General features: G+C 41.4%; 45 protein-coding genes and 2 tRNA genes (2 of these 47 only partly in view). 11 read left to right on the forward strand and 36 right to left on the reverse strand.

All coding sequences use genetic code 11. From position 1 onward, the window contains the following. On the reverse strand, window positions 1–829 hold the 5' portion of the coding sequence (locus MKI85_RS07580; protein ID WP_241626471.1) for a PglL family O-oligosaccharyltransferase. It extends 800 nt beyond the left edge of the window; only the first 829 of its 1,629 coding nucleotides appear in the window; its start codon is at window positions 827–829; the stop codon falls past the left edge of the window. Between the two features lie 330 nt (window positions 830–1,159). On the opposite strand from MKI85_RS07580, the gene MKI85_RS07585 reads away from it, so the two are divergent. After that, window positions 1,160–2,284, forward strand: coding sequence for a glycosyltransferase family 4 protein (locus MKI85_RS07585; RefSeq protein ID WP_241626473.1), 1,125 nt, complete (start codon window positions 1,160–1,162; stop codon window positions 2,282–2,284). 20 nt (window positions 2,285–2,304) lie between these two features. Here MKI85_RS07585 and MKI85_RS07590 read toward each other — a convergent pair whose 3' ends face one another. From MKI85_RS07590 to MKI85_RS07685, 20 genes are all read right to left on the reverse strand, one after another. Then, a complete protein-coding gene (locus MKI85_RS07590) occupies window positions 2,305–3,291 on the reverse strand; it encodes a stealth family protein (RefSeq protein ID WP_241626475.1) in 987 nt (328 codons plus the stop codon). Between the two features lie 95 nt (window positions 3,292–3,386). Then, on the reverse strand, window positions 3,387–4,394 hold the full coding sequence (locus tag MKI85_RS07595) for a stealth family protein (RefSeq protein WP_241626477.1): 1,008 nt from the start codon (window positions 4,392–4,394) through the stop codon (window positions 3,387–3,389). Window positions 4,395–4,411: 17 nt separating this feature from the next. Further along, window positions 4,412–6,136 carry an ABC transporter ATP-binding protein gene (locus tag MKI85_RS07600; protein ID WP_241626479.1) on the reverse strand — a complete coding sequence of 575 codons (1,725 nt, stop codon included), beginning with the start codon at window positions 6,134–6,136 and terminating at the stop codon, window positions 4,412–4,414. Window positions 6,137–6,140: 4 nt separating this feature from the next. Further along, entirely contained in the window at window positions 6,141–7,001 is an 861-nt protein-coding gene (locus MKI85_RS07605; RefSeq protein WP_241626481.1) for a glycosyltransferase family 2 protein, read from the reverse strand. Then, the gene (locus MKI85_RS07610) at window positions 6,994–8,910 is read right to left on the reverse strand and encodes a tetratricopeptide repeat protein (RefSeq protein WP_241626483.1); all 1,917 of its coding nucleotides are present in this window, start codon (window positions 8,908–8,910) and stop codon (window positions 6,994–6,996) included. Before MKI85_RS07610 ends, MKI85_RS07605 begins: the two co-directional genes overlap by 8 nt. Before the next feature lie 73 nt (window positions 8,911–8,983). Beyond that, window positions 8,984–9,415 (reverse strand): pilin, encoded by a 432-nt coding sequence (locus MKI85_RS07615; RefSeq protein ID WP_241626485.1) that lies wholly within the window; start codon window positions 9,413–9,415, stop codon window positions 8,984–8,986. Window positions 9,416–9,679: 264 nt separating this feature from the next. Then, window positions 9,680–10,240, reverse strand: a complete 561-nt coding sequence (locus MKI85_RS07620; RefSeq protein ID WP_241626486.1) for a TPM domain-containing protein — start codon at window positions 10,238–10,240, stop codon at window positions 9,680–9,682. Beyond that, window positions 10,234–11,292 (reverse strand): TPM domain-containing protein, encoded by a 1,059-nt coding sequence (locus MKI85_RS07625; RefSeq protein WP_241626489.1) that lies wholly within the window; start codon window positions 11,290–11,292, stop codon window positions 10,234–10,236. The genes MKI85_RS07620 and MKI85_RS07625 overlap by 7 nt, the downstream gene beginning before the upstream one ends. A gap of 24 nt (window positions 11,293–11,316) precedes the next feature. Further along, window positions 11,317–11,907 (reverse strand): LemA family protein, encoded by a 591-nt coding sequence (locus MKI85_RS07630; RefSeq protein ID WP_241626491.1) that lies wholly within the window; start codon window positions 11,905–11,907, stop codon window positions 11,317–11,319. 141 nt (window positions 11,908–12,048) lie between these two features. Further along, entirely contained in the window at window positions 12,049–12,924 is an 876-nt protein-coding gene (locus MKI85_RS07635) for a metal-dependent hydrolase (RefSeq protein ID WP_241626493.1), read from the reverse strand. A 182-nt stretch (window positions 12,925–13,106) separates the two neighbouring features. After that, window positions 13,107–14,528 (reverse strand): FAD-dependent oxidoreductase, encoded by a 1,422-nt coding sequence (locus MKI85_RS07640; RefSeq protein ID WP_241626494.1) that lies wholly within the window; start codon window positions 14,526–14,528, stop codon window positions 13,107–13,109. 69 nt (window positions 14,529–14,597) lie between these two features. Next, window positions 14,598–19,073 (reverse strand): glutamate synthase large subunit, encoded by a 4,476-nt coding sequence (gene gltB / locus MKI85_RS07645; RefSeq protein ID WP_241626495.1) that lies wholly within the window; start codon window positions 19,071–19,073, stop codon window positions 14,598–14,600. 446 nt (window positions 19,074–19,519) lie between these two features. Then, window positions 19,520–20,395, reverse strand: coding sequence for a hypothetical protein (locus tag MKI85_RS07650; RefSeq protein WP_241626497.1), 876 nt, complete (start codon window positions 20,393–20,395; stop codon window positions 19,520–19,522). A gap of 11 nt (window positions 20,396–20,406) precedes the next feature. Further along, entirely contained in the window at window positions 20,407–21,489 is a 1,083-nt protein-coding gene (aroB, locus tag MKI85_RS07655; RefSeq protein ID WP_241626498.1) for a 3-dehydroquinate synthase, read from the reverse strand. 20 nt (window positions 21,490–21,509) lie between these two features. Then, a complete protein-coding gene (gene aroK / locus MKI85_RS07660) occupies window positions 21,510–22,052 on the reverse strand; it encodes a shikimate kinase AroK (RefSeq protein WP_241626500.1) in 543 nt (180 codons plus the stop codon). 37 nt (window positions 22,053–22,089) lie between these two features. After that, window positions 22,090–24,204, reverse strand: coding sequence for a type IV pilus secretin PilQ family protein (gene pilQ / locus MKI85_RS07665; RefSeq protein WP_241626575.1), 2,115 nt, complete (start codon window positions 24,202–24,204; stop codon window positions 22,090–22,092). A gap of 60 nt (window positions 24,205–24,264) precedes the next feature. Continuing rightward, window positions 24,265–24,792 (reverse strand): pilus assembly protein PilP, encoded by a 528-nt coding sequence (locus tag MKI85_RS07670; protein WP_241626502.1) that lies wholly within the window; start codon window positions 24,790–24,792, stop codon window positions 24,265–24,267. Next, window positions 24,792–25,535, reverse strand: a complete 744-nt coding sequence (gene pilO, locus MKI85_RS07675) for a type IV pilus inner membrane component PilO (protein ID WP_241626505.1) — start codon at window positions 25,533–25,535, stop codon at window positions 24,792–24,794. Before pilO ends, MKI85_RS07670 begins: the two co-directional genes overlap by 1 nt. After that, window positions 25,532–26,179, reverse strand: a complete 648-nt coding sequence (locus tag MKI85_RS07680; RefSeq protein ID WP_241626507.1) for a PilN domain-containing protein — start codon at window positions 26,177–26,179, stop codon at window positions 25,532–25,534. The genes pilO and MKI85_RS07680 overlap by 4 nt, the downstream gene beginning before the upstream one ends. Next, on the reverse strand, window positions 26,179–27,237 hold the full coding sequence (locus tag MKI85_RS07685) for a pilus assembly protein PilM (RefSeq protein WP_241626509.1): 1,059 nt from the start codon (window positions 27,235–27,237) through the stop codon (window positions 26,179–26,181). The genes MKI85_RS07680 and MKI85_RS07685 overlap by 1 nt, the downstream gene beginning before the upstream one ends. Before the next feature lie 165 nt (window positions 27,238–27,402). Here MKI85_RS07685 and ponA point away from each other — a divergent pair, with 165 nt between their 5' ends. Next, window positions 27,403–29,928 carry a penicillin-binding protein PBP1a gene (gene ponA / locus MKI85_RS07690; protein ID WP_241626511.1) on the forward strand — a complete coding sequence of 842 codons (2,526 nt, stop codon included), beginning with the start codon at window positions 27,403–27,405 and terminating at the stop codon, window positions 29,926–29,928. A gap of 53 nt (window positions 29,929–29,981) precedes the next feature. On the opposite strand, the gene MKI85_RS07695 is transcribed toward ponA, so the two are convergent. The 8 genes from MKI85_RS07695 to MKI85_RS07730 all read right to left on the reverse strand — a co-directional run bounded on the left by MKI85_RS07695 (window position 29,982) and on the right by MKI85_RS07730 (window position 39,170). Continuing rightward, window positions 29,982–30,785, reverse strand: a complete 804-nt coding sequence (locus tag MKI85_RS07695; RefSeq protein WP_241626512.1) for a putative RNA methyltransferase — start codon at window positions 30,783–30,785, stop codon at window positions 29,982–29,984. Window positions 30,786–30,856: 71 nt separating this feature from the next. Then, window positions 30,857–31,975, reverse strand: coding sequence for a phospho-N-acetylmuramoyl-pentapeptide-transferase (mraY, locus tag MKI85_RS07700; RefSeq protein ID WP_241626514.1), 1,119 nt, complete (start codon window positions 31,973–31,975; stop codon window positions 30,857–30,859). Between the two features lies 1 nt (window position 31,976). Then, window positions 31,977–33,386 carry a UDP-N-acetylmuramoyl-tripeptide--D-alanyl-D-alanine ligase gene (locus MKI85_RS07705; protein WP_241626516.1) on the reverse strand — a complete coding sequence of 470 codons (1,410 nt, stop codon included), beginning with the start codon at window positions 33,384–33,386 and terminating at the stop codon, window positions 31,977–31,979. 8 nt (window positions 33,387–33,394) lie between these two features. After that, the gene (locus MKI85_RS07710; RefSeq protein WP_241626518.1) at window positions 33,395–34,891 is read right to left on the reverse strand and encodes a UDP-N-acetylmuramoyl-L-alanyl-D-glutamate--2,6-diaminopimelate ligase; all 1,497 of its coding nucleotides are present in this window, start codon (window positions 34,889–34,891) and stop codon (window positions 33,395–33,397) included. 10 nt (window positions 34,892–34,901) lie between these two features. Next, complete coding sequence (gene ftsI / locus MKI85_RS07715; RefSeq protein WP_241626520.1) at window positions 34,902–36,725, reverse strand: penicillin-binding protein PBP3; 1,824 nt, start codon at window positions 36,723–36,725, stop codon at window positions 34,902–34,904. Between the two features lie 12 nt (window positions 36,726–36,737). Continuing rightward, on the reverse strand, window positions 36,738–37,001 hold the full coding sequence (gene ftsL, locus MKI85_RS07720) for a cell division protein FtsL (RefSeq protein ID WP_241626578.1): 264 nt from the start codon (window positions 36,999–37,001) through the stop codon (window positions 36,738–36,740). Window positions 37,002–37,081: 80 nt separating this feature from the next. Further along, a complete protein-coding gene (gene rsmH, locus MKI85_RS07725; protein WP_241626521.1) occupies window positions 37,082–37,993 on the reverse strand; it encodes a 16S rRNA (cytosine(1402)-N(4))-methyltransferase RsmH in 912 nt (303 codons plus the stop codon). Window positions 37,994–38,168: 175 nt separating this feature from the next. Then, a complete protein-coding gene (locus MKI85_RS07730) occupies window positions 38,169–39,170 on the reverse strand; it encodes a sulfate ABC transporter substrate-binding protein (RefSeq protein WP_241626523.1) in 1,002 nt (333 codons plus the stop codon). A gap of 402 nt (window positions 39,171–39,572) precedes the next feature. Between MKI85_RS07730 and MKI85_RS07735 the strand changes: the two genes are divergently transcribed. The 5 genes from MKI85_RS07735 (at window position 39,573) to MKI85_RS07755 (ending at window position 42,208) form a co-directional block, all read left to right on the forward strand. Continuing rightward, window positions 39,573–39,869 (forward strand): hypothetical protein, encoded by a 297-nt coding sequence (locus MKI85_RS07735; protein WP_241626525.1) that lies wholly within the window; start codon window positions 39,573–39,575, stop codon window positions 39,867–39,869. Window positions 39,870–39,992: 123 nt separating this feature from the next. Beyond that, a complete protein-coding gene (gltX, locus tag MKI85_RS07740; RefSeq protein ID WP_241626527.1) occupies window positions 39,993–41,501 on the forward strand; it encodes a glutamate--tRNA ligase in 1,509 nt (502 codons plus the stop codon). Between the two features lie 57 nt (window positions 41,502–41,558). Continuing rightward, window positions 41,559–41,634: transfer RNA gene (locus tag MKI85_RS07745), tRNA-Ala, on the forward strand. Window positions 41,635–41,663: 29 nt separating this feature from the next. Further along, window positions 41,664–41,739: transfer RNA gene (locus tag MKI85_RS07750), tRNA-Glu, on the forward strand. Window positions 41,740–41,866: 127 nt separating this feature from the next. Further along, window positions 41,867–42,208: a hypothetical protein gene (locus tag MKI85_RS07755; protein ID WP_241626529.1), complete on the forward strand. Its 342-nt coding sequence runs from the start codon at window positions 41,867–41,869 to the stop codon at window positions 42,206–42,208. 21 nt (window positions 42,209–42,229) lie between these two features. Here the strand turns inward: MKI85_RS07755 and MKI85_RS07760 are convergent, their stop codons facing one another. After that, window positions 42,230–43,204 (reverse strand): cation diffusion facilitator family transporter, encoded by a 975-nt coding sequence (locus tag MKI85_RS07760; protein ID WP_241626530.1) that lies wholly within the window; start codon window positions 43,202–43,204, stop codon window positions 42,230–42,232. A 135-nt stretch (window positions 43,205–43,339) separates the two neighbouring features. Between MKI85_RS07760 and MKI85_RS07765 the strand changes: the two genes are divergently transcribed. Then, window positions 43,340–44,143, forward strand: coding sequence for a DUF4198 domain-containing protein (locus MKI85_RS07765; RefSeq protein WP_241626532.1), 804 nt, complete (start codon window positions 43,340–43,342; stop codon window positions 44,141–44,143). A 52-nt stretch (window positions 44,144–44,195) separates the two neighbouring features. On the opposite strand, the gene MKI85_RS07770 is transcribed toward MKI85_RS07765, so the two are convergent. The 4 genes from MKI85_RS07770 to MKI85_RS07785 form a co-directional block, all read right to left on the reverse strand. Next, a complete protein-coding gene (locus MKI85_RS07770) occupies window positions 44,196–47,378 on the reverse strand; it encodes an efflux RND transporter permease subunit (protein WP_241626534.1) in 3,183 nt (1,060 codons plus the stop codon). Continuing rightward, window positions 47,368–48,615, reverse strand: coding sequence for an efflux RND transporter periplasmic adaptor subunit (locus MKI85_RS07775; RefSeq protein WP_241626536.1), 1,248 nt, complete (start codon window positions 48,613–48,615; stop codon window positions 47,368–47,370). Before MKI85_RS07775 ends, MKI85_RS07770 begins: the two co-directional genes overlap by 11 nt. Window position 48,616: 1 nt before the next feature. Then, window positions 48,617–49,945 (reverse strand): TolC family protein, encoded by a 1,329-nt coding sequence (locus tag MKI85_RS07780; RefSeq protein ID WP_413351738.1) that lies wholly within the window; start codon window positions 49,943–49,945, stop codon window positions 48,617–48,619. 96 nt (window positions 49,946–50,041) lie between these two features. Further along, window positions 50,042–50,485: a cation efflux protein, CzcI-like gene (locus MKI85_RS07785; protein WP_348637235.1), complete on the reverse strand. Its 444-nt coding sequence runs from the start codon at window positions 50,483–50,485 to the stop codon at window positions 50,042–50,044. A gap of 167 nt (window positions 50,486–50,652) precedes the next feature. Between MKI85_RS07785 and MKI85_RS07790 the strand changes: the two genes are divergently transcribed. Then, a complete protein-coding gene (locus MKI85_RS07790) occupies window positions 50,653–51,090 on the forward strand; it encodes a tetratricopeptide repeat protein (RefSeq protein ID WP_241626541.1) in 438 nt (145 codons plus the stop codon). A 49-nt stretch (window positions 51,091–51,139) separates the two neighbouring features. Here MKI85_RS07790 and ettA read toward each other — a convergent pair whose 3' ends face one another. Then, window positions 51,140–52,801 (reverse strand): energy-dependent translational throttle protein EttA, encoded by a 1,662-nt coding sequence (ettA, locus tag MKI85_RS07795; protein WP_241626543.1) that lies wholly within the window; start codon window positions 52,799–52,801, stop codon window positions 51,140–51,142. Between the two features lie 293 nt (window positions 52,802–53,094). Here ettA and MKI85_RS07800 point away from each other — a divergent pair, with 293 nt between their 5' ends. Then, on the forward strand, window positions 53,095–54,372 hold the full coding sequence (locus MKI85_RS07800) for an O-acetylhomoserine aminocarboxypropyltransferase/cysteine synthase family protein (protein WP_241626545.1): 1,278 nt from the start codon (window positions 53,095–53,097) through the stop codon (window positions 54,370–54,372). Between the two features lie 285 nt (window positions 54,373–54,657). After that, window positions 54,658–55,545: an SDR family NAD(P)-dependent oxidoreductase gene (locus MKI85_RS07805; RefSeq protein WP_241626547.1), complete on the forward strand. Its 888-nt coding sequence runs from the start codon at window positions 54,658–54,660 to the stop codon at window positions 55,543–55,545. Window positions 55,546–55,667: 122 nt separating this feature from the next. Here MKI85_RS07805 and MKI85_RS07810 read toward each other — a convergent pair whose 3' ends face one another. Next, a protein-coding gene (locus tag MKI85_RS07810; RefSeq protein ID WP_241626548.1) for a SulP family inorganic anion transporter crosses the window boundary here: on the reverse strand, window positions 55,668–57,671 show its 3' portion. 186 nt of this gene lie beyond the right edge of the window; 2,004 of the gene's 2,190 nt are visible here — the last part of the coding sequence; its start codon lies off the right edge, out of view; it ends in the stop codon at window positions 55,668–55,670.

Below are 57,671 nucleotides of genomic sequence, written 5' to 3' on the forward strand. Positions count from 1 at the left end.
GTCCCGTACTTGCACGCTCAATTGCTGTTGGGGAGTTAGCAATTGCCAAATGCGAAGCTTGTGCAATCCAGTGATCCAAAGCTGGCTTTGCTAAAATCAAAGCAATAAACAATCCCACCCAAGTCAGTATTATATACCATTTAAGATGCAAATATCCTCTATATTGCTGATAGAAGAAATACGCTAAAAATAGAATACAAACCACCCATGAGGTTCTAGACTGGCTTAAGACTAAGGCTATTATTATCGTTAATGAGCAAAAATTTAAAATCCAAGCCTTAAGCTTACTTTTCTCAAATAAATACAAGCTCGCCATTAAGGACAAAATGAGGAATGTTGCCATATTATTTGGCTGAGCAAAATTTGCATAAGGTCTATTGCTGCGCAAATTTGCAATACCGGGAATATGATTTTCAATCGTGAGCCACTGACAAATTGCCATCAACCCAGATAGAGTTCCGACTATTAGCAAAACATAACTAAAAATAGTGAAGGCTTGCTCTCGATCTGTTTGTGTTAAAGATAGGTTATAACCTAATACGGCACTTAACCAAAAACCAATAACAAATAAACAGGAAATTAATGCAACACTAAAAAAGAATTCTAGCCCAAATATCCATTGCAAGATTGGGATAAATGCCATAGCCACCAATGGCAATGTCAATACAGGCAACTTAATCTTTTGTTGCAGAAAAATAGCAGTAAGTGCAAATAATGATAAAAATGCAAACAGCTCGCCTGTATAGGTTACCCACGGACGATAATGGACAGGCAAAAGCCAAGCCAGTGCAATAAGCACACTGACAAGTAGTGAGAGGATAAATTTCATTGGAGGCTATAATTGCAGAACTGCACATAGTATAATTCAAAATGTTGGTTTTTTCTGATCTTTCATATTTGAAATTCCTAATTTTGGAAAGATCTGTAATATAGATTCTTAAAAATCCATAACACAATAATGATGTCTAATCTTGTAATATTCTTACATACATTACTAATTATAAATGAAATTTAATAAATAATACATCACAAAATTGCTCTACACACCAAAGAGATAATATGATTAAATTTAAAAGATAGCATGTCCATACCGTAACCATCTTTTTCCAACTTAAGTTTTTCTTTATGATAGATCAATTGATTTTTCTCGAGACCGAGAATGAAGAAGAATATTGTTATTGTGACCCGTAATCTTCCACCTCTAGTCGGCGGAATGGAAAGATTAAATTGGCATATCGCGGATGAATTATCTCAAAATAATCAGGTCACAATAATAAGTCACTTTGCAGCAAAACCGCTCGCTCCAACCAATACCACATTTTATTCAGTGCAACTTAACCCGTTGCCCTTTTTTCTAGTATTAAGTTTCTTACGCACCTTATGGTGTTGCTTAACTCAACCTGTCGATATACTTTTTGCAGGGAGTGGCCTCACAGCACCAATCGTGGTAATACTTGCTAAAATTTTTAGAAAAAAGAGCATAATTTATATACATGGGTTAGATATCGGCACAAACAGTACGCTCTACAAAATATGCTGGGTTCCGTTAATTTGCCAAGCTACCCAAATTATTGCCAACAGTAATCCAACTTACCAATTATGTATTCAAAAGAAAATTTCTAAAGATAAGCTCAGCATTATTCACCCAGGTGTAAGTTATCCAGCGAAGCCTATAAATTTAAAATTGATAGATGAAATTAAAGAAAAATATCACCTAAAAGATAAAAAAATTTTAATTTCTGTTGGACGCCTAACGCAACGTAAAGGTTTAAATGAATTTATTGATCTAAGTTTTTCTAAAATAATTCAACAAATACCAAATACTGTTTTAGTTATTATTGGTGATACACCGAACCAATCACTCAATAAGAACTTACAAACAAAAGAACTCATTTTATCTACAGCAAAACGACATCAGATAGAAAAAAATATTATTTTTACTGGCAATATTATTAACGACAATGTGTTATCAAGTTTTTATTATTTAGCCGATTTACATGTTTTTCCAGTTAAGGATATGCCAGAAGATCCAGAGGGCTTCGGCATGGTAGCAATTGAGGCAGCGGCACATGGAACACCTACAATAGCTTTTGCTACAGGAGGTATTATTGATGCTGTTAAAACTCAAATATCTGGTAGACTTATTGGAAATGGAAATTATCAGCATTTCACACAAGAAGTGATTGCTTTCATCAATCAACCTCTTGAACAAGAGAAAATTAAAGAATTTGCTAGTAAATTTTCATGGAATAAATTTGGGGAAAAAATTCGTAAAAATTTTTAAATATAAATTCCTTTAATTCCTTAATGATAAGCAAGCATATATTTTTTCTCTAAAATATGCAGCAATCTATTTGATTGTTCGGAAGATGCTTCTTCAAAACTCTGAATACATAAGAATTTTATTTCATTACTATTCGCCAATATATGGATTTTATGTCTAATTAATTTTTCTGAATCACGGTTAAAACAAATCATCATACAATCATTATCAGGTTGAAGTACAGCATTATCATTAATAATTTCAAGATGATTCGACAAAAAAATAGAAACATGCTGCTCTAGATTCCTAAAACGATGTTTTATATTATTAAAGAAAATCTCATGATTTTTCTCATAAAACAAGCTAATGGTATTTTTAATTTGGGGGTGAGGATAGTGGGGTGACTTAAAATATCTCTTTTTAAAGCCTGCAAGCTCTGCTGATTTCATTTGCTGTAACAAGCTCATTGAACGATTAATTTTAAATAACTTCTTCAGAATTAAATTTAACATCTGACTTAACAGCAAACGTAAACTCCCGTATTTTTTTATATAGGACCAGTGTCCCTTGAGTACCACATTATCTTTTGAAAAAAAATCTTCTATATATACAGGTTTGAGAATAATAAAATCATCATTCAAGTAAATATATTTCTCAGATAAATTAGGAATTCTATGAATTACCGATTCAATAGAAATTGAATTAAATGTAGGAAGTACCTCTTCGTATTCTCTAAAGATAACTAAATGATCAATAATCTCAATTTTTGGGTCATTAAGTAAACTATCTGGTAAAAACATAGGTTTTTGGCCATCAGTAACAATAAATATTTTTCTTATCCATGTTGCATTTTTCATTAAAGATTGTAAGCAATACCCCAGTTCGCCATTATTGATAAACCGTGTAACTTCTTTCGAACTAGGTATCATTTTTACGGAAAGATGCTTATCATGGCATGATTTCTTTTGCTTAAGTATAGGATCACTACCATCTACCCACGTAATTACAACATCTATACTTTGCTTCATAAATAAACCAGCTTGATATGATATTTTAAAAATGAAATATTAAAAACCTTGCTTTTTATTTAATAAATACCCCCTATTTTAAAAAATAATTACAATCATACCTCAAATGAACTTTTCTTAGGATACCTAGAATTAAATGCATGTAAAACCTTTTCTGAATAAAAATTAAAATTAACAGTCAACTCCCCATCATTTAAACAAATCATATTGCATCTTTTCTCGATTATATCCAAACATACATCAGAAATATTATCATCACGTACATTATAAAAATTACCTCTAATATCTGGATTTACTGGAAAAAAAAACCCATTAACAAGTTGAACATTTCTGACTGCATACTGATTTATATCAGTAGGTTGCCTAAATTTATTACTACAAACCAATTTCAAAAAAGACTCATCTAACTCCCATGTTTTAAAAAAACTCTCTTTCAAATATGAAATAGGTAAATGCGGAGTTTTCAAGAAAGAAAAACTACTATAAGGATAGTTCAACATATTTAACAGAAAGCCTTTTCGGTATATTGGATTATATATTTTAAAAAAAAACTTTCTAATAACTTCCTTTTTATTGTAATATTGATTAACAAATGAAATTGATCTATGTCGGATACATCCAAAAATATTATCGACACCTTTCTGTCTTAAACTATCCATCACAAAATAGTCACAAGGTAGTCCATTTTTAAAGAAAAAATCTTCACTAACTGACTTATTTATAAAAAAATCATCATTAAAATAAACAAACTTATCAGATAAATCTTTTATTTTATGGATGTTCAACTCTATAGTATGTGAATTAAATGTTGGCAAAAAAGCATCATCAATAAAATCAGAGTGTTTAACTAAATTTAACTTAGGATGATCTTTCTTCAACCACAATGGAAAGTGACCAGAAGTGACTAGATGAATTTTCCTAACCCAAGGACAATTTTCTTCAACACTTCTAAACCAATAGTTTAAATTATTCCAATCTCTAAATCTATTAACAGAAGTTCCATAGATATTTTTAGAATCTAATTCTTTATATGCCAAATAACTATTTCTCCACTCAACATCATTAGAATCCACCCATAAAATAACAAAGTCAATTTCATTCAAGATAATACACCTCTTCACTAAAGTTTTATAATTTCATCACAAAATTCAGATATATTCTCACTATGGGTAATAATAATTATTGTTTTTTCGCCAGTATATTTTAAGATATCCATATAAACAGATAGTTCTGTTTCTTTATCTAATGCACTTGTGGCTTCATCCATAAAAATTACATCTGGATTCTTGTAAAGTGCTCTTGCTATCCCTATTCTTTGGCGTTGTCCTCCTGAAAGCCTTACTCCTCGCTCTCCAATTTTTGTTTCATAACCATCGATCAACTCTTCATTAATAAAGTCATCAATATTAGCTATTTTTGCTGCCTTTATAACTGCTTGTTTATCAATTTGGTTCTTTTCAACCCCAAAAGCAATATTCTCCTCAACTGAAGAGTCCGATAAATAAATAAATTGAGGTACATAACCTATTTTATTTTGCCAATCAGATACATTATTCTCATTTATTTCTACACCATCTATTAAAAGCTCTCCACTCTGAGGCTTTAACAAACCAAGTAAAATATCCATCAATGTGCTTTTTCCCGAACCACTCCTCCCAACAACCCCTATACTCATAGCTTTTTTAATTATAAGATTAAATCGATCAAGAACAGGCTTATCTAATGATGACGGATAAGCATAATGAACATTCCTAAGTTCAATACACTCTTTAAAATTCACTAACTTATTAGAATCTTTATCCTCAAGTACATCTTCATCAACAACTTTTAAGCGTAAATCATTATGTATTTTTTCAAATACTATAGAGACAAACTTCATTTTGGCTACAGCTCTATAAATATTCTGCGCTGCTGGCAGCATTCGATATGCCGCAAATCCGTATAGCCCAAGAACAGGTAAAACTATTTCTATTTTATTTGACAACATCACCAAAGTTATTGCCAAAACAATTAAACTACAATAACCAATTGTTTCTACAATATATAATGGAACCTGACTGACAGTATTATTTGTTGCCAAATTTTTTGCATAAACGCGAGACTGATTATTAAAATATTGTAGATAGTTTTTTATGGCATTGTTTATCTTAACATCTTTGATTCCAGACAAAACCTCCTGACACACTCTATACCTTTCCTTATTCGCATATTGAAACTCTCTACCAATTCGCTCTAGAAGCTTTCTAATATTTATAAATATAATAGTGTAAATAATACTAAGACTACAAACCACCCCTATTGCCATGATAGGGTGATATATAAAAATCACTAAAACCATAGCAAACAAAACCAAACCGTATGATATTATTTGTAAAATAGGCTGAATAACATTATTAACAAGTTGATCCACTTCAGAAAGAATATTTTTAGATAATTCAGAACTATTCTTCTGAAGAAAAAAATCATAATCTTGCATTAAATATATCTTTAACAATCTTGTAGAAAAGTAATGACGCTGTAAACTTAAAAATCGGCTTAAAACATATTGATTTATAACTTTAAATCCAGAAGAAAGTAAAACCACAGCCATTGACATAACACCTAGCTGAATAACAAACTCTTTAAAGTTATTAGATTTAAAAGTCATGTAAAAATTGTGAATTGTCTTATTTGTATTTATAATCTCTGGATTTGAAATAACAGCCAAAAATGGCATAATTGAAAGAACACCTGCTGTTTCAATACAAGCCATAATAACTGTAAAAATTAGAACAATAATAAATTTTCTCTTGTCTAATGGAGTAAAAATCTCCCAAAGGTTTCTTAAAATACTAATAAAACTCATTAAATTAATTGCCTTTATACATCAGTGCCGTAATTTGTTCCGAAATTAATCCCATTAAGAACACCATAATACTACCTGTATACAATAATGCACTCATATTAGTAAATCGATGATATTCATAAAGTGTATATCCATACCAACTAGTTGCCGTCAAAGCTAAAATGACAGCTATTGGTAAAAATATTTTCAAAGGCGAAAAAAGTGTTGCAACCTTAAAAATTATTAGAAAAAAACGCACTCCATCTTTAACTGGATGAATATGACTCTTACCAACTCGCTTTGCAGCATGGATAGGTACATAAGCCACAGAATAGCCAGCTCTAAAAAATACCATAGTGCTTGTAGTTGGATAAGAGAAACCATTCGGCAATAAATACAGAAACTCCCGAAATTTATCAGCTCTTACCACACGAAAACCAGAAGTTAAATCTTCAACATGATGCTCTGTCATATATGTTGCCAAATTATTATACAAAGAATTGGCTAAGCCACGCCCTAAACTAGCTTGTGAACCTTTTTGTCGTGCGCCTACTACTAGATCATAACCTTGTTCAATTTTTTCCAAAAGCCGTGGAATATCTTTTGGATCATGCTGACCATCAGCATCCATGAAAATAATCACATCGCCTTGTGCATGGCGTGCACCTGTTTTAATTGCAGCACCATTCCCCTTGGAATATGGATGTGTAATAACTTTTGCCCCAGCTTGCTCAGCGATTTTTCCTGTATCATCTGATGATCCATCATTAATGACAATAATTTCATAGGCTAGATTCAACTGCCTAATCTTTTGAATTGTTAGACCAATAGCATTGGATTCATTTTTTGCTGGTAATACAACACTTATCATTAATAGCTTAGTCATTTAAAATATCTGCTTTTATTGCATTTCTCAGTGCAACAATTTCTTTGTCGTAATAGCTACGTGTTCTTTTCAAGCTCTTGTCAGATTGCTTCTTATATATTAAATCTACGTGGTTCAATAGTTCTAAGGCCAAACTTTGATAGCCAGCATTAGCTAACAAAGTCACCATAACAATTCCATCACCGACATCATTTGCAATATAAAATGCATTTTTATAATTTACATATGCTTCCTGAGGCTTTTTCTGTGCTGCAAAAATTTGAGCTCTAGAAAAGAATACCAATCCTTTTAAGTTCCGTACTCTTAGATAAGATGAATCTACTTCTATTAAAGCATCTAATGTAAATATTAAGTCATCTCCATATAGCTGGATCAATTCAGGATTATCTAAAACACTTAAGACGACATGCTGCATCATAGCCATTGCTTGTATATCAGCATCATGATAAGGGATTGCTTTATTAAGACTTGCAAAGTCCTGATGAGAAACACTTCCAATTGCTATTTTTTGCAGCAACAATTGAAATGCTAATAATCCACTATCAGGTCTAATTCTGCTTGCATCTATTAATACTTGATTTGCTTTTTCATAAGATTTTTGTGCCATATAGTGCTGTGCCATAAAACTCTGTGCTCTAGGCGAGTTTAGACTTTTCTCTGCCCAGTAATATTTTAACTTTTCAGAATCTGACCATAATATGCTACGCTGCAAGCTCATCATTGCCAGAAAAACCAGAATTAAAACTGAGATAAATATTACAACTCTTGTTTTGATAAAAAAATTTAGGTTATATATGCCTAATGCACAAGGAAGAAATAAAAATGCAGCAGGAAAGTAGTTCCTATGTTCAAAATATAGTTCTAGATTAATAATTGTTGATTCTATCAAATGCCCAGAAAAGAAAAGTAAAATTGCTAATGATAATAAAGGTATCTTTCTTCTTATAATAACTGAAAATATTAATAAAAAAGCAATAACAGAAAATGAAATAAAAGTTGTAACTGGGCTAAATAAACTTTTTGATATTAAGAAGCCATCTTGATACAATCCATAGCCCTCTATACGAGGTATAAAAATCTGAATCAAATAGTCACATAAAACTCTACCTTCACTTAGAAATCGCTCTAACTGCGTAAAATTTCTTCTAGCTAATTCTTGTCCTGATAAATCAATATAACTCAATAAGATCCCAATAATAACAACAGAGGGGAATCCTAAAAATAAAAATCTCCATAGTAGAATGGGTTTTTTACTTTTTACAGGATTACAGAACTCAATAATTAAAATTAACAATGGTAAGAGTATACCATTTTCTTTACTATACGTTGCTAGAACAGTGGCAAAACATATAGATACAGTCATAAATATATACGATCTTACCGGTCTTAAATTTAATAATTTTCTTCCATGCAAATATCCAATAATTCCCAATAAGCTAAATAACATCGATAATTGAGTCATTCGTTGCACAACATATAATGTTGTTGACACAAAGAATGGATGTAATAACCATAAGCTCGCAGCTAAAAGACTTACCCAAATTGCTTTTTCTTTTAAATATCCATAAGAAATCAATATCATGTTCATTACTATAAAAAGTAATATTCCACATATTAAGTGTATAATAATATTAGTAAATTTAAAAACTTGAGGATTTAAAGGCCAACTTTCAAATGTAAGCCAGAAACTCGCCAATGCGATCGGTCTTCCTGTTGGTCCCGAAAACCCATTTAGAATAAAATGTCTGGCATTGTCCCAATTATGTAAATCACCATATTTTGTCATTTCCCCCAAATTCGGATAATCATCAAACAAAAAACCACCATACACACCAGGTAAATACACAAGGAACGCTAAAGTAATGACTATCAAAAAATACCAATAAGCTAGTTTTATTTTTTTATTCATGCATCAAAATCAATTCATATTATTCAATCAATAAAAAAGAGGCCAGAATAGCCTCTTTTCAACTTAGGCAGTATTATTGAACCGCTTTTGGAATGAATTTAGCTGGTAAATCAGTTGAACCTGTAGTCGATTTTTTCAATTCACCGTTACCCAAGACATCTAAAGCTAATGTTTTACCTTGGATTTGAGTAGAAACACCAGTTGATTTATATGTTGCGGTAATAATACAACCCGTTGGTGTCGCATTAGTTGCTGTACTTGTTACAGTACCACTTACTGTTACATCATTTGCATATTTACCAGGTAATGTATTGGTACCACATATACCTGTTTGCATATTATCAGCGATATCAGCTTTTAAACCACCAGCTAATGATACACCTTCAGATGCTTGTGAGCGAGCAATATAGTCTTGATAAGCAGGAATCGCAATTGCCGCCAAAATACCGATAATAGCAACAACGATCATTAATTCAATAAGAGTGAAACCCTTTTGAGCGTTCATAACATTCTCCACAAATGTTTTTGTTTCGTTTTTTTTAAGCTTTGTAAAGCAAGAAGCGCTTTTGTATGCTTTGTTTATAATTAGCACGGAATGTGCCAAGATTTATTATAGTTAAATTCAACAAAAAAACAGCACCTTAGCCATCTTTTTTTCAATTTATTTTATTCACCAAACTTTCACCAAAAGACATAAATGATACATAAGTGTCATTTCTTGTCACCTTCAAGCCAATCTTTTCAACGGTTCGTGCCCCAGTTCGCACTCTTAATTTATTATGACAGGTGCATCAGCACGTTCATTTACATTCGCTATCCGATTAATTTCATCATATTGATGAAGGATATTCCCTATTTTTTTGATAGCTTGAATGACTGCTTCACAATAATTTTTTTGACTCAATTGCTGTACCATGTCTTGGCAAATTAAATCCCAAACTTCTTGCTGAGTGGCTTGCTGCAAGCCTCGATCAAATATGAGTTCAACCTGTCGTTCGCATAAATTTAAGTACAATAACACCCCACTATTATATTCAGTGTCCCACACACCGAACTCAGCAAACAGTTGTTCAGCACGTTTACGTGTGTTTTGCCGATAGGCTTGTAAACAAGGTAAATGTCCTTCTATCACTACCTGAATTTCACCGACATGCCCACATTCAGCTTGCTGTACAGCAACTGCTATTCTCTTTAAGTCAGTAGGTTTGAAATAACGTCGAGTATGCTGGAAATAAAAACTATGTTTGAGCCAACGTTTAAAACTCGGTTGGGCATGTTCTTGCACATTCGGTGTTGTGACTATTTGCGTTGAATCTGTTGTAGTTACCATGAGCCTGAAGCACCTCCCCCACCAAAACCGCCACCACCGCCTCGGTAGCCACCTCCGCCACCAAAGCCCCCACCGCCTGAACCACGACCTGACCTTCCAGCACCCGCAGCCAACAACTGCAATATCAATTGTGCTAGAGAGGTAATTAGAAGTAGAAATATCCCCAGCCCAACCAGCAAACTAGTGAATACCCCAACTCCGCTCACCCAGCCTGCAACCACGCCAGCAACACCCGCAGTGGCTGCACTTAACCGATTTCCAATCATCATGGATGCAAAAGCTCCTACCACTACAATAATCAGTGCATAAGTCCAAAGTTGCGAATGCGCTTGCTGTTCATGTAATGCCTGTGCTTGTTGTTCTTTTAATTGTTGTGCAGCTTGCTGGGCAATTTCAGGGTCTAAATTTAAAATGCGCTCTATTTCATTTAAGCCCGCACCAATCCCTTGCGCATATTCAGCCTGTTTAAAATATGGAGTGATCTGATTACGAATGATCTGTCCCGCCACAATATCAGGTAAAACCCCTTCCAATCCGTAGCCCGTCAAGATCTGCATTTTCCGGTCATTTATTGCAATCACCATGAGCAAACCATTATCTCGTTTGGCAGAACCTAACTGCCATTGCTCGGCAACCCGCATTGCGTAATCAAAAATCGCTTCCTGACCTGTGGTCGGTACAATGATCACTCCAATTTGAGCTTTGCCTTGCTGATGCAACCTAAGAGTCTGATCGCTAAGTGACTGCTTGTCTTGAGCAGAAAGAATATTGGCTTGATCAATGACAGGCGCATTCAAGCTGGGTAAGCTACGCATTTGTCCATCAGCCAAATCATTCGCGACTTGTACCTTGGAGGATGCCTGTTGTTGAATCTCTGAAGTTGCAGCCCCATTTTTAGCTTGTTGCAGAATCTTACCGATCACGACGGCATCTTCTGAATGACTTTCTGTTTGATTAGTCTCGGCCCAACTCAATGAACATAAAATTAAAGACAAAAAACCAATAAGCAGCCATAAAACTACTCGCTGCATTCTGTCTTTTAAGCAAACCATCTAACTATTCCGCATCTAGCAAAATTAATTAAAGGAGACTTTCGGTGCAGTCTGCGCACTTTGTTCTGCACTAAAGTTTGGCTTGGTATCCATGCCAATCACTTTTGCAGTCATCACTTGCGGGAACTGTCGCACATAGGCATTGTAATCTTGCACAGTCGTGATATAGCGATTTCGCGCCACAGCAATCCGATTCTCGGTGCCTTCGAGCTGAACTTGCAGATCACGGAATTGCTCATTGGCTTTTAAGTCGGGATAGTTTTCCGAGACTGCAATCAAACGCGACAATGCACCCGTGAGCTGCCCTTGAGCTTCTTGGTATTTCTGGAATAATGCAGGATCTTCCAAGACTTCTTTATCAACTTTTAAACCCGCGACATTCGCTCTGGCTTGAGTCACTTCGGTGAGGACTTGCTCTTCGTGTTTAGCGTAACCTTTCACCACATTGACCAAATTAGGCACCAAATCGGCACGACGTTGATACTGGTTTTGCACTTCTGACCATGCTGCGGTTACCGCTTCATCTTTGACTTGCATGGTGTTATAACCACAACCTGTCAGCATCAGACTGCTACTCAACAACATGATCAGCGCGCTTTTTTTCATCCACTGCATGATTCGATCCTCATTTTGTTATTAGCATGTCATTTTGATTGAATGACAACATTGTAGACCGAATCCATTTTGATTGTGTTTGATTTTTTTATTTTCAAGCCTTAAAAAGTCGGAGATTTTCCGACTTAATTTGATCCAATCTTACGTAAGGACAACTTCTTCTTTAAACCCTTGCATTTGATAATCTGCAGCTAAACGTTGTTTCCAGTAATTCACGATCTGACTATAGTCATGTGCAGCTGGATGAAAGTCCTGTTGATAATAACCCAAATATTCAGGTGCTAACTGGACTAACATTTTTAACAATAGATAGATGCCAAAGATATTACCTTTTATTTTAAAGGCACTCCTTCTACGATCTTGCCAAAATAGGCGCGTCGCAGAATAGAAGGTTAAACTGGCAAATCCTGTGGTCACACTCCGCATCATCATACGGCGCACCGTATCGTCCCCGTAGACATGCTGATACACATCAAAAGCCACAGCTCGATGTTCAATTTCTTCTATGGCATGCCAGACCCACAGTTTTTGAGCGTCTTCGTCTAAAGTACTCAACACTTCAGGATGACGTAAAATATAGCCCCCCAATAAAGCGGTAAAATGCTCAAAGGCGCAGGTAATGGCCAACTGAATTTTGGGATGTAAACTTTTGACATGATGATCTTTACGTGCCAGCCAAGCCTGAAAATGATCCAGATGATAATCATCACGTCGCCAAGCCTGATTAAATTCCGTGTGTGCTTTGGAATGCATGGCTTCTTGCCCAATAAACGCTGTGATCTGCGCCTGTAAAACTTGATCAGTCACCTGATCCCGCACGTTACGCACACTATGCACAAAAAATTGCTCACCAATCGGAAAGGTTGAAGATAACGCTGTCAGCAAATGTGACATCACAGGAGAATTAGCAAAATAATGGCGATGAATCGCTTTCGGATTAAACTGCAACTGGCGTACAGTGATACCGTGCGCTTGAGGACGATTTAAGTATGATTTTTCTATCGTCGGGTTCAGCATGGTGACTTCTCAACTTGAGTTAAAATACAAAGTCTCAGTATCTAAATGTCATCTCCATCACTAAATAGCAAAAATGCTTAGTCCATTTGCCAAATGGCTCAACCCGATTATCGGTCAAATCACCATAAAAAATCCCGCCGAAGCGGGATTTTTTATGGTGATTTGAATGATATCGAATCAAATTAAACATCTAGATAGTCTAAAATACCTTCTGCTGCTTGACGTCCTTCCCAGATTGCAGTTACAACCAAGTCCGAACCACGTACCATGTCGCCACCAGCGAAGATTTTCGGATTAGAAGTCTGGAATTTATATTGTTGCTTTTCAGCTGCAACAACACGACCAGAACCATCTAAACCAATCTCGGCACCAGCAAACCAATCAGCAGGACTTGGACGGAAACCAAATGCGAGCAATACCGCATCAGCAGGTAAAACTTCTTCTGATCCCGGAATTGGCTCTGGGCTACGACGACCACGACTATCAGGCTCACCTAATTGTGTCGTCACTACTTTTACGCCAGTAACTTTGCCATTTTCACCCACGATTTCGATCGGCTGACGGTTAAATAGGAAGTTCACACCTTCTTCGTAGGCATTTTTCACTTCACGTGCAGAACCAGGCATGTTGTTTTGGTCACGACGGTAGGCACAAGTTACATCATGTGCACCTTGGCGCAATGAAGTACGGTTACAGTCCATCGCGGTATCACCACCACCAAGTACAATCACTTTTTTACCATCGACACTGATATATTCGCTTGGATCTTTTTCCCAGCCTTGGCAACGGTTCACGTTGGCAATCAGGAAATCTAAAGCATCATAAACACCATCTAGGTCTTCACCAGGGAAGCCACCTTTCATATAGGTGTATGTTCCCATACCCATGAACACTGCATCATAGTCTACAAGTAATTGTTCAATGGTGATATCCGTACCAATTTCAGTATTTAAGCGGAATTCAACGCCCATCCCCGTGAAAATTTCACGACGACGCTTCATCACGTCTTTTTCCATTTTGAATTCAGGAATACCAAAAGTTAATAAGCCACCAATTTCTGGACGCTTATCAAATACCACTGGTTTTACCCCGTTACGCACTAAAATATCAGCACAACCTAGACCCGCAGGTCCAGCACCAATAATCGCGACTTTTTTGTTGGTCCATTTGACATGCGACATGTCTGGACGCCAGCCTAGCGCAAATGCAGTATCGTTAATATACTTTTCCGCATTACCAATGGTCACAGCACCGAAGCCATCATTCAGGGTACATGCCCCTTCACATAGACGGTCTTGTGGACAAACACGACCACACACTTCAGGTAAAGTGTTGGTTTGGTGACAAAGTTCAGCCGCTTGAAAAATACGACCTTCCGCAATGAGCTTTAACCAGTTTGGAATGTAGTTGTGTACTGGACATTTCCATTCACAATATGGGTTACCACAACCTAAACAACGGTGGGTCTGATTGGCAGCCACTTCCGCTGTAAATGGTTTATAAATTTCCACAAACTCTGCTTTGCGGACAGTAATATCTTTTTTCTCTGGATCTTGGCGTGCGACATCCAGGAATTGAAAGTCATTATTTAGGCGCTCTGCCATGTCTCTCTCCGTGGGCAGGTGCAGTCATTTTGCTCTGCTGCACCTGCCTATATATCTGCAGTAGTGGAATTATTGTGGATCAGCTTTGGTCGTTTTCAAAAGCGTAAGCAAATTAGCAGCTTTTGGTTTTACAAGCCAGAATTTACGGCTGTAAAAATCGAACTCGTTGCGGATCTTGTACGCCCAAGCACTACCAGTTTCAGCAATATGCTCATCAAGAATACGTAATAAGAATTCTTGATGCTCTTCCATTGATTCAGTCGAAATACGATTCAACTCGATTAGCTCGTGGTTGTAGTAGTCGACAAAGTCATTATCCAAATCAAGCACGTAGGCAAAACCACCCGTCATACCTGCACCGAAGTTATGACCAACTTTACCCAGTACCGTTACCACACCACCCGTCATGTATTCACAACAGTGGTCGCCAGCGCCTTCGATTACCGCGAAAGCACCTGAGTTACGTACTGCAAAACGTTCACCTGCAGTACCCGCAGCAAACAACTTACCGCCTGTCGCACCATACAAACAGGTGTTACCAATAATCGCAGTTTCTTGGGTTTGGAAAGGTGAACCTTGTGGTGGGAAGATCGATACGCGACCACCCGCCATGCCTTTACCCACGTAGTCGTTCGCATCACCTTCAAGTTTAATGTGCAAACCACCTGCGTTCCATACACCTAAAGATTGACCTGCTGTACCTTTCAGATTCATCACCACTGGGTGTGATTCCATATCTAAATTGCCATAGCGACGGGCAATTTCACCTGAGATACGCGCACCAATTGAACGGTCACAGTTACCCACCATGAAGCTATATTCACCACCCGTGCCTGCTTCAATTGCTGGTAACATTTCTGCTACCATTTGTTCAGCCAATAAACCCTTATCAAATGGCGCATTGCCTTGAACTTGGCAATATTGCGCTTTACCTTCAGCCGCAGGATGTGATTCAAGCAACGCGCTTAAATCTAAGTGTGCATGCTTGTCAGTTTCACCCGGTAAAACTTCAAGTAAGTCGGTACGACCAATCAAATCTTTTAAGCTTGCCACACCCAATGCAGCCAACCATTCACGTGTTTCTTCCGCAATGAAGTGGAAGAAGTTGATCAACATTTCAGGTTCACCAATGTAGTGTTCCTGACGTAAATGATCTTGCTGAGTCGCAACACCCGTCGCACAGTTGTTTAAGTGGCAGATACGAAGGAATTTACAACCTAATGCAATCATTGGGGTTGAACCAAAACCAAAGCTTTCCGCACCTAAAATTGCAGCTTTTACAACATCGAGACCTGTTTTCAAACCACCATCGGTTTGTACACGCACTTTGCCACGTAAGTCGTTCACGCGAAGCGCTTGATGCGCTTCAGAAAGACCTAACTCCCATGGCGAACCTGCATGGTGAATCGATGAAAGTGGAGAAGCCGCTGTACCACCGTCATAACCTGAAATGGTAATGAAGTCAGCATAGGCTTTTGCAACACCTGCAGCGATGGTTCCTACACCTGGTTCAGAAACCAGTTTCACAGATACCATTGCTTTCGGATTGACTTGTTTCAAGTCAAAGATCAATTGCGATAAATCTTCAATTGAATAAATATCGTGGTGCGGTGGTGGAGAAATCAGGGTCACACCTGGCACTGAGTAACGTAAACGTGCAATTAAGCCATTCACTTTACCACCTGGTAACTGACCGCCTTCACCTGGTTTTGCACCTTGTGCAACTTTAATCTGCAACACTTCAGCAGAGGTTAAGTACGCTGGTGTAACACCGAAACGACCTGATGCAATCTGTTTAATTTTCGAGTTACGAATCGTACCGTAACGCGCAGGATCTTCACCGCCCTCACCCGAGTTTGAACGACCACCAATGGTGTTCATGGCAATTGCAATCGCTTCATGTGCTTCTGGAGACAATGCACCTAAAGACATCCCCGCAGAGTCAAAGCGCGGCAAGATTGCTTCAACGGATTCCACTTGATCCAATGCAATTGAGTTGTCGGTTTTTAACTTAAATAAGTCACGGATGGTTGCAATTGGACGCTTATTGACGATTTCAGCATATTCTTTAAAGTCTGCATAATCACCTGAACGCACCGCTTTATGTAAAGCATTGATCACATCAGGGTTGAATGCATGGTATTCCTTATCGAATACAAATTTCAGCAAACCACCTTGATCGATTGGCTTACGTGATTTCCACGCAGTATCTGCCAATTTTTTCTGATCATTTTCAAGGTCAACAAAGGTTGCACCCTTAATACGGCTTGGTACCCCAGTAAAGCACTTGCCCACCACTTCTTCAGACAGACCAACTGCTTCAAACAGTTGACCACCACGGTAAGAAGCAACGGTTGAAATACCCATCTTCGATAGAACTTTCAACAAGCCTTTTTCTATGCCTTTACGGAAATTCGCTTGTGCATGAATTGGATCACCCAACAACTCGCCTTTAGCAACCAAATCATTGATCACGTCATACGCCAAGTATGGGTAAATCGCTGTTGCACCAAAACCTAAAATCACTGCAAATTGATGCGGATCACGGGCAAAACCTGTTTCCACAATAATGTTGGCATCTGTACGCAAGCCAGTATTAATTAAGTGGTGATGCACTGCACCTGTTGCCATCACAGCATTGGCTGGTAAATAACCTTCACGGATTTTCTTGTCTGAAAGTACCAATAAAGTTTTACCATCACGAACCGCTTGTGCAGATTCTTCACAGATACGTGCAATTGCCGCTTCTAAGCCTTCGCTTTCAGTGTAGTTTAAATCGATATCTGCAATTTCATATCCTGTACGACCTAAAGTACGGATTTGATGCATTTTCGAATTTGAAAGTACAGGGCTTGAAATAATCAAACGGTCTGCATGTTCTGGGCTTTGCTCAAATACATTTTGCTCACGACCCAAGCAAGTTTCCAATGACATGACAATTGATTCACGTAATGGATCGATTGGTGGGTTGGTTACCTGTGCAAACTGTTGACGGAAGTAATCCGATACATGGCGCACTTGACGTGATAAAACCGCCATAGGGGTGTCATCACCCATAGAGCCTACTGCCTCTTGACCGCTTTCCGCGATTGGGCGTAGTAATTGATCACGCTCTTCAAAGGTCACCATAAACATTTTTTGTGCTGCTTTGAGGGCATCGCCTTTTAAGCCTTGATCACATAAATATTCTTCGAGTTCTGGGCTACCTTGGACACGAATTGAGTTTTCACGTAACCATTCGCGGTATGGACGCATTTTTTTCAAATGGTTACTGACATCTTTGGTGTCGAGCAATTTACCTGTATAGGTATCCACCACCAAAATCTGACCAGGACCAACACGACCTTTAGAAATCACATCTTCAGGTTTGTAATCCCAAACACCAATTTCAGAAGCTAAAGTGATGTAACCATTTTTGGTGATCACCCAACGTGCAGGACGTAAGCCATTACGGTCTAACATACAGATGGCGTGACGACCATCTTGAATTACTAAGCCTGCAGGACCATCCCAAGCTTCCATGTGTTTCGAGTTGAACTCATAGAAAGCACGTAAGTCAGCATCTAAAGTTTCAACGTTTTGCCATGCTGGTGGTACAAGCATACGAAGGGCACGGAACAAGTCCATACCACCACCCACAAGAATTTCAAGCATGTTATCCAAGCTTGAAGAGTCAGAACCTGTACGGTTGACGATTGGTTTAAGCTCAGTTAAGCCTGGTAACAATGGGTTTTCAAATTTTGGTGTACGTGCCATTGCCCAGTTACGGTTTGCGGTAATGGTATTGATCTCACCATTGTGTGCAAGGTAACGGAATGGCTGAGCCAACGGCCAACGCGGTAAGGTATTGGTCGAGAAACGTTGATGGAACACCACAATATGTGATGCCAAACGCTCATCAGCAAGGTCTGTATAGAAGTCTGCAATTGCTGCAGGCATCATCAAACCTTTATAGCTGATCACCGTTGAACAGAGTGTTGTTACATAGAATGATGGATCATTGCTAAGTTGCTGCTCTGCACGACGACGTGCCAAGAATAACTTACGGTTAAATTCAACCTCAGTTACACCCATTGGACAGTTCACAATAATTTGTTCGAAAGCTGGCAAAGATTGCATCGCAATTTCACCGAGTGCCGCATTGTTGGTTGGCACTACACGCCAAGCCAAAACACGCAAACCTTCTTCTTCAATTTCTTTGCTGAGAATTTGTTTTGAGTGTGCCGCAATTGCTGGGTCCAAGTTAAGGAAAACTGTACCAACTGCAAAAATTTCACTCAGGGTGATATCGCTCAGTTTTTTCGCTTCTTCACGGAAAAACTGTTTTGGCATTGCCAACAATAAACCACATCCATCCCCTGTCTTACCATCGGCGGCAATACCACCACGGTGGGTCATACAGCTCAAGCTATGAATAGCGGTCTTGACCAGATCATGACTCTCGTCCCCTTGCATATGTGCAATAAGGCCGAAACCACAGTTATCTTTAAACTCATCCGGTTGGTATAAACCTTGAGCGGGAGCTACAGTATTAGGCGATGGCATGTGCATAGCGTACCCTTCTTTCTACTTGGCCCTGAAACGGGCGCTGACTATCGAACTTCTTTGCGACTTAGTCTAACTTTCTCACACTAAGATCAATTTAATGCAATGCTCTTGCACTCTCATGTCAAAGATAGACTGAATTTGTCATTTGTACATGACCGAAATGCAAGCAACTATTGCGACTTTTGCGCACTCTTTTAAAGCAGGCAATCTTGATGTTTTCGCACACTCTTTGAATCTTTTCGCGCCAAAATAGTGACATCAACTCAAATCATGCACCATTTAAGCAAAAAATATGCCAATTTTATGATCGCCAATTAAATTCTTTTAAAGATAGAAATATCAAGTGTTCGACCAAGATTGGAGTATTTTAAGCATTATTTTATTTGCACCATTTTTGCGCATTTAATCGTTGGTATAGCACAATATGCGCCATTTTAGAACGATTAATTAAACGGATCTGCAATTTCTTGGCGCACTGGAGTGCTACTGTTTGAAGTTGAACTGGTGGATTTTGAATTATTCTCTGTATGAGATTGTGATTTGTGTACATCAATCACATTGCCTTCCGCATCTCTACGCGTAACAGTAGTGCTGGTGGTCGCATTTGCCGTATCTGCATGATTTGAATTCGTACTTGCTGGCTTATTGGGCTTATTTGCATTGAGCATTGTTACGTCAAGTTTAGGTAGCGCTGCAGGGCTTAGCTTAACAGCATATAATTGTGTCGAACCCAGCATTTCCTCCACGCCCATATCATTCACTTGAGATGCGTAGTCTTCTAAAGCTTGTACTTGAGGCTGTACGGATGCAGGCAATTTCAGATCAAGCTGTGCAAGTGCCTGCTTCGCCTCATTTTCACCTGAATATAAACCGTAAAACAAAACATATTGTTCTTGCTGTTGCTCCCCGCTTAAACGAAGATAAAAATAATTTTGTCGATTCGTCTGCTTATTCAAATAACTTTTAATAATGTCTTCTTCAGTGACATGAAAAAGTTCAATCGCAGTTTTATTTTTTTGCTCTGCAATGAATTTACTACCACGGAATTCATTTGCGTGATTCCCCGTTGCCAATACTCTGGTGGTGAGTGCAATCGGTCGGACTTCCTCTTGAAGAGTACCTAAATTGGTTGTTGCTGTGATGCGTGCGGGCTGAATCTGCAACTCTGCGTCTGATTCAACCACTTTATTCACTTCAACCAACTCTTCGCTACTGTCCGAACCAGCCCAAAATATCAAAGCAATAAAAAGACACACCACTCCGCCCACAAGCCAGATATAGCGCTGTGTATTGTTCCAATATTTGCGGAGTGTCGTCATCATCTAACCTTCTATTTTGTTTGATTTGCAACAATTGCCTGTTGCATCAATTCCACATCAAATTCTTTTGTGATCACCGCTTGTCCGAGCTGTTTTAGCAATACCAATCGCAATTGACCATTCAGAACTTTCTTGTCATGTGCCATATAACCCAAGAAGTCCTCGAGTGGAATCGTAGGACATACTATCGGCAAACCTGCACGCTGTATGATTTTTTTTGTACGCTCGAGATCAGCTGCAGAAATCCAGCCCATACGCTGAGACAAGTCAGCTGCCATCACCATACCCGTTGCAACAGCCTCACCATGCAACCACACCCCATATCCGAGATAGGATTCAATTGCATGACCAAAGGTATGCCCTAAATTCAACAGTGCACGTTCACCTTGCTCTTTTTCATCATTAGCAACAATACGTGCTTTATGTGCGCAAGAGCGATAGACGGCTTCAGCCAATAATGCAGGATCACGCGCAACCAGTCCTTCCATATTCGCCTCAAGCCAGAGCAGAAATTTTTCATCTCCAAGCAAGGCATACTTAATGACTTCAGCTAAACCAGCAGATAATTCACGATCAGGCAGACTTTTCAATTGCGACATATCCGCCAGCACCACTTGCGGTTGCTGAAAGGCACCAATCATGTTCTTACCGAGTGGATGATTGATTCCAGTTTTACCACCAACACTGGAATCCACTTGAGACAACAGCGTCGTCGGCACTTGGATAAAATAGACGCCACGTTGGAAACAGGCAGATGCAAACCCAGCCATATCACCAATCACTCCACCACCTAAAGCCAATACCGTACAATCTCGGTTAAAACCCGCCTCAAGCAAAGCATCAAAGATCAGATTCAAATGTTGAATATCTTTATATTTTTCACCATCTGGTAAAATACAGGTAGCGACTTTCTTGCCCAAAGCCTCAATTGCTTTCACATAGTGATCTAAATATAAAGGTTGAATCGTGGTATTGGTCACAATCATCACTTGTTGCCCAAAAATGTAAGGTGCAAGTAAAGCTTGAGGATCTAAATCACTGCCAATGAAGATAGGGTAACGGCGTTCACCGAGTTCTACATGTAAAGTTTGCATGGATTCAACTGCTTTTATATTCAATCAACTGGTTGTGAGGTAATCATGGTTAAGATTTTATGTGCCAGATCTCGTGCAGCACCTTGATTGGTCTCAATCACATAATGTGCGACGTCACGATACAAAGGATCTCGAATCGCGAGTAAATCTCGGAGTTTTTGCTCAGGATTTTCCACTTGCAACAGCGGGCGATTTTTATCGCGATAGGTTCGCTGTAATTGGATTTCGACAGGAGTATAGAGATAAACAACAATACCACGTTGTTTTAAAAAATGACGATTCGGGGCCTGAGTGACGGCTCCGCCACCTGTGGCAAGAACCAAATGCGGGCGTGCGGTCAACTCATCAATGACAACAGTTTCACGAGTACGAAATCCCGTTTCACCTTCTTTTTCAAAAATCCACGGAATCGTTGCACCTGTTTTTCGTTCAATTTCATGATCACTGTCGAGAAATTCACGACCTAACAATTCTGCCAAATGCCGTCCAACTGTTGTTTTTCCCGCCCCCATCGGCCCCACCAAATAGATATTTGGCAGGGAATTAAACTCTTTGCTTGGCAAGGAGTCACCTATTAATTTTGTTTAAATTGAAAATATATTAATGATTTCTTGAAACACTGTCATTAACAATTCGCGGAGTCACAAAAATCAACAGCTCTTGCTTGTCATCCGACTTGGTATCTTTTCTAAATAATCTTCCAATATAAGGAATATCCCCCAGGAAAGGTACCTTGGTTTGTTTGTTTGCTGTCGTCTGCTCAAACACACCACCTAAAATCACCGTTTCTCCATTATTCACCAAGACATTGGTGGTAATGGTGTTTTTATTTAGAATCAATTCACCATTTGGTGCTGTACCCGCAATCGAGTCCTTTGCAATATCAAGCAGCATTTGAACTTTACCGTCAGGCGTAATGCTTGGTGTCACTTCAAGGCTTAATAACGCTTCTTTAAATTCCGTATTGGCCGTTGAACCTGAAGCTGAATTGGTCGTAGTTTGATAAGGCACTTCTTGACCAGTAGCCACCTTAGCTTTCTGTTTATCCCCTGTGAGAACTTTTGGTGTTGAGATTACTTCACCGTAACCATCCGCTTGCAAAGCAGAAAGTTCAAGATCCAACATAAAATCAGATAAGCTAATTAAACTAAATGCAATTTGACCTGCAGGATTAGTTACACCTAAATCTACGTTCAAGTTGTCTGGACGTTGAATGGTATATTTACCTTCATCATCAGGATCGCGTAAATCCCATAATGTTTGATCACTACCACCCACCAAGAGATCATTATTACTATTAATCCCTTGCGAAAGAATCCCCCACTTCACCCCCATTTCTTTAGTGAACGAGGTAGATGCACGCACAATTCGCGCCTCTACCATAACCTGCTTCACTTCTACATCTAGTAAATCCACCATTTTTCGGATTTTATCGATATTTTGAGCCGTATCATTCACAATTAAAGTATTGGTTCGATCATCCGATACTACACTGCCTCTTGAACTTAATAAGCTTTCCAAAGCCAGTGAGTTCTGATTATTAACCCCACTATTACCATTAGACTCTTTGCGGGAATCTGTAATCAGTTTGAAAAGATCTGCAGATTTTGCATAACTCAAACGCAAATATTCAGTTTGAATCGGTGCCAATTTGACACTTTGCGCAATTGCTTTCGCCTCTTCTTCTTCGGCTTTAATCAGTTCTGAAACAGGTGCAATCCAGATCACATTACCATTACGACGCTTATCTAAATTTTTCGTTTTGAGAATAATATCAAGTGCCTGATCCCAAGGAACGTCTTTTAAACGCAATGTAATATTGCCTTGTACCGTATCTGCAGCAACCATATTAATGCCAGTAAAATCTGCCAATAACTGTAATACACGACGCACTTCAATATCTTGGAAATCTAAAGAAATCTTCTTACCAGTATAACTATTTGCTGAACGTGGTTTTGTTGAACTTTTATCTACAGGGCGTTTTAAACTAATCGTTAATTTATTCTCTGCTTGATAAGCCATATATTCATAACTGCCCGAAGACTGAATATTTATAACCCCAGAATTACCATCGTTATAGGCATCAATAGTTGAAACAGGTGTAGCAAAATCATTTACATTCATACGGCGAGTTAAATGGGCGGGGATTTTACTGCCCAGCATGCGTACAACAATTTTACTGCCTTGTTGCTGTACATCTGCAGGTGTATTACTACCCAACAAATCAATGACAACTTGACCTTCACCTTCCGAACCGCGCTGGAAACCAATATTCGAAACACCTTGTGATGGTGCCTTCACACTCGTTGCCACTGGTGTTGTAAAATTATTATCGGTTGAGTTAATTTTCAGAATAAAGGTATTGCCTTCAACACGCGTGGTAAATGCACCTGCATCTGCAAGATTCACCGTTAAGCGTGAGCGCTGGGCATCTGAAGACACATCTACTGAACTCGCTTCTTTGGTTGCAACTTTGATATTACTTTGTTTTAAAGTTTGTTGAGCTTTATCAAAATCTAAAATCAGACGTGATGGTTGTTCCAACTGGTAAGCTTGTGGTTGCGGTGGAATCCCATTAAACATCACGCGGATTTCTGTACCTTGCCCAGGTATTTGCATCGGTACAATATTGGTCATGCTCACTTGTGCGCTGGCTACTTGCATGACCGCCATCGCTACTGCACCCATAGAAAATTGACGGAAAATATGATTCATTGTATTACCATCCCCAAATATAAAATCTTGAATACTGTTTTTCATTTTTATTCCTTTAAATTAAGGTGCAGGCCCAATTAAAACCAAACTACGCGGGCGCTCAACATAACCTTCTCTTCCATCTGGAATAATTTCTACAAGGTCAATCTGTGTTGGTGTAATTTTAACAATACGCCCTTGGTTCATCCCCATATAGTTCCCAATTTGCACGCGCTCAATTTCACCATCTGGCGTCTGAATCAATCCCAATGTTTGTCCAGACTGGCTACGCATACTACCTTTCATATTTAGAGATTCTAAGGCATAACTTTCTAGTGGTTGAGGCTGACGTGCGAAGTTCGGATAAACACGCTTACCTGCCATAATTTTTAACTCTGCCGCTAATGAACTCGGCATAAATGGACTTTTTAGTTGATGTGCTGCGTAATTAAAGGTAGGTACAGGCGGAAATACGGGAGCAGGTTCAATCGGCATTGGTTGCTGATTACGAATATTCACCATTTCCATATTCACAGCATCAATACGTGAATCACAACCCACCAACACCAATCCACACATCAAAGCAAATGCTATTTTCTCAAATTTCATTACTTCGCTCCTTCTGGAGTAACTTGTGTCGGAGCAGTCGCAGCATTCGTACCAGCTGCCATATTTTGACTATTCTGATTGGCCACATAGCGATATGTTTTTGCTTTCGCCACGTACGTCACTTGCGGAATTTCTGACTTATTATCCTTACTAATTGAGGACGTGATATCAAAGTCATGCAAAGTCACGATGCGAGGTAATGCTGCTATTCCACTTACAAATGAACCAAAAGCATGATAATCCCCAGTCGCTTCCATACTAATCGGCTGCTCAATAAAGAACTCTTGTTTAACTTCTGGCTCTAAACGGATGTTTTTAAACTTCAGTCCAGAGTTCACACCGGTCACGTTAATATCTTCAACCAAACCAGGAATTTCGGTTTCTTTAGGCAACTGTTCAAGCTGTTGATTAAAGTTTGCTTCCATCTCCTGCAACTGAGCTTGGTATTGCTGTAAATTACGTAACTTTGAATCTTTTTCTCTAAATTCATTCAGTAAATTTTGCTCTTGTGCATGTGCACTGGAGATTGCATCTAATTTCGGTTTAATCACTAAAAAGTAACCCACCGCACAGATTAAGAAAACAATAAAAATCCAACAGGTAATTTTTACTGATAATGGCCAACTGCCATAATTATTTGGATCTAAAGTATTAAATTGTTGAAAAAACTTATCCACTGTCATTTTTTTCTTTGGTTTAATGACAGCTTCCTGATTTAGCTCATCAAATTCATCACGACTCATTTTGCTGCCCCCGCTGTTGAACTAGCTACGGCATTTGCATCATTCGCAGCATCCGTAGTAGGCATTGCGATTTCATCCAGATCTGCAGTCACTACAAAGCTTCCATAACCATCCTCAACACGAGGAACAATTGAACTTGGCGCTTTATTCTTGTTTTCTTCTACTGCCAAGAAGGAATTCATAAAGGCATTACGATACCAAGATGAAGCCTCTAGATTGCGTAAGAATTCAGCCACAGCATTTGGACTTTCCGCTTTACCTTCGATGGTAAATTTATCCCCAATTCGTGAGAACTTGGTGATATATAAATTCGCAGGTACAACACGAGCCATTTCGTCTATCAAACGTACAGCAATTGGACGTTGACTTTGCAAGCCCTGAATCAACTTCATACGCTCTACAATGGCATTACGTTGCTCTTGTAAACCTTCTAAAGATTTTAACTGCACATCCAGATTTTGATTGGTACTGATGATCAGTTGGTTTGCCTGTTCTTGATCTTCAAGCTTATAGTTGTAATAGAACCACGCTAAAACAACCAGTAATACTCCGATTAAAGCAGCCCCAATACAAATAACAATAAATTCTTTTTTCCGTTTCTCTCTTAGCTCATCGCGCCAAGGGAGCAGGTTAATTTTTGCCATTAATCAAAACTCCTCAATGCCAGACCACACGCCACCAAGAGAGAGGAAGCATCATTTTCAATTTTTTTAATATCAATTTTTGGCGAAAAACCCATTTGTAAAAATGGATTCGCAATTGTGACCCGATAGCCTAATTTCTGTTGTAACAATTTCGCCAGACCTGGGATGTTGGCATTACCTCCAGCCAACAAGATATGATCAATCTCATTAAACTGCGAAGATGAGAAAAAGAACTGTAACGAACGCGCTGCTTGTTGCACCACAGCTTCGAGGAATGGTTCCAACACCTCAACATCATAATCATCAGGTAGAGTACGACTTTTCTTGGCACGACCTGCTTCTTCAAAGGAAAGACCATAACGGTTTTGGATTTCCTGAGTCAGTTGTTTTCCACCAAATACCTGTTCACGGGTATAAATAATCTTGTCATTTTGCATCACAGACAAGGTGGTCATGGTATGTCCAATATCCAAAATTCCGACGGTATTCACACCCATTGGCATGGTATCCGCAAAGACTTTATAGACATTTTCCATAGCAAAGCTTTCGACATCTGCAATTTTAGGTGTCAGTCCCGCAAGTTCCAGCACTTCGGAACGCGCTTCGACATTTTCCAAACGTGTTGCAACCAAAAGCACATTGACGCGATTTGGATTCGCCAAACGATCAGGCAACACTTCAAAATCAAGACTGACTTCATCTAAAGGGAATGGAATATATTGTTCGGCATCCATACGGATTTGAACTTCACGTTCATCATCCGTCATATCTGCATCCATTTCGATAGTTTTACTAATCACCATAGATGTTGGAATGGCAATTGCAGCCGCTTGTGATTGAACATTTGCTAGATTTAAAGCCCGCCCCAAAGCATCCCCAATCGCTTCAGGATTCAAAATATTCTTTTCAACAACACTGCCTTCTGGTAATGGGACCAAAGCATAGCTTTCCACCCAATAGCGACCATTTTTTACAGACAGCTCTAACAACTTAACAGAAGTGGAACTAATATCTACCCCTATTAACCCCTTACTTGGCTTACGATATAACCTGAGCACAATACTATTCCTATTATTTTTTTATCCCCAATAGAAGTAACTAACCAACTGGCTGCGGTCTATAATTTTATACGGATACAATAACTCATTAACAATCCGTATCGGTAAACGGCTATACTGACCACCAATTAGTTTGCCATTAGCTCCTATTAAAACTTACTTGTTATGAAAAAGCTATCTTGTTCAGGCCGTGTTCATCCATTTTTTTTGATCATAATTATAGTTTTGGTCGCAATTCCTATGGGGTTTTATGGCATGTATCTCTATATTGCCCCCTCTTTGCCTGAAATGAGTATCTTAAAAAAAGCACCCTTATTAAAACCATTACAAGTTTATAGTACGGATCAACAACTGATTGCAGAATATGGTGGCAAACTTTCTGTGCCTGTTGAGTACGATCAAATCCCGCGCACCTTCATTCATGCTTTTTTAGCCGCAGAAGATTCAGCTTTTTTTGAGCACAGCGGCATTAGCTTCAAGGGCTTGGGACGCGCGGTTAGTGAAAGCATTACAGGGTCGAATGTACAAACAGGTGGCTCGACCATTACCATGCAGGTGGCAAAAAACTATTATTTAAGTCCTGAACGAACATTAAAGCGCAAGCTCACCGAGGTCTTCCTCGCTCGAAAGATTGAGCAAAACCTAAGTAAAGAAGAAATTCTCACCCTGTATGTGAACAAGATTTTTTTGGGTAAAAATGCGTACGGAATCGCTGCTGCTGCCAAGATTTACTACAATAAAAACCTTGAAGATTTAAGCATTGCCCAAATGGCAATGATTGCAGGATTGCCAAAAGCACCCTCAAAATATAATCCAGTCGCCAATCCAGAACGTGCTCTAGAACGTCGCAACTGGATTCTGGGCCGTATGTTACAACTGGGCTATATCAACCAAGAACAATACCAAACCGCGATTGCTGAACCCATCAACCTAGATATGCCTGACCGCGGCGTCAGCAACCTGTTTCCCTATGTCGGTGAAATGGTTCGCACAGAATTGGTTAATAAGTTTGGCGAGCATGCAATTGATTCGGGATATAAAGTCTATACCACTATCAATAGCCAGCGACAACTCTTTGCAGAGCAATCGGTTCAAGATGGCTTAGAAGCCTATGACCGACGCCATGGTTGGCGCGGTGCAGAAGCCCACGATAAAGATCTAAAGCAGTTTACCGCCTATGCCAACACCTATCCTGCCAAAGTAACCAAAGTCAACGACACTTCTTTTGAAGCCTTTATGCAAGATGGTTCTAGCGTGACTGTACCATGGTCTGGCATGTCTTGGGCACGTCCCTATCGCAATGCCAATAGTATAGGTGCTGCACCCAATCGTGCATCTCAAATTGTTAAAGTTAAAGATATTGTGCGCTTAAGACCTAATGCAGACAAAACCTCGTGGGCATTGGTTCAAATTCCCAAGGTACAAGGTCAACTGATTGCCTTAAATCCAAATAATGGTGCAATCGAAGCGGTTGTGGGGGGGTATAATTTTTATCAATCTAAATTTAATCGTGCCCTACAGGGTTGGCGTCAGCCTGGTTCGACCATTAAACCCTTTGTCTATGCGTTGGCTTTAGAACGTGGCATGACGCCTTTTACCATGGTCAATGACAGCCCAATTACCATTGGTAAATGGTCGCCTCGAAACTCCGATGGTCGCTATTTGGGTATGATTCCATTGCGTCGCGCCCTATATTTATCACGGAATACCGTTTCAGTCCGTTTACTGCAAGCCGTAGGTATAGAACGTACTCGCCAATTATTTATGGATTTTGGTCTACAAGAAGATCAAATTCCCAATAACTACACTATCGCCTTAGGAACACCACAGGTACTGCCGATTCAAATGGCCACTGGCTATGCAACATTTGCCAATGGTGGTTATCGCATTCAACCGCACTTTATTGACCGTATTGAAGATGCCTATGGCAAAGTCATTTATCAATCCAACCCTGAATATGCCTGTATTGAATGTATTAATGCCAAGGATGATGTATCTGATTCAGCAGGACCTGTAACACCTGACGATGAGGTGATTGAGGTCACTAACCAAGCTACTGAAACCAAAATTATGGAGCCAAGTGCGACCAATCCAGCATATCGTCAAGCACAACGCATCTTAAAATCCAGTTCAGCCTTCGATATGGCCAACATCCTGAAAGATGTGATTCAGCACGGTACAGGCCGTGCTGCTTTAAAAATTGGACGTGATGACTTGGGTGGTAAAACAGGAACCACCAATGATGCCAAAGATGCTTGGTTCGCTGGCTTTAATGGGAAATTAGTCACTGTCGCATGGGTCGGCTTTGACCAACCCACTACGTTGGGTCGTCGTGAATATGGTGGGGTCGCAGCCCTGCCAATATGGACCAGCTTTATGGGCAATGCTTTAAAAGGCACACCATCTGCTTGGGTACACTTGGATCAAGATGCCAAAGCACCAACGTTACATAATGAGACCCAATTTATTGAAGGTGAAACCCCAAAAGACTACCGCTCATCACCACCGTTGGCACAACCTTTATATCGCCCAAAACCAGTTGCTCCACAGCGTGCTCCTGAACGCGATTTTGATGATCTACCTGATGAAGAGACCTTAATTCCAAGTGATCAAGCCCCTCCAACCATGCAAAATACACCTGCTGCAAAAAAACCTGATGCAATTGAACATCTCATTGATCAGTTCCAATAAGCAGATCAAAGTCGGATAAAAAAGCCCTCAATTTGAGGGCTTTTTTAATATTGTTATTTCTTTTGGAATAAATACAATTGGAACTGCGCGGTTACGCGAAACTCAGCTAATGCTTCCAATGTACTACGTCGTTCAACCTTAGCTTTGTAAGCATAGGGCGTCATTGCAATCAGGTTCTTTAACTGTTGCTGCGGCAACTGCAATGCAGCACTCACTACCTGCGATTCAACTAAGTTAAAATCAGAAGCCAACTGCTGCACAAATTTACTCGGTTCATGCGGTTTGACTTCTTCAAACAGTGCTTCCCGCAAGGCAAATAAATGTTCTGGCGCAGGCGTCACCACCAACAAATAGCCTTTGTCTTTTAAAACACGTAAGATTTCTTGCTGCGGAATAGGACTAAATAAACTGCTACACAAATCAATGGAGTGATCTAACACAGGTAAGGTTGCACCCGTACCCACCACCCAAGTAACTTCTGGATTCAGTTTAGCTGCAACCTGCACCGCATTTTTCGCAATATCTACACCCACACATTGCAACACTTCAGACTGCATGGCAGCTGTGTAATATCCCTCACCACAACCAATATCTAACAGGTTTTCAATGCGAAGTTGACCTAACTTTTCAACCACAGCCTGCTGCAAAGGCGCATAAAATCCCGCACTTAAGAATGCACGACGCGCTTGTACCGATTCAACCGTATCCCCAGGTGTTTTACTGTGTTTATGCTGCACCACATGTAAATTCACATAACCCTGTTTAGCCACATCATAGCTATGACGATTCTCACATTGCCACGTCTTTTCGACCAAACTTAATTTCTCACGACATACAGGGCACATGAGTAGATTCATCATATTCTCCAAAAACTGCCCATAAAAATAAAAAGGTCGGCATATGCCGACCTGATTTTCACGGATTTTGCTTAACGCAATTTTAAGGTCATTAGCCCCAAAACCACCAGCATAATTGTGATAATCCAGAAACGAATCACCACTTGCGTTTCACGCCAGCCCTTTTTCTCGTAATGATGGTGTAACGGCGCCATCAAGAACACACGCTTATTGCGCATCCGCAGTGAACCGATTTGCAAGAACACCGAAATCGCTTCTACCACAAATACACCACCCATAATTGCAAATACGATTTCTTGACGAACCATCACAGCAATCGTACCCAGCATCGCACCCAGCGATAAAGCCCCGACATCCCCCATAAATACCTGAGCAGGATGTGCGTTATACCAAAGGAAAGCCAGACCTGCACCAATCATAGCTGCACAGATTACCACCAGCTCAGAAGAGTATTTCACATAAGGGATATGTAAATAACTAGCAAAGCGTACATCACCCGCCAAGTAAGCAAAGACGCCTAGACCTGCTGCAACCAGTACAATCGGCATGATCGCCAGACCATCCAGACCATCCGTCAAGTTGACTGCATTCGAAGCACCATTAATCACCAGATAGGTAAAGATAATAAAGCCAATTCCTAACGGGATAGCCGATAATGGAATACTGAGGTTCTTGAAGAATGGAATAAGCAAATCCAGCATATTTGCAGTATGCACTGGATTATCTTGTTGTTTAGCAATCATATACAATGCAATCCCCGCACCTATCGAAGCAACCGACGTCCAGAAAAACTTCTTCCGCGCTGGCAATCCTGCATTGTCTTTATAACGGATTTTAATCCAGTCATCTGCCCAGCCCACAGCGCCAAAAATCACCATTACGCCCAAGACAATCCAGACATATGGGTTAGATAGATCTGCCCAAAGCAAGGTCGAAATCCCAATCGAAAGCAGAATCAGCACCCCACCCATGGTTGGTGTACCCATCTTCTTGGCATGGTTTTCAGGGGCAAAGGTACTGACCGCCTGACCGTATTTTAACGCTTGCAACTTACGGATCATTACAGGACCCAGCACCAACCCAATGGAGAGTGCGGTCAAAACACTGAGTAATGAACGTAATGTTAAATAGCGTACTACTTGGAATGAGCTGTGATAGCCCGCAAGCTGTTCAAATAACCATAACAGCATTTTAGAGTTTCTCCATCAAGTCAGTCATCAACGTTTCCATATGGGTATAACGAGAACCTTTAAACAGGAAACTCATCGACTGGGGTTGATGTGTTTCGACTAAACTAATTAAAAACGGTAAGGCCTGTTCTTGATTCAAGAAGGCCTGTAATTTTTTACCATATTGGGTACTGCGCGCACCTTCTTGTGTTGCAGGTGAGAATTCACCGACCGCCACCACAAAGTTTATGCCTTTGATCGAAACCAAATCACGACCCAACATATAGTGTTGTTGTGCGGCACTTTGACCCAGTTCACCAATATCACCAATCACCATTACGCGTACACCGTCTTGCTGTGCAAGCACTTCACCTGCAGCACGCATCGAAGTTGGATTAGCATTATAGGTATCATCAATGAACAGATACGGGGCTTTCTGAATAAAATTCAGTCGCCCCTTGGCACCTTGCGCCTGCTCTAAACCCAATACGATATCATCTAGGTCAATACCAATCGCCAGCGCAAAAGCAACTGCAGCCGTGGCATTCTGCACATTATGTTCGCCAGCAAAAGGTAAATTTACGACACGCTCACCTTGTGGTGTATGTAAGGTAAATCGCGCTGATTGCGGTTGCAACTGCACATCCGAAGCATAGACATCACCACTCTGACCAAAACTCAAAACTTGCTCAGTTTGCACAGCTTGGCGAATTTGATCAGTAAAATCATCTGCCGCAGGCACAATTGCGGTTCCTGTCGGAGCAATATGCGCATAAATTTCAGATTTGGCGCGGCAAATCCCTTCACGACCACCAAACTCACCCAAGTGCGCTGTACCAATATTGAGAATACCTGCCACATGTGGCTGCACCAATTGTGAGGTGTAATCAATTTCACCCTGATGACTAGCACCCAACTCCATCACGGCATAGCGATGCTCTGCACGTAATTCTAACAACATCATTGGAACTCCCAAATCATTGTTCAGATTGCCACGAGTAATCAGGGTCGGGGCCAGTCGAGACAAGATACTGCCCAACATTTCTTTGGTGGTGGTTTTGCCACTACTGCCTGTCAAGGCAATCACTTTTAATTGCGGATGTTGCGCACGACGATAAGCACCCAAATTCCCTAGAGCCAATCGGGTATCCGATACGACCAACTGACAAATATCCACATCAACAGGCTGACTGACAATTGCGACTTCACAGCCATTCGCAGCGACTTGCGCAACAAAATCATGCGCATCAAAACGCTCACCTTTGAGCGCTAAAAATGCATCACCCTGCTCCGCATGACGTGAGTCCGTTAAAATTCGTTTGATCTCACCGCTCGGCTGTCGATCATTTAACCAATAACCCTGTGTAGCTTCAAGCAATTCTGCCGCAGTCCACGGCTCTAAAGGAACTGTACTAGTCGTTGAAGTATGCATCTTATTTCCTATTGCGCGGGATATGCTGAATCAATTGCGAGATGTTGTGCATCTATGGCAGCTTGCACTTCAACCACATCATCAAACCAATGACGAACACCGTCAATTTCTTGATAATTTTCGTGCCCTTTACCCGCAATCATCACAATATCGCCTGCTTGCGCAGTTTTTACTGCAAACTTAATTGCTTCACGGCGGTCATGAATTTCATGCACCACATGTCCTGAGAAATCAATACCTGATTTCATATCAGTAAAAATCTGTTCTGGATTTTCTGTGCGTGGATTATCTGAAGTTAACAACACCACATCGGCACCATCCAAAGCGGCTTGCGTCATTAGTGGACGTTTTCCGCGATCACGATCACCGCCACAGCCAAACACCGCCCATAAATTCTGTTCAACATGACGCTTTAATGTCGTCAACACCTGTACCAATGCATCAGGGGTATGTGCATAATCCACCACAAACAAACGCGCATCATCACGAATCACTTGCATACGTCCTGGTGCACCTTTGAGCTGAGGCACTGTTGCAATCAACTGTGCCAAGTCAAAACCTGCGTGCTGTGCCACAATCAAACTTGCGACCAGATTTTCAATATTAAAATGTCCAAGCAGTGGACTTTGCACCGTGAACTGCCCTTGTGCGGTCACCAAACTGAAATTTGCACCAGACAAGCTGTATTGAATATCCTGAACCCGATAATCCGCAGCTTGTGTCATGGAATAAGTCAAAACCTGCGGCTCGGCTGGGTTGGCTTGTGCTGCCGCCAACATCAATGATGCATATTCATCAGCCAGATTAATAACAGCCACTTTCAAAGACTCAAATTTAAACAGGAGCGACTTGGCTTCAGCATAAGCTTCGAGTGTGCCGTGATAATCCAGATGATCTCGGCTTAAATTACTATATGCAGCAACCTCAATCGCACAACCAGTTAAACGCCCCTGCTCCAATCCATGCGAACTGGCTTCAATAGCTGCAAATTTTGCCCCTTGTTGCGCATAACTGTGCAAAGCATTTTGCAATTGCAAGGCATCTAAAGTGGTATGTGATGAACTTTCTAGATTCGGAAGAATACCATTGCCTGTGGTACCCATCACCGCACATGGCTGACCTTGTAGCATCAATAATTCTGCCACCAGTCGAGAAATGGTGGTTTTACCATTGGTGCCTGTCACCGCCAAAATCTGCAACGCTGCTGTTGGAGATAACGCTTGCAAATACTGTTTTTGCCACGCACCCATCAAATGACGAACTTCGGGCACCACCAGACTCGGAACAAGCCCCAACTCAGTTTCACTAATGATCGCCAAAGCCCCTTGATTCAAGGCTGCCTGCGCAAATTGCACCGTTTTTTCTGGCTGGCTTAAACTGTTTAAAGCAATAAAAATTTGTCCAGTCTCAACATGGCGACTGTCTAAACAAAAACCTTGAAAAGGTTGTTTCATCCATCCAGCGATCTGATCAGAAGGATACAGTTCTTGAAATGTAATTGACATTCAGCACCTATTACTGGATTTTCGGCGTGTCTAAAGGTTTATCTAAAGGCACATTCATTAAACGGAGAGACTCTTGCATCACGCGTGCAAATACGGGTGCAGCGACCAAGCCACCATAATATTGACCTTGTGGATTTTCCACCACCACAAAGATCGCCAGACGTGGATCACTCACAGGTGCCACCCCAGAAAACAGCGCACGATATTCCTTGTCCGAATAGCCTTTACGGTCGGCACGTAATTTATGTGCGGTTCCTGTTTTACCTGCGACACGGTAACCTGGAATGTTGGCTTGACGCGCTGTCCCCCCAGGTAGAGTCACGGCTTCCATCATCAACAACACTTGATCGGCAATTTTTGGATCAATCATTTGCTGACCTTTCGGTGGTTCTTCCAGTTTATATAAACTTAAAGGAACTTTTACCCCGTGATTAGCCAACATTGCGTAAGCATCCACCATTTGCAGCACCGTGGCGTTGATACCATAACCATATGCCATGGTCGCCACTTCAGAAACATTCCACTTACTCGGTGGTAGAACCAGACCTGAACTTTCACCAGGGAATTTCACGGCTGAACGCTCACCAAAACCCACGCGCTTTAAGAAAGTCGGCAAGGTTGAATACGGTAAAGACAAGGCAATTTTGGCCACACCCACGTTAGACGATTTTTGGATAATCCCCGCCAGCGTCAATTGTCCGTAGTTGTGTGTATCACGGATAGTGTGATTACCCACGCGCATGGAACCAGGTGAAGTATTCACGACCGTATTCGGCATATATTTACCAGTTTCCAAAGCCATCGCGACCGTTAAGGGCTTCATGGTCGAACCTGGTTCAAACATGTCTGTCGCACCACGGTTACGCATCGCGTCTTTATTGGCTAAGCCATTTTTGTCATTCGGGTTATAAGACGGCCAACTGGTCATCGCCAAGATTTCACCGGTTTTCACATCTACCGCAATGGCCGATGCTGAACGTGCATTATTGGCCACCCCTGCCGCAGTCAATTCGCGATACAGAATATATTGCAGGCGAGAGTCAATACTCAGGGTAATATTTTCCCCAGACTCGACTTCTTTGACGACTTCAGGATCTTTGACTCGGTTGCCCTTTTTATCGCGCACCACTTGCTGCTCACCATCCACACCTGCAAGGCGCTTGTTGAGCTGCATCTCCAAGCCTTCAATCCCGACCCCTTCGCTATTGGTCAAGCCAATAATTTGTGCATTCGGCTGGGGTTGAGGATAGTAACGTTTGTAGTTTTTCTCGGTATACACGCCTTGGAATTCGCGCTTTTCAATCAATTCTGCTTGTTGCGGTGGAATTTCTTTTTGCAGCACCAAATAGCGAGAACGCGGACGCTCATGCATTTTTTTCTTGAGTTCTGCCCGATCCATACCCACCGCATCTGCTAATTCATCTAAATTGAGATTTTTATCGGGTAACTGCCGTTTTAATTTTCGGTTATGCGGATCTTTGGCTAATTCAGCGGTGATTTCATCAAACAACTTTTTATTATCAAAATAATCACGTGGGTCAATCACCACCTTCATGACTGGGGTACTGATTGCCAAGGGAACACCATGACGATCATAAATCACGCCACGCATGGCTTTTAGTTTTTCGGTGCGTAGAATATTGGCATTGGCTTTATTTTGTAAAAAGTCACGATTAATGACTTGCACATAAAATGCACGCCCCACAAGGGCGACAAAACACATGAGTACCACGGCCCACATCAGATAAAAACGCCACATTTCTACATTAATGGCATTTTTTCCCGTAATTGGCTGCTGCTTTTTACGTGGTTGCTTGGTCTGCTTGTCTACCATATACAGCTAGCCTTATTTTTTATCATCTGAAGTCATAGGTAAAGAAATCACAACCGTTTGTGCGGCTGGCGGTGAATACATTCTTAACTGGGTGACGGCACGCGTACCAATCTGTGCCGTTGCACCAAAGGTCTGCTGCTCAATCAATAAACGCCCCCACTCTGCATTTAAATCATCGCGCTCGCGCATAAATGAACTGAGTTCACGATAATCATGGCGGTATTCAAATACCTGAAATACCACCATAATTGCGCTAATAAACACCAAAATTAACATGCAGGCATAAGTAATATATTTTTTCGTCCGCAATTTTTCTGCTTTCTTTTCGACTGCTTCAGTTTTCATTGTTTGCCTTTTTAAACTAAGCGTTCCGCAACACGAAGCCAAGCACTACGCGAACGTGGATTGGCTTTTACTTCTTCATCGCTGGCACGTACACGCGATATTTTTTTCAAACGACGGGTATCTTGCTGTTGTTGTGGTAAACCCCATCCTGCATCTTCAGGCAATGTCGATTCTTTCTGAATAAATTGTTTAATCAAGCGATCTTCCAAAGAATGGAAGCTAATTACCGCTAAACGCGCTTCAGGTTTAAGCACCTCAACTGCTTGAGGCAGGAAAGCTTCAATATCTTCTAATTCTTTGTTAATCGCAATACGTATTGCCTGAAATGTACGGGTTGCCGCATGTTTATTTTTTTCCCACTTTGGATGCGCGACTTTGACAATTTCAGCCAATTGGCGTGTGGTATCAATTTGACCTGCTGCTTTAATTGCTTTGGCAATACGACGGCTATAGCGTTCTTCACCATACTTAAAAATCACATTGGCTAAAGCTTCTTCTTCAATCTTCATTAACCATTCTGCTGCCGTTGGACCTTGCGAATTATCCATACGCATATCCAGAGGACCATCCTGCATAAAACTAAACCCACGTTCAGCCTGATCCAGTTGCGGTGAAGAAACCCCTAAATCCGCCATCACACCATCAACATGTTCTAAACCCAGTGCAGCCAGCTCTTGTTTTAGGTCTGCAAAACTGGCATGAATAATATGAAAGCGAGAATCTTCAGCAGCTAACTCTGCCGCCACAGCCAAAGCTTGAGGGTCTTTATCGAAGGCATAGACAGTTGAATTTGCATCGAGCTTTGAAAGCAACAAGCGAGTATGTCCGCCACGACCAAAGGTGCCATCGACATAAATTCCTGTATCCCGACCTGCCAATAAGGCATCCACAGTTTCATGAAGTAATACAGAAATATGAGACATAATAATGCAATCAAAGTACCAAAAATTTAACTGCACATTATTACCTTGTTTTATCAAAGCTCCAAACGTCTTTTTGTAGGGAAATATTACTTTCCATAGAGAAAACCGTTTCTATTGTATACCTTCAACAAAAAAAGCCTCCTTTGGAGACTTTTTTGTACTGTTTTCAGTAAGTTTAATGAGCTTGATTATAGATCTGATCAAAGATCGCACCATTGGCAAAATGCGTTTGTTGTGCTTTTGTCCAGCCACCAAAAACATCGCCAATGGTAAACAGTTTAAGCTTCGGAAATTGTGCCGAATATTTGGCTGCAGCTTGTGCATTCCGTGGACGGAAATAATATTTGGCTGCTAAATCTTGCCCTTTCGGCGAATATAAATAATTGAGATAGCCTTTGGCTAAATTGCGATTGCCATTTTTATCGACCGTTTTATCGACAATGGCAACTGAAGATTCCGCCAAAATCGAAATGGAAGGATAAACGATTTCAAACTGTCCTTTGCCCAAACCCTTGGTTGCCAGCAATGCTTCATTTTCCCATGACAGCAATACATCCCCAATACCACGTTCTGTAAAAGTCGTTAAAGAACCTCGTGCACCCGAGTCCAACACTTTAACATTGTGATAAAGGTTCTTGACCAACTCGCGGGCTTTGGTATCGTTCCCACCTGGCTGTTTAAGCGCATACCCCCAAGCCGCCAGATAGATCCAGCGAGGTGCTCCACCTGTTTTCGGGTTTGGGGTGATAATTTCCACCCCGGGTTTAACCAAATCATTCCAGTCTTTAATTTTTTTAGGATTGCCCTTACGTACCAAAAACACCACGGTTGACGTATATGGCGCCGAATTATTCGGAAAGTCTTTTTGCCAGTTCTTGTCGATATAGCCTGCTTTCACAATTTCATCAATGTCATTGGCTAGAGCTAAGGTTACAACATCCGCCTCTAAACCCGTGGCGACGGCACGCGCTTGTTTACCTGAGCCACCATGCGATTGTTTAAATTCAATCTCCTGCCCTGTGCGCTGCTTCCAGTATTGACCGAACTCTTTATTATATTCTTGATAAAACTCACGGGTGGGATCATAAGACACATTCAAGAAGCTCTTTGCTGCAAACACTGGTCCAGAAACCGCTACTAAGATGGCAATACCCAATGCCAAAATGATTTTATTCATGCTCTAACTCTAATGGCTATTTTTTAGCACTGTATTTTCAATAAAATATTTTAATAATCATTAACTTATAATTGTTTAAGCATATTTTTTCTTATTTTTAGATATATAATATGTTGCAATATATACAAACAAAGATGATGAAAAGTTGTCATGAAATAGTCTAGAATTTGTCACAATATTACAATCTTCATGATGTCTTCATATTTATTTGTTACAACAGCAAGACATCGACATTACTGTAACAATGATGCGTAGAATCGCTTAGATTTTCTTATCTTTTTGTAAAAAGTGTGACGCAAGTCTACTTTTATGTTTCTAAAGATGTTTAAATTGTAGCTATAGTATGTAGAACACTATTTGATAAAAAAGTTCTCAACATATTGAGTTAAAGGGGAATTCGAGATGAACTTACACTATTTTCAAGCCGTTTGCCTCAGCATCGGCTTGGGTCTGATGGCACAAACAGGTCATACGGCTGCCATTAAAGCCACGATGAACAAAAGCGTTGCCCCAGAAAAGGTCTCTTTGATTGAAAAGGCACTCAATCAACAAAAGCAAGGTGACAATTATTTACAAGCGGACAATAACCTGAAAGTTCTGACTGCAATTAAAGTCGCGCCAACACAAAGTTTCTTTGCGACACAGAACGAACGCTTCTCTCGTTTTTTACAGTCGATTTTCCCGCAAAATAATTCTTGATCCACAACACCAATTTCCCCCTTTGAAATTGGTGACAAGCTCAATCACAAATGTTGAATTTAGCATTAAGTGATTGGGCTTTTTCGTTATAATAGCCCCAGTTCACCTTTTGAAAATATTGTTATGACTATTCGTACCCGTATTGCTCCCTCACCAACAGGGTTTCCTCATGTAGGAACTGCCTACATCGCGTTATTTAACATGTGTTTTGCGAAAAAACACGGTGGCGAATTTATCCTACGTATTGAAGATACCGACCAACTTCGCTCTACCCCTGAATCTGAAAAAATGATTTTAGATTCTTTACGCTGGTTGGGTTTGAACTGGTCTGAAGGTCCAGATATTGGGGGGCCTCACGCGCCTTACCGCCAATCTGAGCGTATGCATATCTACAAACAATATGCTTTGGACTTGGTTGAAAAAGGTCATGCATTCTACTGCTTCGCAACGGCTGAAGAGTTGGATCAAATGCGTGAAGAACAGCAAGCACGTGGCGAAACTCAAAAATATGATGGTCGTGGCTTAAAACTGACACAAGAAGAAGTACAACGTCGTCTGGCAGCAGGCGAACCCCACGTGATTCGTATGAAAGTGCCCGAAGAAGGCGTGTGTAAAATTAACGACTTATTGCGCGGTGAGGTTGAAATTCCTTGGGCACAAGTCGACATGCAAGTGTTATTAAAAACTGATGGTTTACCGACTTATCACCTCGCGAACGTTGTGGATGACCATTTAATGGAAATCACCCACGTGCTTCGTGGTGAAGAATGGCTGCCATCTGCACCAAAACATCAGTTGCTGTATCAATATTTTGGCTGGGAAATGCCAACCCTATGCCACATGCCATTGTTGCGCAACCCAGACAAATCAAAACTGTCTAAGCGTAAAAATCCGACCTCAATCAACTACTACCGTGACATCGGTGTCTTGCCAGAAGCGTTGTTGAACTATTTGGGTCGTATGGGCTGGTCAATGCCTGATGAGCGTGAAGTCTTTACCTTAAATGACATGATTGAACACTTTGATGTACAGCGCGTGTCTTTGGGTGGTCCAATCTTTGATGTGGAAAAACTCAACTGGCTCAATGGTCAATGGATTAAAGGGCTGACTCCAGGTCAATTGCTAGATCGCTTGTTAACTTGGAAAAGTGACCGCAATACCCTAGAAGATATTGCTGCTGCGATTCAACCGCGTATTCACTTGTTGTCTGAAGCGGTGAATTGGGCTGGTTTCTATTTCAACCACATGCCACAAATCAGCAAAGAACAGTTTGAAAGCAAGAAATTGACTGAAGAACAAGTTCGTCAAAGTTTACAGTTTGCCATCTGGCGTTTAGAGAGCCAGTTCACATGGAACAATGACACGGTCAGCCAAATCTTGATGGATTTAGCCAACCAAATGAACATTAAGCTGCGTGATTTCATGCCAGCCTTCTTTATTGCCATCGCAGGCTCGACTTCTTCTACCCCAGTCATGCAATCGATGGTGACTTTAGGACCTGACTTGACCTTCGCTCGTTTACGTCATGCGCTTGAAATTGTTGGCGCTCCGAGCAAAAAAGAAGCAAAAGTCTGGGAAAAATTAAATGAAAGCCTAAAATTGCCGAAAAATGATGCAATTGAACAAGCTTAATTAAAATAGCTGTTGACGTGTGAGCAGAATATCCCTAATATTGCGCTCACACAGACTGGGGTCATAGCTCAGTTGGTAGAGCGCTACAATGGCATTGTAGAGGTCAGCGGTTCGATCCCGCTTGACTCCACCAAAAATCGTTTTACCTGTGTTGCCTCATAAGTCCCTATCGTCTAGAGGCCTAGGACATCGCCCTTTCACGGCGGTAACCGGGGTTCGAATCCCCGTAGGGACGCCAAATTCAAAAAAGCCACTGTTCAGCAGTGGCTTTTTTATTGCCGCAACAAAAGATAAATTGCCGGAATTATTTTGGCTCTGCACAACATTCCGCTAAAATACATCCAGATCAAAATGATGGAGCTGAAATGCAATACCGTTGCCCAAAATGCCAAAGTCCGAAAATTATGCCTGTTGCACAAGGCAATGCACCTGCTGCACGCCCTGTTGTGCCAAAAAGCTTAGTCTTCCTTGTACCCTCGATTTTTGTGCTGCTCCTTCTGGTGTTGATTAGTATTGCCATGTGGTTATTTGGCGATGGTGCAGGTTCAACGCTGCAAATCGCGACTGTTGTGGTGTTTTTGATCTGTGTGGTTGCAGGTTTCTTGTTTTACCGTGATTTACCTGATTTCAAAATTTCGATGCAATCTTTCATGCAGTCACAAAAAAAATGGAAATGCCGCGAATGTGAGCATGAGTGGGAAATCTAAAATGTTAAAATTCACATCAGCTTAATGCTGATGTGAATGATCATCAGCTTCATACTCTGCATGTGCCTGATGTTCTGCAAGTGGATGTGAGTGAGGCTGACTATGTGCATGTGCCATACACTCATCATCTTCAATTTGCAAAGTCATTTCAGCAATACTATGTCGCTGTTTTAACATAGCAACAGCAGCCTGATACAGCCGTTTTTGATCAGCTTGTGGTGCATAAAGATGTACGGTCAGATGGATGTTTTTGGAACTGATCGCCCATACTTTCAATTGATGAATACTTTCTACATCCTTCAATTGCAATAAATCTTGCCGCAATTTTTCTATATCAATTTCTTCAGGTACCCCTTCTAAAAGAATATTGATGCTTTGTTTCAGTAAAATCCAAGTCCGTGGCAACACCCAAAATCCAATCAACACGGCTATGAGTGTATCCACCCAAAACCATTGGGTAAAATAAATCACAATCGCCCCGAGAATTACCCCTACAGAACCCAAGGCATCACTCAACACCTCCAAATATGCGCCTTTGACATTCAGACTCTCTTGCGCACTAGAAAACAGAATCCGCATCGAAATTAAATTAATGATTAAACCCATGACAGCAACTACCAACATCCCCAAACTCTGAATCTCAGGCGGATGACTAAAGCGCTGATAGGCTTCATACAAAATATAAATGGCGACCAGAAATAGCATCATGGCATTAAACAGGGCTGCCAAAATTTCCAGACGCTGATAACCAAAGGTACGCTTATTGTCAGCAGGCAATTTACCCAACCGAATTGCCACCAGTGCAATCGCCAATGCAGCAGCATCGGTAAACATATGTGCAGCATCGGAAAGTAATGCCAAACTCTGGGTGATAAAACCTGCAATCACTTCAATAATTAAAAATAGACTGGTCAAAGCCAAGGCAAAACTTAATTTTTTAGCATTCTGTTCAGTGACTTGCGCATGTGAATGATCATGCCCATGTGATCCACTCATTGTTTGCCCTCTTTTGATTGTTATCTGCATCACTTTAGTCTGATTTCATCAACAAAATAATACGGATGACTTTTAAAATTATATGAAAATAATTATCATTTACTAAAATTAAACTTTTACTTGAAACTAAATGTGATGAAAAAATTAATCTTCAGCTCAGCGCTATTCTTTAGTACTTATACTTTTGCCCATGAACCCTATGTTGCTCCTTTAGCCTACAACACTGCCAATACACAAATTCCTGTCATCGCTGCCTATGCTGAGCAGGCATTACAAGCTGAATATGCTCTAAAAGATCCACAATTTCTAATTATCCAACCAAATCAAAAACAAGCGACTGTAAAACCAGCAACGACCTTAAAGTCTGCAACTATCTTTGATTTAAGCCTACCAGAAAAAGGCACATATACGGTTGTTACTACAACCAGTTATCCTATCCAGTATGTTCAATATAATAAGCAATGGAAAGTTTTAGCCAATGCAACGGCAGATCAAGTCCCTCCTATAAATGAACGCGATTATGTCATTGCCAGTGACTTTAAGGGCAAACTGCCAAAGAAAGTCGATACTGTTCGTGAATGGACCTTGCAGACCTACATCAGTAAAGAAACAACTACCGCAGTTGCCACAACCTCTGCGCCCATTCAAATCCATTTACAAACTCATCCCAATCGCATCATTGCGCAACAGCCTGTACAAGTTCAGATCCTACACGCAGGAAAACCTTTAGCCCATGCTGAACTTGTGCTTCGTGAACAAGGGGCAACTGAACAACAAGCCCAAAACATTAATGTTGAATCCAATGGGAGAGCCAGTTTCACCTTCCCGCATGCAGGGCAATATTTGCTTGAGGTGACGGAAAAAGTCGATCCTAAGGCAATACCTAAAAACCAGTATTACACCATTATCAGTTTAAATGTGGCGCAAGCAGCTTCCTAAAATAGTGACCGTACCTTCGCTTAAAAGGATCAATGGTACGGTCAACATCCTCTTAATTGTGGCTATGCTCATTCATCCAGCGGTACAACACCGGTAAGAGCACCAAAGTGAGCAATGTAGAGGAGATAATTCCCCCGATCACCACAGTGGCTAGCGGACGCTGTACTTCTGCCCCTGTGCCCGTAGCGACAGCCATTGGAATAAAACCCAATGACGCCACACAAGCGGTCATTAAAACTGGTCTTAAGCGCAAAATTGCACCCTGCCATGTGGCTTGATAAACATCGAGCTGTTGCCGTAATTCTTTAATAAAAGTCAGCATTACCAGACCATTCAAAACCGCAACACCCGACAAGGCAATAAAACCCACCCCTGCCGACATCGACAGTGGAATATCACGTAACCACAAGGCAATCAGACCACCACACAGTGCAAATGGCACACCCGTAAATACCAACAAGCTTTCCTTGATGTTATGAAACACGGCCATCAGCAAAACAAAAATGGCGACTAAAGCTAACGGCACTACCCACATCATCCGATTTTTTGCCGAGATCAGATTTTCAAACTGTCCACCATAATCCAGCCAATAACCTTCGGGCAAAGCCTGCTCCGCCAAGGTCGTTTGCAGCTCCTGTACAAATGAACCCAAATCACGACCTTCAACATTGGCCGTCACCACCACACGACGCTTGCCATCCTCACGGCTGACTTGATTAATGCCCAAGATAGTTTCGACTTTAGCCACATCTTGCAGTTGAATTAAACCACCATTGGCAGTTTGGATCGGTAACTTTGCTAGATATTCAGGGGTGCGTTGCTGATCATCCAAGCGAATCACGAAATCAAAACGTCGATCTCCCTGTAAAATTTGTCCAACATTTTGACCACCCACACTGGTCGCCACCAAATCTTGAATCGCTTTGACCGACAAGCCATATTGCGCTGCCAGTGCGGGATTGACCTCGACATTCAACAACGGCAAACCACTGGTTTGCTCAACATTGACGGCTGTGGCACCTGAAATGCTCTGAATTTTTTGCGCGATTTGTGTAGCTTGTTGACTCAGCACCTGCATATCATCACCAAAAATTTTCACCCCCACATCGCTACGCACGCCAGAAATCAGTTCATTAAAGCGCAGCTCAATCGGTTGAGAAAACTCGCTGTTATTACCGGGTAAGGTGGCGAGAAGAGCGATCATCCGCTGCCTTAGTTCATCCAGACTTTGTTTCGGCTCAGGCCATTGTTCTCGTGGTTTTAACAGTACAATGGCATCGGAGATATTCGGTGGCATCACATCGGTTGCCACTTCTGCCGTTCCTGTTCGAGCAAAAATTGCCTTAATTTCAGGAAATTCTTTTAGCAGCAACTTTTCAGTATTTTCCTGCATGCGTAGCGATTGTTCTAAGCCTGTACTCGGCGAACGCATTTGCTGGACAGCAAAATCTCCTTCACTCAATTGTGGTGCAAACTCGCTGCCGACTTGCGTGGTGAGTACACCTGTGAAAAATAAAATACACAGTGCCAGCGTCAGCACCAATGCCTTGAAATCATAAGCCCAATTCAGTAAACGAGTGTATTGCTGCTTCAGCCACAGCATCCAGCGAGTTTCCGTTTCCTTGACCTCACCCGTGACCCATAATGCCACTGCTGCAGGCACAAAACTGATCGAGAGAATCATGGCACCAACCAAAGCCAATACCACAGTCATTGCCATCGGGTGAAACAGTTTGGCTTCCACCCCAGATAAGGCAAAGATAGGAAAATACACCACCAGAATAATCAGTTGTCCAAAGATTAAAGGGCGACGTGCCTGCTTCGCTGCCAAGAAAACTTCTGTAAAGCGCTCTGACCGGGTCAGCAAGCGTCGATGACGATGCTGGGCTTCCGCCAATCGGCGAATACAGTTTTCGACTATCACCACAGCCCCATCTACAATGATGCCGAAATCCAGTGCCCCTAAACTCATTAAATTGGCACTGATGTTTTGCTTTGCCATACCGGTTAAAGTGAACAACATGGATAAAGGAATCACACAGGCAGTGATCAGCGCAGCGCGAAAATTTCCCAGAAACAAGAATAAAATCACAATGACCAGAATCGCACCTTCAACCAGATTTTTCTGGACAGTTCGAATTGCACGATCGACCAGACTGGTGCGGTCATACACGGTTTCAATGATCACACCTTTGGGTAACGACTGCTGTACTTGCTGCAACTTAGCATCCACGGCTTGTGCAACACTACGGCTATTTTCACCCATCATCATCATGGCGATGCCCAGTACGGTTTCTTCCCCGTTATAGGTGGCTGCACCAGTACGTAAATCGTGTCCAATCGACACCGTAGCAACATCAGCAACTCGAATCGGAAAACCATTTTTAGTGGCAATGCTGACATTTTGAATCGCTTCAATGTTGTTTAAGGTGCCCGGCACTCGCACGGTCAATTGCTGCCCATTCTGTTCAATAAAGCCTGCACCCCGATTTTCATTATTTTCAGTCAACGCAGTTTGCAAATCCGAAAGTGGAATTTGCAATTGTTGTAAGCGCTGTAAATCAGGCGTCACCACATAGGTTTTGTTATACCCGCCAATGGAGTTGACCTCAGCCACACCTGCGACACGCTGCAATTGTGGGCGCACAATCCAGTCCTGAATTTCACGCAAATCCATGGCGCTATACGCTGTACCATCCGCTTTGCGTGCATTGGGCTCTGCCTTAATCACCCATTGATAAATTTCACCTAGCCCCGTGGAAATGGGTGACATGGTGGGAATAATCGCATCGGGAAGCTCTGCCTGTGCTTCTTGCAAGCGCTGATTAATCAACTGTCTGGCCCAATAAATATCGGTACCATCCTGAAAAATAATAGTGACTTGCGACAAACCATAACGGGAAATAGAACGGGTTTGCTGCAATTCAGGTAAGCCCGCCATGGCCGTTTCAATCGGATAGGTAATCCGCTGTTCCACCTCCAAAGCAGTAAAGCCCGTGGCTTGGGTATTAATTTGTACCTGTGTATTGGTAATGTCAGGTACGGCATCAATCGGTAGTTGTTGATAGCTATAAATCCCAACCCCAATCCAGGTCAGTACAAACAGCATGACCCAAATCGCATTACGAATGGAAAATTGAATGATGTGGTCAAACCAGCCTTCTGGCGGTGGTAAACCATCAGAAGTAAGCTGTGCCGCCTTATCATCAGGTGGTCGAGGCTGATTAGTGTGCATGGCTCGCCTCTCCTTTTTCCAGCTCAGATTTCAGCAAGAAACTGCCTTGTGCAGCATATTGCTGACCTTGCTCTAGACCCGAGTGCACCTCAACCCATTTGCCATCACTCGAAATAGCACCCAAGCTGACGGTTTGTGGAACAAACTCGATCTTTTGCTCATGCTGTGCTGCCACAAACACCGCATCTTTCCCTTCAATTTTCTGTACGGCGCTGGCGAGAATGCGTAATCCCTGTTGTGCTTGTTGCTGTTGCAATTGTACATTGACCATTAAATTTGGACGCAGTTCGACTGCATTCGACAAGACTTTGGCACGCACTTGTAAACGACCAGTTTGCACATCGGCTTGGCTATTTAGGCTTTGAATCTGTGCCTTAAACAGATTTCCCGTTTGCAGCGATTTAAATTCAATGCTTTGATTCGGCACAATCTCGGCAAACTCGCTACTTGGAGCAATAAATTCCAGCCATAATTGATCCAGTTGATCAATCACAAACAATTGATCTGCCAGTTGTACATTCTCCCCTAATACCAAATCTTTCTGACTGATCACCCCTGCAATCGGTGCTTTCAACAGATACCGTCCCTGACTCGTGACTTCAGCACCGAAAGCAACTAACCGTGAGCGTGTCGCGCGAACCTGAATCTGAGCTTGCTGATAAGCGTTCGAAGCACGTTGATAATCCTGCTTGGCAGAAATGCCTTCGCTCCAGAGTTTTTTCTCGCGCTCATAATCCTGCCGTGCCAATTCCAAATTCGCCTGTTGCACTTGTAAATCGGCTTGCTGATCGACCAAATCAGGTACCAACAGTGTTGCTAGGACTTGTCCTTTTTTGACTTGTTGCCCCAATTCCACATACACCGCCTCGACATGACCTGCAAATGCAGGCGCCACATGTGCTTGACGATCAGTATTCACCATCAGCTTGGCAGGATAGGCAGTCGACTTCACTATAGGACCCAATTCAACTGTTGCTAATTCAATGCCTTGTTCAGTCAATTGCTTTGCCGTTAAGGCTATTGCCGCTGCATGCTCCTCCGCTTCGCCATGATCTTCTTCACCCGCATGTTCTTCTGCTTCGGCATGCCCATGCTCATTTTCGTTCGTCGATGGCTTTTGACTCAACCACCAGACACCAATCGACAGCAAGGCAGTGATGCCAATGGCCAAGAGCATTAAAAATTTTTGGGAAATCCGTCCCTGTTGATTCAACCTCTTCTTTTTTAAATTCAACATATTAGTTTCCCCCACCAATCACGGATAATGCCTGTGTGTCTTGCCACAGCGCTTGATTCATTTGTGCAATTGCATCCTTATGCATGACCTGACTCGGCTCGATTCCCAAACTCAGACTTTCGGCCTCAAGCGCACGCTGCCATGCATCTTTGAGTAATTGCACTTTCCGCATACGCACCTCTTGCAACTGCAAGGTGGCTTGCTGCACATCCAACAGCGAAAATTTGCCGACATTAAAGCCTTGCAGCATTTTTTGCTGCACCGTTTGTGCTAAGGGAAGTTGGGTGTGTTGCAACGCTTTAAATTGCAGCTCAAGCCCTTGTAACTCGGTCAATAAACTGCCAACTTGAAAAGCATTTTGCTTGAGATAAAACGCTTGCTGTCGCTCTAGCTGAGTTTGCTGTGCCTGCGCAATCTGTTTGCCATATTGCTGACGATCAAACAGATTTAACGGTACAGAAAACCCCACCACCAAAGCGTTGTCTGTATCCGTTTCAACCGTTTGAGTACGGTTGATTCCTACATTCAGCGTTGGATTAGGACGGGCTTGTGCTTTCAGTTGCTCAATTTTGGCTTGAGATTCCAAGAGAAGTAATTGTCGTTTTTTTTCCATCAGGTTTTCTGCAAGATGCTGCTGGACTTGCTGGGCTGTTACTGCTGGCCATAAATGTTGTGCTACCAAGGCAACCGTGATTGACTTATCCCGCTCCCCCCATGTATTGGACAAATGCTGCTGTGCCACTTGCACTTGTAAATCAGCTTGTCGAAACACACGCAAATTTTCGGCATGACTGAGTTGAGCACGATCGACATCAACTTGTGCCACACTCCCCGCCTGATAACGCTTCTGAATTACTTTTAGATTTTCTTCACTAATCTGCAGTTGCTCTTGTAATAGCTGACGTTCCAACTCAAAAATTGCCAGTTGTGACCATAAATATTTCACTGCCAATTCAAGCTGAGCTTGATACATCTGCTGTTTTAGTGTGGTTTTCTGCTGTGCAATCTGCGCGTACTTTTGATTGGCTTTACGCTCACCAAACAGATCCAGACGTTGTGAAATACCGAATGCCAGCTCACGTTCTTGGTCGGAATTAAACCCCGTTTGCTCTATGGACAACTCTGGATTTATCCACAGCTTTGCCTGTTTTATGTTCGCAGTGGCAATTTGCTGCTGGGTTTTCCACACCCCATGCGACTGCTGATAGTCACTAGAACGTTGAATCGCTTCTGGCAAAGTCAGTGACTGTGTCGGCAATTCTGCCCATGTACTCTGACTATAAAGTGCCACACTTAAGCCCAATACCATGACACGTTGAACTGAACGCATGGCATCGAAACCGAAGGCTTCGGAAATTTTTAAAGACATGATGATGCCCCACTAAAGTTAAGAATTAGTGGTGGGCAATGTTTTCGGCTACCCCACCTATAGCGGGGCTAAGACAGGAGGCGGGTTGGAAGGAAATAAATATGGGGATTGGTACAAGTTTTGCCAGTTGAACTGCACCTGAACCAATTTTGGGATAAAGACTGGAGATACAGCCAATTGCTGCGCTTCGATCAACATGATATGCGCAAATGAAGGCAAATGATCGCTGTGATCATCTTGCTGAAAGGTCGCTAAATCGAAGGCGGTTTGAACTTGAACGGTATTTTTCGGATGAACCGTAGCTGCCCGAGACTCACAACTCCCCGTGCTATGATGCCCAAAATGCGACAACACCGCGATGCTTTTCGGTTCAGCATCATGCACACAAAAGGCTGCCGCCACATTCCAAAAACTTTGAAACATGAATAAGCTTAGCAAGAGGGTGATATAAACACGAGAGCGTTTCACGGATAAAATGCGGTCATTACAACTTGCGGACACTATAGCAGCTTGATAGATGTAATAAAATTACACTGCCAATATTCGTCGACTTCTTCACATAACATACAGATAAAAACCATTTTGTTACAATAATTTAATACATCTGAGAGCCAGAACGTTTAAATTAAATAATGACCACTGATGTTGTCAGCAACAAGGAGGCGAAGATGAATATAAAATACCTCAAAACAGTATGGACGCTGTTATTTCACACCCCCTATCATGACTTGGTTACGCCTGTATTCGACCTAGTAGGTGAACATGAATATCAACGTGGCTTGCATTTCGAGCAACTGGCATTATGTGAACATTATCATGTATTCATGCAACATAAAGTCTTGCAACCACTAGCCCCTATACAGATGAATCACTCTCCAATATCTTCCAGCAACTCCCGTAATGCGATGTGGTATTTTCTTCGCTCTGCTTTACGTGGTCATCCTGAAGCTGAATTTAAAATGGGGATTGGTTATTTGAATGGTCAATTGGGTCTAGATCGTAATTATGCTAAAGCCGAGAAATGGTTAAAAAAAGCCGCACAAGATGGTCATCCTGACGCGAAACGCTGTCTGTATCAGGCCTATAGTGAATTGGCTTTTTCTTAAAATAAAGCATAAAAAAACCAGCCCGAAGGCTGGTTTTTATTGGGTGAAATTAACCACCAATTTTTTTGTATTTGCTACGTTTTTGTACTGCATCTTCACCTAAACGTGCCAAGCGATAGGCTTCGTACTCAGCATAGTTACCTTCGTAGAATTCAGGCTGTTCATTTTCAAATGACAAGATATGCGTTGCAATACGGTCTAAGAACCAACGGTCATGCGACACCACCATTACGGTACCTGGGAAGACTAAAATTGCATCCTCTAGCGCACGTAAAGTTTCGATATCCAAGTCGTTTGATGGTTCATCCAGCAGGATCACGTTCGCGCCCATTTGCAGGATTTTCGCCAGTTGTAAACGGTTACGCTCACCACCAGACAATTCACCTACACGTTTTTGCTGATCTTGACCCTTGAAGTTGAAACGACCGATATACGCACGTGATGCGATTTCGTATTCGCCAATTCTTAAGATATCTAAACCGCCAGAAACTTCTTCCCAAACAGTTTTGTTGTTATCCAAAGTATCACGGATCTGACCCACATAAGCCACTTTAACCGACTCACCAAGTGTCACAGTACCTGTATCAGGTTGCTGCTCACCGGTCATCATACGGAATAGCGTAGTTTTACCTGCACCGTTAGGACCCACGATACCCACAATCGCGGTTGGTGGCACAGTGAATGTCAGGTTTTCATACAACAAACGGCCATCAAATGATTTGCTAATGCCTTCAACTTCAACCACTTTATTGCCTAGACGTGGACCAGGTGGAATATAGATTTCTGAAGTTTCGTTACGTTGTTGGAACTCGCGTGAGTTGAGCTCTTCAAAACGCTCCATACGCGCTTTGTTTTTCTTTTGCTGACCTTTAGCATTTGAACGAACCCATTCAAGTTCTTTTTTCAATGCTTTCGCAAAAGATTCTTCTTGCTTCTGTTCTTGCTCTAAACGCGCATTCTTTTGCTCTAACCAAGCAGAATAGTTACCTTGATAAGGAATACCCATGCCACGGTCAAGTTCAAGAATCCACTCAGCGACGTTATCCAAGAAATAACGGTCATGCGTAATCGCCACAATCGTGCCCGCGAAGTCTTTCAAGAAACGCTCTAACCAAGACACAGATTCTGCATCCAAATGGTTGGTCGGTTCGTCAAGAAGCAACATGTCTGGCTTAGACAAAAGCAAACGACAAAGTGCAACACGACGACGCTCACCACCTGACAGTAAAGTCACGTCTGCATCCCAAGCTGGAAGGTTCAAGGCTGCTGCTGCTTGATCCATCTGGTTGCTGAGGTTGTGTGCATCCCATGAATGGATAATTGCTTCTAATTTTTCTTGCTCTTTCGCTAATTTATCGAAATCGGCATCTTCTGACGCGTATTCAGCAAAAACTTCATCCAAACGTGCCAAAGCGTCTAGAGGTTCGCGTAAACCATCTTCAACGTTGCCACGTACATCTTTATTTGGATCTAGTGGTGGTTCTTGCTCTAGGTAGCCAATTTTGATACCCGGTTGCGCACGAGCTTCACCAGAGAAATCTTTGTCTACGCCAGCCATAATACGAAGCAAGGTCGATTTACCTGCACCGTTTAAACCAAGCACACCAATTTTAGCACCTGGGAAAAATGACAAAGAGATGTCTTTTAAGATTTCGCGCTTCGGCGGAACCATCTTAGACACTCGGTTCATCGTATAAATATATTGGGCCACGCAGGACTCCTCAATAGAAAACCAAAAAATCGCAAAACAGCGAAAAATATTTTGGGGCATTATACGATGAATACGCTGAAAACATAAGGCATGAATCCGCTCTTCAATGCAATGTTACAACTTTCATTTCGTTTATTTTTTATTCAGAGCCTCCTGTGTAGAATTTTGTTCAAGTTACACTGAGCCTAATTCATCTTTATGAAATTTTTAGATAATTATTCTTAATATTCACGCTTTCACTCATATTCAATAGTGATAGAATGTGCAAAATTTAACTCACGCAGATGATGTACATGACCTATAAAGATGAAACATTAGCCATTCACGCAGGTTACAGCCCTGAAGCCAGCACCAAAGCCGTTGCTGTGCCGATTTACCAAACCACCTCCTATGCCTTTGATAATACCCAGCATGGCGCCGATTTATTTGACCTGAAAGTCCAAGGCAATATTTATACTCGGATTATGAATCCCACCACTGCGGTGCTAGAACAGCGGCTGGCAGCGCTTGAAGGGGGGATTGGCGCATTGGCTTTAGCTTCAGGTATGGCCGCCATTACCTATGCGATTCAAACCATTACTGAAGCAGGTGACAATATTGCCTCGGTTTCTACCTTGTATGGTGGCACCTATAATTTATTTGCGCATACGCTACCTAAGCAAGGTATTGAAGTGCGTTTCTTTGATTATCAGAATCCGGAAGCCTTACGCAGCTTAATTGATGAAAAAACCAAACTGGTGTTTGTCGAATCGATTGGCAATCCGCTCGGTAATATTATTGATTTAGAAGCGATTGCCGAAATTGCGCATGAATATGGTGTACCCGTGGTAGTTGATAATACGGTTGCCACTCCTGCACTGCTGAAACCGTTTCAATATGGTGCAGATATCGTGGTGCATTCTCTCACCAAATATATTGGCGGGCATGGTAATTCGATTGGGGGTGCCATTGTCGACAGCGGTAAATTCCCTTGGGGCAAATACCCTGAACGTTTTCAAGTGCTGAACACCCCAGATCCAAGTTACCATGGGGTGAATTATGTCGAAGCCTTAGGTGAAGCCGCTTATATTGCGCGTGCGCGTGTGGTGCCACTCCGCAATACAGGCGCAGCAATTAGTCCACTGAGTGTGTTTCTGATTTTACAAGGCTTAGAAACGTTGAACTTGCGTATGGAACGTCACACCTATAACGCGCAGAAAGTGGCAGAATATTTGCAGCAACATCCAAAAGTAAAATGGGTCAACTATGCAGGCTTGAAGGATCATCCACAGCATGGCTTGGCGCAAAAATATGTTAAAGGTCAGCCTTCTGCGATTTTATCCTTTGGCGTGCAAGATGGCCGTGAAGGTGGAACCCGCTTTATTGATGCACTACAACTGTTTACGCGCTTGGTGAATATCGGTGATGCCAAAAGTCTGGCATGTCATCCTGCAACCACCACCCATCGCCAATTGAATGCAGCAGAACTGAAAGCCGCAGGTGTGAGTCTGGACATGGTTCGACTCTCGGTGGGCATCGAACATATTGATGACCTAATTGCAGATTTAGAACAGGCATTGGCGACAGTTTAAACAATGTGATCAAGACCTCATTTGAGGTCTTGATTTTTGAGCATTTTCTCTTGGAATTGCATCTAAATCGTGCTAAAACTAAGAAAAATAAAAACCACAAATAGAGCAAATACTCTAAATTTATTTGTTAATTCAATGACTTATTTATAGCTTTTTTCAGTATATTCGCTATCATTATGCGTGTGAGTTTTAGTCAACTCATGGAATAATGTGAACTAAGTTCTCCAATAAAATAAAGACAATTTAGAATTGAAGTGAACTAAATTCTAATCAGGGAAACATAGCGTGAAAGCAAAATTAGAGAAACAATTTCGGGACCGTATCCACGGTAAAATCGTACTTATTACTGGCGCATCCAGTGGCATTGGTTTAACCACAGCACATCGTCTTGCCGATGCAGGCGCACATGTTCTGCTGGTTTCGCGAACCAAAGAAACCTTGGATGAAGTCAAAGCTGAAATTGAAGCCAAAGGTGGTAAAGCCTCGGTCTTCCCATGTGATTTAAATGACATGGAAGCAATTGATGCGGTCTCTAAAGAAATTTTGGCATCTGTCGATCATATTGATATTTTGATTAATAATGCAGGTCGTTCTATTCGTCGTGCAGTGCACGAGTCTCTCGACCGTTTCCATGATTTTGAACGTACCATGCAACTGAATTACTTTGGTGCGGTGCGCTTAGTTCTGAATTTATTGCCGCATATGATGGAACGTAAAGGCGGTCAGATCATTAACATCAGCTCGATTGGTGTGTTAGCCAATGCGACACGTTTCTCAGCTTATGTGGCTTCAAAAGCAGCCTTAGATGCTTTTAGCCGTTGTCTATCTGCCGAAGCACATTCACATAAAATTGCAATCACTTCAATTTATATGCCATTGGTGCGCACACCAATGATTGCACCAACCAAGATATATAAATATGTCCCAACGCTGTCGCCTGAACAGGCAGCAGATTTAGTGGCTTATGCGATTGTGAAACGTCCGAAGAAAATTGCCACCAATCTTGGGCGTTTGGCATCTTTAACCTATGCGGTTGCGCCTGACATCAACAACATGTTTATGTCGATTGGCTATAACCTGTTCCCAAGCTCTTCCGCTTCTATCGGTAAGCAAGAACGACTAAATTGGGTACAAAAAGCATATGCACGCCTCTTCCCAGGTGAACACTGGTAAGTTGTAAATCTTAAAAAGCCTGTCAAACGACAGGCTTTTTTATATCCTTAAGTGTATTTCGGGCTTAATACATTTCTGTATCACCCCCTGTATTTCATCGTCACTTAAAATGCAATGCGCATTTAGGTTTCCAGAAAATTGACTCGACCTGTTTGCACATCATAAATCGCTCCCACAATTGCAATCTGCCCCTGCTTAAGCATCTCTGCTAACACTGGACTGTGTTGCTGAATATATTGAATGTTATACAACACATTCATCGCTGTGACTTGATCCAAGAAGGCTTTACTCAGCTCTCGAGGCTGCATAATGTTATATACGCTGTTGACCGATTGCATTAATGGTCCCAGTACATATTGAATATGCGGCATTTCCTTCACATCAGAAATTTGTTTCTGCTGTAAACGTAATTGGCAGGCACTACTGACTGCACCACAATCAGTATGACCGAGCACCACAATTACTTTAGAGCCTTTGGCCTGACAGGCGAATTCAAGCGAACCTAACACCTTTTGTCCTGCAATATTCCCAGCAATACGTAAACTAAACAGATCGCCAATTCCAACATCAAACAACATTTCTGTCGGGGCACGCGAATCCATACAGCCCAATACTGCAGCAATCGGGTGCTGACCTTGATCGGCTGTGACACGAATCTGACGATAGATATCGCGTTGCAAACGGTCATTTTGTACAAACCGTTCATTGCCTGCTTTAAGTAAATCAATCACTTGTGCTGGGCTTAATTGACGCTGTAATTCAGCCGTGCTGATGTCAATATCTAGGACTGCATCATCCAGTTCTTGATAGTGTTGTTTAAAGCCTATCAATTTCACATCGACTTGACGTTTGAGAGCAGTTTCAGCTTGATAATCCTGAATCACCTGATAAATATCCGCATCAATCGATTCTGATTGCGTGGCATCAATAATGAGCTGTTCGCCCGCATGAATATGCTCCAGTGCTGAAATGAGAGCCGAACGATTCAAAAAGGTCACTTGTGAGGGGAGTTCGATACGGGTCACAACTCCATGCAGATGGTGCTCTTTATAAATTCGGACCCCTTTATAAAAGTTACCGTACAGAATAAAAGCTGCACTGCAAAATAGCCCCACCAAAATACCCATCAACAAATCAGTCAGTAAAATTGCAATCAGGGTAATAATAAACGGCACAAACTGTTTCCAGCCCTTTAAATAGAGTTGCTGGAACAACTTAGGATGGGTGAGTTTAAAGCCTGTCACCAATAAAATGGCTGCCAAAGCCGATAAGGGAATCATATTCATCAACGGTACAAAACACAGTACTGCCAGCAATAGCAACAACCCATGGATTACACTGGAATACTTACTTCGTGCTCCAGAATTGGCATTGACTGAACTACGTACAATAACCGAAGTCAATGGCATACCACCGATAGCACCCGAAACTACATTGCCAATGCCCTGCGCCCATAATTCACGATTTGGTGGTGATGAGCGTTTATAAGGATCTAACTTATCCGCGGCTTCCAGATTTAACAAAGTTTCTAAAGAGGCGACCACCGCTAAGGTCAGTGCTCCTGTATAAATTAACGGCTCAGTTAAATAACGCCAGTCAGGTCCCATCAGCACCAGCTCGGGTGCCTGCCAAATGTTCGGCAGTTGAATTAAATTTGATGTATTGACTGCCCAAGTTGACCCTGTGGTACTTAACAAATAATTCACACCTGCTGCCAAAACGACCGCTACCAGTGCTGAGGGAATATTGTATTTTTTCAGTGGGCTACAGTCCCACATCAAAATCAGCAATAAGCTGAATAAGCCGATCAGTGCAGCACCAGCATCGACTGCAGAAAATACAGTATGTATTTGCCCAGCCCAGACTTGTTCCCATGAAAAATTGGAAAAGCCCATCAGGTAAGGCAATTGACTAAGAATTAAAATGATGCCAATAGCCGCCAATAACCCTAAAATGACATTATTGGGGATAAAGTTAGCAAAGAAACCGAGTTTGAGTAAACCAAAACCAATTTGCAGTAAACCTGCAAAAATAATACACAATAAAAAAGCGGCATAATTGCCGCCTAATTGATCCAATTGTACCAAAATCACTGCTGTGAGCCCTGCTGCTGGACCTGCAACGCT

It is taken from the genome of Acinetobacter zhairuonensis (assembly GCF_022601715.1).
In the GTDB taxonomy this organism is placed as follows: domain Bacteria; phylum Pseudomonadota; class Gammaproteobacteria; order Pseudomonadales; family Moraxellaceae; genus Acinetobacter.

What these genes read in the sequence shown, in the direction of transcription:
- MKI85_RS07585 (WP_241626473.1), top strand. Translation starts at nt 1,160, where the DNA reads ATGAAGAAGAATATTGTTATTGTGACCCGTAATCTTCCACCTCTAGTC.
- MKI85_RS07590 (WP_241626475.1), bottom strand. Translation starts at nt 3,291, where the DNA reads ATGAAGCAAAGTATAGATGTTGTAATTACGTGGGTAGATGGTAGTGAT.
- MKI85_RS07600 (WP_241626479.1), bottom strand. Translation starts at nt 6,136, where the DNA reads ATGAGTTTTATTAGTATTTTAAGAAACCTTTGGGAGATTTTTACTCCA.
- MKI85_RS07605 (WP_241626481.1), bottom strand. Translation starts at nt 7,001, where the DNA reads ATGACTAAGCTATTAATGATAAGTGTTGTATTACCAGCAAAAAATGAA.
- MKI85_RS07610 (WP_241626483.1), bottom strand. Translation starts at nt 8,910, where the DNA reads ATGAATAAAAAAATAAAACTAGCTTATTGGTATTTTTTGATAGTCATT.
- MKI85_RS07615 (WP_241626485.1), bottom strand. Translation starts at nt 9,415, where the DNA reads ATGAACGCTCAAAAGGGTTTCACTCTTATTGAATTAATGATCGTTGTT.
- MKI85_RS07620 (WP_241626486.1), bottom strand. Translation starts at nt 10,240, where the DNA reads ATGGTAACTACAACAGATTCAACGCAAATAGTCACAACACCGAATGTG.
- MKI85_RS07625 (WP_241626489.1), bottom strand. Translation starts at nt 11,292, where the DNA reads ATGGTTTGCTTAAAAGACAGAATGCAGCGAGTAGTTTTATGGCTGCTT.
- MKI85_RS07630 (WP_241626491.1), bottom strand. Translation starts at nt 11,907, where the DNA reads ATGCAGTGGATGAAAAAAAGCGCGCTGATCATGTTGTTGAGTAGCAGT.
- MKI85_RS07635 (WP_241626493.1), bottom strand. Translation starts at nt 12,924, where the DNA reads ATGCTGAACCCGACGATAGAAAAATCATACTTAAATCGTCCTCAAGCG.
- MKI85_RS07640 (WP_241626494.1), bottom strand. Translation starts at nt 14,528, where the DNA reads ATGGCAGAGCGCCTAAATAATGACTTTCAATTCCTGGATGTCGCACGC.
- gltB (WP_241626495.1), bottom strand. Translation starts at nt 19,073, where the DNA reads ATGCCATCGCCTAATACTGTAGCTCCCGCTCAAGGTTTATACCAACCG.
- MKI85_RS07650 (WP_241626497.1), bottom strand. Translation starts at nt 20,395, where the DNA reads ATGACGACACTCCGCAAATATTGGAACAATACACAGCGCTATATCTGG.
- aroB (WP_241626498.1), bottom strand. Translation starts at nt 21,489, where the DNA reads ATGCAAACTTTACATGTAGAACTCGGTGAACGCCGTTACCCTATCTTC.
- pilQ (WP_241626575.1), bottom strand. Translation starts at nt 24,204, where the DNA reads ATGAATCATATTTTCCGTCAATTTTCTATGGGTGCAGTAGCGATGGCG.
- MKI85_RS07670 (WP_241626502.1), bottom strand. Translation starts at nt 24,792, where the DNA reads ATGAAATTTGAGAAAATAGCATTTGCTTTGATGTGTGGATTGGTGTTG.
- pilO (WP_241626505.1), bottom strand. Translation starts at nt 25,535, where the DNA reads ATGAGTCGTGATGAATTTGATGAGCTAAATCAGGAAGCTGTCATTAAA.
- MKI85_RS07680 (WP_241626507.1), bottom strand. Translation starts at nt 26,179, where the DNA reads ATGGCAAAAATTAACCTGCTCCCTTGGCGCGATGAGCTAAGAGAGAAA.
- ponA (WP_241626511.1), top strand. Translation starts at nt 27,403, where the DNA reads ATGAAAAAGCTATCTTGTTCAGGCCGTGTTCATCCATTTTTTTTGATC.
- MKI85_RS07695 (WP_241626512.1), bottom strand. Translation starts at nt 30,785, where the DNA reads ATGAATCTACTCATGTGCCCTGTATGTCGTGAGAAATTAAGTTTGGTC.
- mraY (WP_241626514.1), bottom strand. Translation starts at nt 31,975, where the DNA reads ATGCTGTTATGGTTATTTGAACAGCTTGCGGGCTATCACAGCTCATTC.
- MKI85_RS07705 (WP_241626516.1), bottom strand. Translation starts at nt 33,386, where the DNA reads ATGCATACTTCAACGACTAGTACAGTTCCTTTAGAGCCGTGGACTGCG.
- MKI85_RS07710 (WP_241626518.1), bottom strand. Translation starts at nt 34,891, where the DNA reads ATGTCAATTACATTTCAAGAACTGTATCCTTCTGATCAGATCGCTGGA.
- ftsI (WP_241626520.1), bottom strand. Translation starts at nt 36,725, where the DNA reads ATGGTAGACAAGCAGACCAAGCAACCACGTAAAAAGCAGCAGCCAATT.
- ftsL (WP_241626578.1), bottom strand. Translation starts at nt 37,001, where the DNA reads ATGTTAATTTTGGTGTTTATTAGCGCAATTATGGTGGTATTTCAGGTA.
- rsmH (WP_241626521.1), bottom strand. Translation starts at nt 37,993, where the DNA reads ATGTCTCATATTTCTGTATTACTTCATGAAACTGTGGATGCCTTATTG.
- MKI85_RS07730 (WP_241626523.1), bottom strand. Translation starts at nt 39,170, where the DNA reads ATGAATAAAATCATTTTGGCATTGGGTATTGCCATCTTAGTAGCGGTT.
- MKI85_RS07735 (WP_241626525.1), top strand. Translation starts at nt 39,573, where the DNA reads ATGAACTTACACTATTTTCAAGCCGTTTGCCTCAGCATCGGCTTGGGT.
- gltX (WP_241626527.1), top strand. Translation starts at nt 39,993, where the DNA reads ATGACTATTCGTACCCGTATTGCTCCCTCACCAACAGGGTTTCCTCAT.
- MKI85_RS07755 (WP_241626529.1), top strand. Translation starts at nt 41,867, where the DNA reads ATGCAATACCGTTGCCCAAAATGCCAAAGTCCGAAAATTATGCCTGTT.
- MKI85_RS07760 (WP_241626530.1), bottom strand. Translation starts at nt 43,204, where the DNA reads ATGAGTGGATCACATGGGCATGATCATTCACATGCGCAAGTCACTGAA.
- MKI85_RS07765 (WP_241626532.1), top strand. Translation starts at nt 43,340, where the DNA reads ATGAAAAAATTAATCTTCAGCTCAGCGCTATTCTTTAGTACTTATACT.
- MKI85_RS07770 (WP_241626534.1), bottom strand. Translation starts at nt 47,378, where the DNA reads ATGCACACTAATCAGCCTCGACCACCTGATGATAAGGCGGCACAGCTT.
- MKI85_RS07775 (WP_241626536.1), bottom strand. Translation starts at nt 48,615, where the DNA reads ATGTTGAATTTAAAAAAGAAGAGGTTGAATCAACAGGGACGGATTTCC.
- MKI85_RS07780 (WP_413351738.1), bottom strand. Translation starts at nt 49,945, where the DNA reads ATGCGTTCAGTTCAACGTGTCATGGTATTGGGCTTAAGTGTGGCACTT.
- MKI85_RS07790 (WP_241626541.1), top strand. Translation starts at nt 50,653, where the DNA reads ATGAATATAAAATACCTCAAAACAGTATGGACGCTGTTATTTCACACC.
- MKI85_RS07800 (WP_241626545.1), top strand. Translation starts at nt 53,095, where the DNA reads ATGACCTATAAAGATGAAACATTAGCCATTCACGCAGGTTACAGCCCT.